This is a genomic window from Mangrovicoccus sp. HB161399, from assembly GCF_013184745.1.
Classification (GTDB): Bacteria; Pseudomonadota; Alphaproteobacteria; order Rhodobacterales; family Rhodobacteraceae; genus Mangrovicoccus.
Genome location: NZ_JAATVU010000011.1, coordinates 54,795 through 108,539, shown reverse-complemented (window position 1 = coordinate 108,539; position 53,745 = coordinate 54,795). Strand labels below are relative to the sequence as shown.

Sequence of the window (53,745 nt, the reverse complement as noted above, 5' to 3'; positions counted from 1 at the left end):
GCCGGACGGCTGAGGATCATCTTGTCGACCTGCCCGGTGATCATCATGTTCACGCCCGCCGCCACGGCAAGATAGGTCTTGCCGGTGCCCGCAGGTCCGATGCCGAAAGCCAGCTCGTGCTTGAACAGCGCCTTCACATAGGCCTTCTGCGCCTCGGTGCGCGGGCGGACGGTCTTCTTGCGGGTCTCGATCTCGACATCGGAGGCGGCGAACATCTCCATCTGGCCGTTGCCGGCCTCGCGCGAGGGGCCCTGCCCCATGCGCAGCACGCCGTCGATGTCGCCGGGCTCGATATGCTGGCCCTTCTCGAGGCGCAGGTAGAGCGTGTCGAGCACTTCCATCCCCTTGAGCCGCGCCTGCGGTTCGCCCATCAGCACCAGCTGGTTGCCGCGGCGGATGATCTGGAGGTGGAGCGCGTGTTCGACCTGGGACAGGTTGCGGTCAAACTCGCCGCAAAGTTCGACAAGCAATCGGTTGTCGGGATATTCCAGTACGATCTCCGGCACGTCATGGTCAGCGGGCGGGGACAGGACTTCGTGCGGCAAGCAGATCTCCTTGGGCTTGGGCCTGACTCAAAGCGTGCCCCCCGAAGCCCGGTCTGGCAAGGGGGCAGGATGAAACTTCATCATTCTGCAACATATTGGGGCCAGGGCCGCCAACTACGCCAAGTCTCGATGTTTTCCCGGCAGGACAACGGGAAACCCGGTTCAGCGCGCAGGACTTCAGGCGCCTCCGCGGCGCCCCGCCGCGGGCCCGGCGGGGATATAATGCGCAAAAAATAGGCAGTTGCGCCCAGCCCGAGACAGCGGCGCGGCGGCGCGAGTCCCTTGCCGATGCGTCATCCATGCGGCGATCCCGGCTGCTGAGCGCGGTGCGCAGGCCTCAGGCCAGGCGGCCGCCCAGCGAGTTCGGCCCGGCCTCGGTGATCTCGACCTGCGCGATCTGGCCGATCAGGCTGTCCGGCGCCTGGACATGGACCGCCTGCAGGTATTCGGACTTGCCGACCAGCTGGCCCTCCATCCGTCCGGCCTTCTCGAAGAGCACCGAGGCGGTGCGCCCGACCATGGCCTGCTGGTGCTCGAACTGCTGGCGGTTCAGCAGGTCCTGCAGGCGCTGCAGCCGTTCGCTGGCCACCTCGGCGGGGACCATCTTGGCCTCCTTCTCGGCGGCAGGCGTGCCGGGGCGCGGGCTGTACTTGAAGGAATAGGCCTGGCCGTAGCGGACCTCCTCGACCAGCCGAAGCGTGTCCTCGAAATCCTCCTCGGTCTCGCCGGGGAAGCCGACGATGAAATCGCCCGAAAGCAGCAGGTCGGGCCGCGCCGCGCGGATGCGGGCGATAAGCGCGACGTAATCCGCCGCCCTGTGCTTGCGGTTCATCGCCTTGAGGATGCGGTCCGAGCCCGACTGCACCGGCAGGTGCAGATACGGCATCAGCTTCGCGCAGTCGCCATGGGCGGCGATCAGGTCGTCCTCCATGTCGTTGGGATGCGAGGTGGTGAAGCGGATGCGGTCGAGCCCGTCGATCTCGGCCAGACGGCGGATCAGCCGTGCCAGCCCCCAGGCCCCGCCCTCGGCCCCGCCGTGATAGGCGTTGACGTTCTGGCCCAGCAGGGTGATCTCGCGCACGCCGCGTTCCACCAGGTCCTGCGCCTCTTCCAGAACGCGCGCGACCGGGCGGCTGACCTCGGCGCCGCGGGTATAGGGCACCACGCAGAAGGCGCAGAACTTGTCGCAGCCCTCCTGCACCGTCAGGAAGGCCGTCGGCGCGCGCCGCGCCTTGGGACGCTTCGCCAGATGGTCGAATTTCAGTTCCTCGGGAAAATCGGTGTCGAGCGCCTTCTTCCCCGCGCGCGCCTGCTCCTCCAGCTCGGGCAGGCGGTGGTAGCTCTGCGGGCCGACCACCATGTCGACCATCGGCTGGCGCGCCATGATCTCGGCGCCTTCGGCCTGCGCCACGCAGCCCGCGACGCCGATCTTCAGGTCGGGCCTGGCCTTCTTCAGAGGCTTGAAGCGGCCGAGCTCGGAATAGACCTTCTCGGCGGCCTTCTCGCGGATATGGCAGGTGTTCAGCAGGATCATGTCCGCGTTGTCGGGCGTGTCGGTGGTGACATAGCCCTTGCCGCCCATGGCCTCGGCCATGCGCTCGCTGTCATAGACGTTCATCTGACAGCCATAGGTCTTGATGTAGAGCTTCTTCGGCTCGGCCATGACGGCACCTCGGACAACGGACGGGATGGATTGCCGGTCCCTACACGGAAAGCCGGTCCTCCGCAACGCCCCAGCCCGTCAGGGACTTGTTAACCAAGCTGCCCCAAGGCTCGGGCTGCAACCCCGGAGCCGCCATGCATTGCCCCAGCTTCCGACGACTGCTCAGCGCCTGCCGTCCGGCGATCCGCCGCGGGCCGGTGGCGCTGGTGCTGGTGCAGGACGGCATCGGCGTGGCGGAGACCGCCGCCCGGCTGGCCGCCGCGGGCGTCCGCTGCCGGCTGGCGCTGGGACCGGCCAGCGCGCCCGCGGGCGCCTGGACCGGGTCGGCGCCGTTCGACGTGCATGCGCCGGGGGCAATGGCGGCGGCAGCCAATGCGCTGGCCCGCGCCGCGCCGGGCACCTGGATCCTGCCGATGTGGAACGGCGAGCGGATTGCCTGGCCGCATGGCGACAGCCGCCCGCTGCCGGACCTCCTCGCCTTCCTGCAGGAAGAGCGCCGCCCGGTGCTGGGCGGCGTGGTGCTCGACAGCTATCCGCTGGCCGCGGGCTGGGGCATCGACCGGATGGGCTATGGCATGGCAGGCGACGCGATCCATGGCGGGCTGCGCGAGAGAATCGGTCCGCCCTGCCCGGCTGCCGGGCGGCGCATCGACCGGGTGCTGGCCTTCCGCGCCGCGCCGGGGCTGGGATTCGACGCGCAGATGCGGCTGAACGATCCCGCGCTCGACCGCCGCCACGGCGACTGGCACCGCAGCCCGACCGGCGCGCTGGTCTCGCCGCGGGTCTGGGCCTGGCTGGAGGCGCAGCCAGATCACGACAGCCGCACCCTGCCGCGCGGCTGGAGCGGGTCCGCCGAGCTCGACGGCACGGCGCGGCAGCTGTGGGATCTGGGCTTCATCGAGCCCGGGCAATGGGTGTGAGCGGCTATTCCGACAGCACGCAGGAATATTCCGTGCCGTCCGGGTCCGGATCGCGATAGGTCGCTTCCCTGCCCTTCATCCAGATGTAGCGGCCGAAGCTGCCGTCATAGCGCGCGCCCGATCCGGTGCGCACCTGCGTGCCGGTGTCGATGCGGTCGCCGCGCTCGAACCGCACCGAGGGCAGCTCGGTGCCGAAGAACATGGTGACGACCTCGTTGGCCGGATTGCCGCCGCAGATCCACGAGGCCGTGCTGAACGGCTCCTCCAGCATCCACCGGGTGACCAGCTCCGCCTCGCGCATCAGGTACTGGCCCTCGACGCAGGCCCGCAGGTCCTCCGCCTTCCAGCAGTCGTCGCGCCCCTTGATCCAGCCGCGCTGGTAGGCGCGCAGATCCGCCGCGGCCTGCTCCGCACCGGAGCCCAGCGATTCCGCCGCCGCCATCGCCGCCGCATAGCGATCGGCCACGCGCCGGTCGAGCGCGGCCAGGCCGGGATCGGAACAGACCAGCTCCTCGGCGGAGCTTTCCGCCCCGGCGCAATCGAAGGACGGCCCCTCCGCGGCAAGGGCCGCAACGGGGGCGAGGATCAGGAAAAGGGCTTGGCGCAGCATCGCGGCCTCCGGCAATCTCGGACAGTCCGGGCAGCGTGCCACGGATCGTCCCCGGCCGGAACAGCCGTCCGGAGATCAGGCCTGGCTTTTCGGACGCAGACGGATCACCACGTCGACCTTGGCAATCTCCATGCCTTCCGGCGGCTCCGGCAGGTGGGAAATCGTCATCTCCGCGGCCGGCGCATCGGTCAGGTCCGATGAGTTTTCCCAGTAGAAATGCGGGTGGTCGTCGGTGCGGGTGTCGAAATAGCTCTTCGAGCCGTCGACCGTCACCTCGTGCACGAGACCGGCATCGCAGAAGGCGCGCAGCGTGTTGTAGACGGTGGCCAGCGCCACCTTCTCGCCGCGCTCCAGCGCCAGCGAATAGAGGTTCTCGGCGGTGACATGCCGATGCTCGCCGTCTCCCACGAGCAGCGTCGCGAGGGTCAGGCGCTGCCGCGTGGGACGGAGTCCCGCCCGTGCGAGCCAGGTTCCGGCGCGGTCTGCTTGCGTCTTGGGCATGGTGCGAAACATCTCCTTCAGCCGGTTTATATGGCAAAGGCTGCAGTTTCCGCAATCAATTTCCCTGCCGCAGCAGGGGGACGGCTCCCCTTGCCCTCTTGCAAAGAGGGGTGCTAGAGGGTGCAACCTAAGAAAACGACCATAAAAAGGAAGGCTGCATGGCCGATCATCCTACGCAGTTCGACAAGGAAGGCCTGTTGAAATGCGCACGCGGGGAGCTCTTCGGACCGGGGAATCCCCAGCTGCCCGAGCCTCCCATGCTGATGATGGACCGCATCACCGACATTTCGGCGGATGGCGGCGAGCATGGCAAGGGACACGTGGTTGCCGAGTTCGACATCCATCCCGACCTGTGGTTCTTCCCCTGCCACTTCCCCGGCGACCCGGTGATGCCCGGCTGCCTCGGGCTTGACGGCCTCTGGCAGCTGACCGGCTTCAACCTCGGCTGGCGCGGCATGCTGGGCCGCGGCCGCGCGCTCGGCGTCGGCGAGGTGAAGTTCACCGAGATGATCACCCCCGCGACGAAGCAGATCGTCTACAATGTCGATTTCGTCCGGGTCATGGACCGCAAGCTGAAACTCGGGATCGCGGACGGCAAGATCTTCGCGGACGGCAAGCTCGCCTTCACTGCCACCGGCATGAAGGTCGGCCTGTTCTCCGACTGATCCGCCGGTTCCGGCACAACTCCGAAAGGACCACGAGGATGCGTCGCGTCGTCATTACAGGTCTGGGCGTGATCTCCCCTCTGGGGATCACCGCAGACGAGGTCACCGAAAGCCTGCGCACCGGCCGCTCCGGCGTCCGCCGCGAGGAAACCTATGCCGAGATGGGCTTCCGCAGCCAGATCGCGGCGATCCCGCAGATCAACTTGGCGGAGCATGTCGACAAGCGCGCGCTGCGCTTCATGGGTCCGGGTTCGGCCTATGCCTATCTGGCCATGCAGCAGGCGATCGCCGATGCCGGGCTGAGCGAGGCGGACGTCTCCAGCGAGCGCACCGGCCTGATCGCGGGCTCGGGCGGTCCGTCGACCTCGGCGATGCTGATGGCGCATGAAAGCGTCAAGAAGACCGGCGCGACCAAGCGGATCGGCCCCTTCGCTGTGCCGAAATGCATGTCCTCGACGGTCTCGGCGAACCTCGCCACGTCCTACAAGATCAAGGGCCTGAACTACTCGATCACCTCGGCCTGCTCGACCTCGCTGCATTGCATCGGCAATGCGATGGAGCAGATCGCCTGGGGCAAGCAGGACGTGATGTTCGCCGGCGGCGGCGAGGAAGTGGACTGGACCCTGTCCTGCCTCTTCGACGCGATGGGCGCGATGAGCTCCAAGTACAACGACGCCCCGGAAACCGCGTCCCGTCCCTTCGACGTGACCCGCGACGGCTTCGTCATCTCCGGCGGCGGCGGCATGCTGGTGCTCGAGGAGCTGGAGCATGCCAAGGCGCGCGGCGCGAAGATCTACGCCGAGATCACCGGCTACGGCGCGACCTCGGACGGCGCCGACATGGTGGCGCCCTCGGGCGAGGGCGGCGAGCGGGCGATGCGCATGGCGCTGTCGACCCTGGGCGAGCGCAAGGTGGACTACATCAACGCCCACGGCACCTCGACCCCGGTGGGCGACGTGACCGAGGTGGAGGCCGCGCGGCGCGTCTTCGGCGAGGGCAAGGTTCCGCCGATCTCGTCGTCGAAATCGCTGGCCGGCCACAGCCAGGGCGCCACGGGCGCGCTGGAATCCATCTACACGCTGCTGATGATGGAGCACCGCTTCCTGCAGGCCTCGGCCAACATCACCGAGCTCGATCCGGCCATCCGCCCGGGCGAGGTCCTCACCGAGACCCGCGAGGGCGTCGACATCGACTCGGCGCTGACCAACAGCTTCGGCTTCGGCGGGACCAACGGTTCCATGATCTTTAGCAAGTACCACGGGTAAACGCACATGCCTGAGCTGATGACCGGAAAGCGCGGCCTCGTGATGGGCGTCGCCAATGATCGCTCGATCGCCTGGGGGATCGCCAAGGCGCTCGCCGCGGAAGGCGCGGAGCTCGCCTTCACCTACCAGGGCGACGCCTTCGGCAAGCGCGTCGCGCCGCTGGCCGAGAGCGTCGGCTCCGACTTCCTGATGGATGTCGACGTCACCAGCGACGAAAGCCTCGATGCCGCCTTCAAGGGCATCGAGGAGCGCTGGGGCAAGCTGGACTTCCTCGTCCATGCCATCGCCTTCTCGGACAAGACCGAACTGGCGGGCCGGTTCATCAACACCAGCCGGGCGAATTTCCAGAATTCGCTGAACATCTCCTGCTACTCGCTGATCGACCTGGCCCGCCGAGCGGCGCCGCTGATGGCCGATGGCGGCACCATCCTGACCCTGACCTACCAGGGCTCGAACCGGGTGACGCCGTTCTACAACGTCATGGGCGTGGCCAAGGCGGCGCTGGAATCGACCGTGCGCTATCTTGCCAACGACCTCGGCCCGCAGGGCATCCGGGTCAACGCGATAAGCCCCGGCCCGATGAAGACGCTGGCCGGCGCCGCGATCGGCGGGGCGCGCAAGACCTACCGCGCGACCGAGGCCAACGCGCCGCTGCGCGCCAACGCGACGCTGGAAGCCGTCGGCGGCACCGCGGTCTACCTGGCCTCGGACCTGGGCGCCTGCACCACCGGCGAGATCGTGCGCGTCGATGGCGGCTACCATGTGCTGGGCATGCCGCAGCCCGAGAATCTCTGACCCGGGGCAATCCCGGAACAGGTCCGAGCCGCCCCGCCCGACCCGGCGCGGGCGGCTTTTCCGTTTCCCCGCCGCCCCGACCGGGCCGCGGCACAGCGAAGGACGTGCCGATGTATGTGCTCGCAGATACGGCCAGGCTGGTGGCGGACGGGGTCCTTTCCCCTGCCCAGGCCGAGGAGATGGAGCGCCGGGCGCGGTCCTCGATGATCGAGCTGGCGGCCGGGCTGCTGCTGTCCTTCGGCATCCTGGCCGCGGCCGGAGGGGTGATCTTCTGGCTGCGCGACGCGCTGACGGTGGCGGTCATGGGCTGCCTCGCGGTCGGCGGCGGCCTGGCGCTGCGGGCCTGGGCGCCGCGCATCCTGCAGCTCTTCGCCACCGCGGCCGTGCTGACCGGGGCGGGCATGCTGCTCGGCGGCACCGCGGCCGAGCTGCTCTGGAACCGCCCGGCGCTGGCCGGTCCGGTGATGGTGCCGCTCGGCGCCGCCACGGCGCTGTTCTGCGGCTGGCGGCTCTTCCGCCGCCCGGACGGGCATTTTGCGGCCGCGGCCATCCTGCTGATGGGGCTGGCGATGCATCTCGGCGGGCTCTGGCGGATGCTGGTCGCGGCGCAGGAGACCGGCAGCGCCCTGCCCTTCGCGCTCCTGGCGACGCTGTTCTGGCTGCATGCCTTCGCCGCCATCGCCCTGGCCGGGCGCGCAGCCGACCTGCGCGCGGTCACCGCCCTGGCCATCCTGCCGTTCTCCCAGATCCCGGCGCTCGATCTCGGGCGGCTCGGCAGCGAACATGTCTTCGCGCTCGACGACCCGACCCTGGCCATCCTGCAGCTGGCGCTGCTGGCCGCGCTCTGCCTGGCTGCGGTGCCGCGGCTCGGACCGGCAGGCGCGCGCCATGCCGCCGTCCTGGCCGGTGCCGCCTTCGTCATGGCCAATCTCTGCGCCTTCGCGGGCTCCATGGGCGGCGACGTCATCGGGTCGGTCTGGTTCGAGCCGCAGCGGGCGGATTTCGCCGGTGACGCAAGCTACGAAGCGGCGCGGCAGGCCTGGCTGGCAGGCGCACGCACGATCCCGGAAGGCGCCTACAGCCTGCTCTGGGCGGCCGCTCTTGCGGTGCTGATCCCCTGGTCGGCCGTGACGCTCCGCCGCGGGATCTTCAACGCCGCCGTCGCCTTCGCCGTGCTCCATGCCTATGCGCAGATCTTCGAGCGGCTCGACGGCGAGCCGCTGGCCTTCGTCATCGCCGGGCTGGCCGCGTTCCCGCTGGCCTGGGCGGCGCGCATGGCCAACCGCTGGCTCGCCGGACAGGCCCGCAGCGGCGGCTGACCGTTCCGGCCGCAGCGCGCGGCCGCCGGGATCCGCAGAGGTTTTCCGGCGACCGGCCAAGAAGCCGGTCCCGGCTTCACCATTCATTATCCGTTTTCCGGCCAAGCTCCGGCAGGCAGCATCACAGGCTTGCAGGACTTGAAATGGATGACATCATCGCCTCATCCGCAGGCGGCCACGGCCGCCCCGGAGGGCATCTCGCCGACCAGCTCAGATGGTTCGACATAACCGAGACCGACCGCCGCCAGGCGGAAGCGCTGGCGGTAACCGCGGACGAGCTCGCCGAACCGATCATCGAGGATTTCTACGCCCATCTGCTGAGCTTCGAGGACGCGCGGCGGCATTTCCGCGGCGAGGAGCAGATCGCGCGGGTGAAGCAGGGCCAGCTGAAATACTTCCGCGAGCTGGTCTCGGCCTCGCTGGACGAGGACTACGTGCGCAACCGGCGCCGGATCGGCCAGATCCACGAGCGCGCGGGCGTGACCCCGACCCTCTATGTCGGCGCCTACGCCTACTACCTGCACCGCCTCGGCCACCGGGTGATGGCCAAGATGCAGGACGATCCGGCGCACGCGCTGCCGCTGCTGCTGTCGCTCATCAAGATCGCCCATTTCGACATGTCGCAGGCGCTGGAAACCTATGTGGAGGCCCGCGAGGCGACGATCGAACAGCGGGAGAGGGAAATGAGCGAATTGCCGACGCCGGTCCTGAAGCTGCGCGACGGGCTGCTGCTGATCCCGGTCGTCGGAACGCTCGACAGCTACCGCGCGCGCAGCCTGACGGTGAAGCTGCTGGAGGGCATCCGCGACCACCGCGCCCGCGCCGTGGTTCTGGACATCACCGGCGTCGCCGCGGTCGACAGCGCCGTCGCCAACCACCTCATCCAGACCATGACCGCGGCGCGGCTGATGGGGGCCTCCTCGGTGCTGACCGGCCTTTCGGCCGAGGTCGCGCAGGCGCTGGTCAAGATCGGCGTCACCGGAGAGGCGCTGCGCACCGCGGGCGACCTGCAGCACGGCATCGAGATGGCCGAACGCATGCTGGACGGCTGACGCATGGCAGTCCGGGTCCCCATCCTGCGCCAGGGGCGCACGCTGATCGCCTCGATCCAGGAGGATCTGAGCGACGGCGACATCCTCGAGCTGCAGAGCCGGGTGCTGGAGGACGTGATCCGCCACCGCGCGACCGGCGTGATCTTCGACGTCAGCGCGCTCGACGTGCTGGACAGCTTCGGCACCCGCACGCTCAGCGACATCGCCGCCGCCGTGCAGCTGCGCGGCGCCCGCATGGTTATCGTCGGCATCCAGCCCGAAGTGGCCTTTTCCATGGTGCTGCTCGGCCTGACCCTCGCCGACGTGCCCACCGCACTCGACCTGGAAACCGGCCTGGCCATGCTCGGCAGGGCCGCATGATGGCCGGGCTCGGCCTCGCCCCCGAGCAGACGCAGCGGATCGAGCGCGACGGCGATGTCGTGGCCGCCCGCCAGATCGGCCGGCACCTGGCCGCCGAGATCGGCTTCAGCCGCCCCGAGCAGGCGCTGATCGCCACCGCGATCTCCGAGCTTGCCCGCAACATCGTGTCCTATGCCGAACGCGGCACCATCGCCTTCGCCACCGTGGAAAGGGACCTGCGCCAGGGCATCCGCATCGTCGCGGAGGACCGCGGCCCGGGCATTCCGGATCTGCACGCCGCCATGACGGACGGCTTTTCCACCGGCAACAGCCTCGGGCTCGGCCTTCCCGGGACGCAGCGGATCATGGACGAATTCGACATCCGCTCCATCCCCGGAGAGGGCGTCACCGTGACGGTCGTCAAATGGAAATCTCGGTAGCCCAGGGCCTCATACCCTGCAGCGGCGGACCGGGAGGCCTGGGATGGGGCGTTGCCTCCAAGCCGAAGATCCGCGGGCAGGCATCGGGCGACGGCTATCTGCTGCGCTGGCTGGAGGGCTGCCTTCTTGCCGCCGTGGTCGACGGCGCGGGATCCGGCCGCGAGGCCGCCGCCGCCGCCGATGCCTGCATCGCCGCGCTCGGGGGCAGGATCGGGTCCGACCTCATCCAGATCTTCGCCGCCTGCCACGCCGCGCTGATCGGCACCCGCGGTGCCGCGCTCGGCCTCGCCCTGATCGATCCAGGAGACTGCCGGGTGATCTGGGCGGCGGTCGGGGACGTCGACGCCGTTCTGGTCAGCCCGGACACTTCGGACGAACCGCGGCGGCAGGCCATCATCAAGCGCGGCGGCACGCTGGGCTCTACGGCCATCCGCCCGCTGGTGCAGCGCCACCGCTTTGTCCCCGGCGATGTCCTGGTGCTCGTCACCGACGGCATCTCCCGCGGCTTCGCCGACCGGATCGACCGGCGCCTGCCGCCCGGACAGATCGCCCATGCCCTGGTGCGCGGTTCCGCCTTTCCGGCCGATGACAGCCTGGCCCTTGTGCTCCGCCTCGGAGATGCACGATGATGGAAACCGTCCATCCCCCCGCCGCGGACGAGACCGGTTTCGCCGGGGACTACGCCGCCGCCCTCGCCGCCCATGCCGCCCAAGGCGACGAGACCGGCCTGACAGCTGCCTTCCAGCTGGCGCGCGCGGGCATGGCGCTCGGCGTATCGCTGACCGAGATCTGCGAAATCCACCAGGGTGCCGCCGCCGCGATCGCCGCGCCGGAGACCGCGCAGTGCAGCGAGGAATTCCTTCTCGAGGCGCTGACCGTCTACGACATGGCGCTGCGCGGCCATCTCGACACGATCCGCCAGCTGCGCCAGGAGGTCGAGGAACGCCAGCGCATCGAAGAGGACCTGCGGCTGGCGACATTCGCGCTGTCGCGCCAGCGCGACAATCTGGAAACCGAGGTCGAAAAGCGGACCCAGCAGGTGGTGGCGATGCTCGACGACCTGCACCGCACCAACAAGGAGCTGATGCAGAACAACCAGGAGCAGGCGGAATTCGCCTATGCGGTCTCGCATGACCTGAAATCGCCGACCAACACGGTCCGGATGCTGCTGAACGCGCTGGTCGAGGATTACGGCGCCGGGATGCCCGAGGGCGCGCGCGAACTTGTCGCGATGCAGTCCGCGACCGTGGAGCGGATGCTGCGGCTGATCGACGACCTGCTTTCCTATTCCAACACGGTCGATGCCGAGCTGGTGCTCGCCCCCGTGCCCCTCGACCGGCTCCTCGCCTCGGTGGCGGCCGATCTCTTCGCCGAGATCGAGGAGGGCGGCGCAGAGGTCGTCCTCGGCGCGCTGCCCGAGGTGCGCGGCGACGAGACCCAGCTGCGGATCCTGTTCCAGAACCTCGTCGCCAACGCGATCAAGTTCCGCGATCCCGGCCGGCCCCAGAAGGTGGAGATCTCCTGCGCCGATCCGGCGGCTGATCCGGCGGTGATCACCGTGCGCGACCGCGGCATCGGCATCCCCCCCGGCCAAGGGGAGCGGATCTTCGGCCTGTTCCAGCGCCTGCATGCCCATGACGACTATCCCGGCTCGGGGCTGGGACTCGCGATCTGCAAGCGGATCGCGACCAAGCATGACGGCGCGATCGGGGTGGAGCCGGGCGAAGGCGAAGGCACCGTCTTCCGCGTGACGCTGCCGCGGCACGCCGAGGGGCCGGAGCCATGACGATCGGACGGCTCATGGTGATCGACGACGAGCGCTCGGACCAGATGATGCACGAGCGTATCATCCGGCGCAGCGGCTGCGCGGCCGAGATCGTCACCTTCACCTACGCGCCGGACGCGCTCGGCTACCTGCGCAGCGCCGAGGGCGCCGCGGTGGACGGCATCCTGCTCGACATCAACATGCCGCGCATGACCGGCATCGAGTTTCTCGAGGCGCTCCGGGCGGAATACGGCGACCGGACGCGGCCGGTCATCATGATCCTGACCACTTCGATGAACCCGCGCGACCGCCGCTGGGCCGAAGGCTTCCCGCAGGTGCGCGGCTTCGTCAGCAAGCCGCTCGCCCGGGCCGATCTCGAGGCCATGGCGCGGCACGTCGCCGAGGCCGGCTGAGCCATGGCCGCCCCGCCCCGTCCGGCTGCCGCCTGCAATTTGGATGACGCGCTACTGCGGCGGGCCGCGCATGACATCCGGGCGAGCCTGCGCGCCCTTCGGGAGCTGCCAGGCTGGGTCTCAGAAGATCTGGCCGAAGCCGGGGTGGCCGCCCCTGGCCAGGTGGCGCTGTCGCTGGAGCTGATACAAAGCCACGCCCGGCGGCTCGAGAACATGCTCGACGGGGCGCTGGCCTATCTGCGTCTCGCCGCGGAGCCCGGCGCCACCGCCGAACTGGCCGGGGCCCTGGGCCGGGTGCTGGACGGAACGCTGCTTCCCGCGGGCACCCGGCTGCGGCCGCGGATTGCCGCCGGGCTCTGCGTGCCGATGTCCGGCGCACAGGCGGAAATGCTGTTCCGCATCCTGGTCACCAATTCCCTTCGCCACCACCCCGGACCGCCCTCGATCCGCATCCTGGCCCGGCGCCGCAACGGACAGGCCGAGATTCTCGTCGGCGATGACGGCCCGGGCATTCCCCAGGCCCAGCGGGACGCCGCCTGCGCCCCGCTGGGCAAGCTGCGCTCGCGCGACGAGGACGAAGGCGCGGGTCTCGGCCTCGCGATCCTTGGCCGCCTGGCCGAGATCCATGGCGGGCAGCTTTCGCTCGAAACGCCGGGCAGCGGCCGCGGCCTGCTTGTCCGCATCACCTTGCCATGCACGTCCTCCGCCAGCGCGCACCGCGCAGCCGCCGACTTGCAGCAAAGAATATAAAGAATATGACGCCGCGACCGGCAGGGTGCCAGCCAGCGGCGTTCATGGCCCTCACGAACGGCCGCCGGACCGGCTCCGCAACGAGCTGACCAGCCGGCTTGCCGGACGGGCGTTTGCGTCGCAGGTTCTCGAGATGTTCGAAACTGGCAGCCGCTTGGCGGACGTCGAGCGCGAACTCCTGATCTCCAACTGACCGGCGGGACGGGCGTAGAATAGTCAATTGATCACCTCCTGGTGCAGATCTCCCGGTGCAGCGGATGGTTGACCGCCTCGTACAGGGGCCGCCGATGGCCGCAACGCTCCTTTGCCATGAGTATCGCGACTGGACGCACTGCTGTCGCGGGAGGCAGCGGCCATGGCCGGCCGGGCCGGCAGCACGGCGGCCATCCCTGTGCCCTGGGCGAATGCGCCGGGAAACCGGGGCCGCGCACCGCCATTGCCCAGCCAGCTGCCCAACCCGCGCGAACGCCGGCACCTAGAAGCGCCGCCCGGTCGGACAGCCGCCCCGAACTGGCATCGGGGACATTCCGGCCGGTCCGGACCATGCTGCTTCCGACGATTGCATGGCCGCAAGCGGATTCCTCGCAGAGCGCCCTCGCATCTCCGGCAGTCGAACCTCCCGAAAATTGAACTCCAATGGCGTCAGACATCCGGGCATTGGTGACGGGAAGTCCCGGGGCGCGGGGCGCCGAGGCTTGCAGGAGTGCCCGGGCCAGGTGCCGCCCCCCCCTCTGCTTCGGCCCCTAGCTCTGCGAGGAAGACCGCCCCATGGTCCGCCAGCAAGAAAGAGGCCGTGCAGCGGGAAATCCGTGTTTGGCCGTACTGGCGCGTCATCCGTCCGGCAAGTCGGGCCGCGTGCGTTCACGCGCAGTCGGAAGTGCCGTTCGCCGCGCTACATGACGCGGCGGGCGCCGGGGCCGCCGAGCCCGTCGACATGCTGCCATAGCTGCCGGCAGTCCTCCTCCAGCTCGCCGAGCAGGCGGGCCACGTCGTCCGGCTCCGGCGGAGCGGCGTCGCGGAGGGCCGCAATCCGCGCGTAGATGCGCCGCAGCACGGGCTGCACGGCCTCCGCCGCAGCCGCGGCGACCTCCGCGACCACGCGTTCGGCAACCTCGGCCAGCACCGCGTCCTCCAGCGGCGCGCGGCCCGCCAGTCCCGCCCCGAGCGCGCCGCGGATGGCCGCCTGCAGCCTGTCGGCGCTCAGCTCCTCCTTGCCGAGGAAATCGCTGCACCCCGCGCGCATCGCCGACACGACCCCGGGAATGGCCGCATCGCAGGCCACCATGATCACCGGCACGGCGGCATTCAGCCGGGAACGGCGCAGCAGGGGGACCGCGTCGAGCCCGTCCGAGCCGCCGATATGCCGGTCGACCAGCGCGAGATCGAAGCGCCCGTGCTCTATGGCGGCGATGAAATCCTCCAGCGTCGCGCAAGCCGTGACCTGCATGTCCGTGCCGGTCGCGGCCAGCAGCCGCTGCAGCCGCATCCGGTCGGTGCGCTCGTCCTCGAGCAGCAGGATCTCCAGCCTTTCCGCGCCGCCGGACTCCGCGTCCCGCGGCCCGGGCCGTCCGGCCTGCGGGCTTGCATGCTGTGCCATCGCGCGTCCCCTCCGCGTCGCTGTCCCTTCATGCGCCCCGACCGATTAACCGGACGTGAACGGCGCTCAGGGTGCCGGCGCAGCCCGGCGCAGGAAGGCCTCCACCAGCGGCGGCAGCGGATCGCGGTCGGGCGCGACCACGCCGACCAGATGGCGTTGCGCCGGAGCGGCCATCGGGATGATCCGTACCGGCTTGCCGCTGGCGATGAATTCGGCCAGCTGCCGCGGCAGGATCGTAGACAGGCCCCGTTCCACCACCTGGGCCATCAGCACCACCGTGGAATTCGACTCCACCGCTCCCGCCGCCACCGCTCCCGCGGCGGCGAAATTGCGGTTGATGATGTGGCGGTTCTGCATGTTCGGGGTCAGCAGGCAGAGGGTCTCGGCAGCGACCTCGCCCCAGCCGAGCTCCTCCCGCGCGGCCAGCGGCGCGTTCTCGGGGCAGACGAAGCAGTAATCCTCCTCGTAGAGCGCCACGCTGCGGCGGCCCTGCATCGCCCCGTCCAGATAGGTGACGCCCAGGTCGGTCTCCAGGTTGTCGAGCATGGCGAGGATGTCCTCGGAACTCTGCGACAGGACGGTGAAGGTCACCTCGGGATGGGCGGCGCCGAAGCGCGCGGCCAGCTCGGCCGCGGCCGGGAGCGCCGTCGGGATGGCAGCGATGCGCAGCTCGCCGGAGAGCCCCTTGCGCAGGGCCAGCATCTCGGCCTTGAGCGCGCGGGCATCGCCGACCATGCGCCGCGCCCAGACCAGCACCCGCTCGCCCTCGGGGGTCAGCCCGTGATACCGCGCCCCGCGCTTGACCAGCTGCACGCCGAGCTGGCTTTCGAGCTGCTTGATCCCGGCCGAGAGGCTGGGCTGGGTCACGCCCACGCTTTCGGCCGCATGGCCGAAATGGCGCTCCCGCACCAGCGCCAGGAACATTTCCAGCTTGTCGATCACGTCCGGTCCCTCGCGCCCGGATTGTTGGGCAGCAGCTCCAGCCGGGGCAGCAGGCTCTCGCGGTGCTCCAGCATCCAGTCGCGCACCTTCTGCGCCGCGCGGCTGTGGCTCTGGTCGCGCCGCTCCACCAGGTACCACTGGCGCTTCAGCGGCAGGCCGGGACAGCGCAGCGCCACCAGGCGCCCGCTGCGCAGCTCCTCGAAGACCGTGTGGCCCGAGAGCATGGCGATGCCGAGCCCCGAGATCACCGCCTGCTTGATCGTCTCGTTGGAGTTCATCTCGAACACCTCCATCTCGCGACCCTCGCCCACCTCGTCGAGATAGCGCGTGGCGAGGATCCGCGTCCCCGAGCCAGGCTCGCGCAGGATGAAGGCCTGGTCCAGCAGGTCGGCCGGGCGGATGCGGGTGGCGCGGGCCAGCGGATGGTCGGGCGCGGCGACGATCAGGTGGGGATGCTCGCCGATCGGCTCGGCCGTCACCGGCGGCATCCGCGGCGGGCGGCCCATGATGCACAGGTCGTAGCGCCGCTCGGTCAGCGAGACCAGCGTGTCGGCACGGTTGCCGACATCCAGCCGCACGCGGACATCGGGCAGGTCCTTCTTCAGCCGGGCGACGATCGAGGGCGCGAAATACTTCGCGGTGGACACCACGCCGAGCACGACCGAGCCCGCCAGCCCGGCCGCGAGTGCATCTATGTGATGTATTGACCGGACCAGCGCGGAGCGGCCCTCGCGATAGGCCGCAAGCAGCGACTCGCCCTCGCCGGTCAGTTCGAACCCGTCCGCGCGGGAGCGGTCGAACAGCGTGCATCGCATCAGATCTTCCAGCTGTTTCAGCTGGTTGTGCACCGCCGGCGGGGTCAGGCTCAGGGCCTCTGCCGCCCGGTTGATCGCCCCCTCCCGCGCAACTGCATCCAGGGCTCGCAGCTGCTTCAAGGTGATCTGTTCCAGTCTCCGCATCAGGTTTTCTGACTCCTCCATCAGAATGATTAAATTTCCATAGGGCGGGAAATGCCGATTATCAACCGCAACGAAGCAAGTTGAGGAAGGGAGGCCTTGACGATGCAGAACGGTCTTGAGGCCGGAACGGAGCGCATGCCCGACGCGCTCCGCCCGCTGATGACGGCTCTGGCCGGGGTTGCCGCCGGCCTTGCCGCAAGGATTGCCGCAGGTCCCCTGGGCGATGCGCTCGGCGCCGAAGTCGGAGAGAATGCCGATGGCGACGCGCAGAAGGCCCTGGACGTGATGGCCGACGAGGCCTTCCTCGCCGCCGTTGCCGGGACAGGCGTGCGCCACTACGCCTCCGAAGAGCGCGACGAGGTGCTGGAGGTCGATCCCGCGGGCACGCTGGCCCTGGCCATCGACCCGCTCGACGGCTCGTCCAACATCGACGTCAATGTCTCGATCGGCACGATCTTCGGGATTTCCCAGGCGGCGATGTCGCCCGAGGCCAGCGTTCTGCGCGACGGCCATGCGCTGATCGCGGCCGGCTACTTCATCTACGGCCCCTCGACCCAGCTGGTCGCCACCTTCGGCGAGGGCGTGCTGCGCTTCGTGCTGGACCGCGCCACCGGGCGCTGGATCGCGGCCGGAACGCTGGAAGTCCCCACTGAGACGCGCGAATTCGCGATCAACGCCTCGAACTACCGCCATTGGAGCCGCCCGGTGCGCAGCTTCGTCGACGACTGCCTCTCGGGGCGCGACGGACCCTGCGGGCGCAACTGGAACATGCGCTGGATCGCCTCGCTGGTGGCCGAAACCCACCGCATCCTGACCCGCGGCGGCATCTTCCTCTATCCCGGCGACGGGCGCGACGGCTACGGCCAGGGGCGGCTGCGGATGGCCTATGAATGCCACCCGATCGCCATGGTGATCGAGCAGGCCGGGGGCAAGGCAACGAACGGCACCGAACGGATGCTCGACCAGATGCCGCTGAACCTGCATGCGCGATCGCCCCTCGCCTTCGGCTCCGCCCGCGCCGTGGAGCGGCTCACCGTCTATCACGACCTGCCGGAGGAGGAGGTCTCCGCCCTCTTCGGCACGCGCGGACTGTTCCGCGCCTGACCTGAAAGACCAGAGAAATGTCCAAGAAGCACCCGATCATCTCGGTGACCGGCTCCTCCGGGGCTGGCACGACGACGGTGAAAAGCACCTTCGACCAGATCTTCCGCCGCGAGGGGATCAAGGCCGTCTCCATCGAGGGCGACGCCTTCCACCGGCTGAACCGCAACGACATGAAGGCCGAACTCGCCGCCCGCCTGGAAGCCGGAGACCAGACCTTCAGCCATTTCTCCTACGAGGCCAACGAGCTGAAGGAGCTGGAGGAGACCTTCCGCAGCTACGGCGAGACCGGCACGGGCCGCACCCGCCACTATGTCCATGACGACAAGGAGGCGGAGCGCTACGGCGTCGAGCCCGGCAACTTCACCGACTGGGAGGCGCTGGAGGAAGGCTCGGACCTGCTGTTCTACGAGGGGCTGCACGGCGCGGTGCACAATGACGAGGTGAACCTCTCGGCGCTGGCGGATCTGAAGATCGGCGTCGTGCCGGTGATCAACCTCGAATGGATCCAGAAGATCCACCGCGACCGCGCCAGCCGCGGCTACACGACCGAGGCCGTCACCGACGTGATCCTGCGCCGCATGCATGCCTATGTGCACTGCATCTGTCCGCAGTTCACCGAAACCGACGTCAACTTCCAGCGCGTTCCGGTGGTCGACACTTCGAACCCGTTCATCGCCCGCTGGATCCCCACCGCCGACGAGAGCCTGCTGGTGATCCGCTTCAAGAACCCCCGCGGCATCGATTTCCCGTACCTGACTTCGATGATCCACAACAGCTGGATGACCCGCGCCAATTCCATCGTGATCCCCGGCGGCAAGATGGACCTGGCGATGCAGCTGATCTTCACCCCGATGATCGACCGGCTCGTCCGCGAAAGCCGCCGCGCCTGAGGAGGACGCAAGATGAACGAACAGACCCGGATCACCGTCTCCGAAACCGTCATGGCCAATGCCATACGCGTCCTCGCCATGGATGCCGTCGAGGCGGCAAATTCCGGCCATCCCGGCGCGCCGATGGGGCTCGCCGACGTGGCGACCGTGCTTTTCAACCGCTTCGTCTCGGTGGACCCGGCCGACGACAAATGGCCCGACCGCGACCGCTTCGTGATGAGCGCGGGGCATGGCTCCATGCTGGTCTACGCGATCAACCACCTGCTCGGCTATGACGACATGGACGCCAACCAGCTGCGGAATTTCCGCCAGATGGGCAGCCGCACCGCGGGCCACCCGGAATACGGACACGCCAAGGGGATCGAGACCACGACCGGGCCGCTGGGCCAGGGCATTTCCACCGCGGTCGGCATGGCGCTGGCCGAGCGGATGCAGAACGCGCGCTTCGGCGACGACCTCGTGGATCACTGGACCTATGTGCTGGCCGGGGACGGCTGCCTGATGGAGGGCATCTCCCACGAGGCGATCGACTTGGCCGGGCACCTGCGGCTCGGACGGCTGGTCGTCTTCTGGGACGATAACGGCATCACCATCGACGGCAGCACGGCCATCTCCACCTCCACCGACCAGCGCGCCCGCTTCGCCGCCGCGCAATGGCATGTGCAGAGCGTGGACGGCCATGACACCGGCGCCATCGCCGCCGCCATCGAAGCCGCGCGCCAGGATCCCCGCCCCTCGCTGATCGCCTGCAAGACCGTGATCGGCAAGGGCGCGCCCAACAAGGCCGGCAGCCACAAGGTCCATGGCGCGCCCTTGGGGGCCGAGGAAATCGCCGCAGCCCGCGAGGCGATGGGCTGGACCGCCCCGCCCTTCGAGGTGCCGGACGAGGTCCGCCGCGCCTGGGGCCGGATCGCCGAGCGCGGCGCCACCCTGCGCGCCGCCTGGGCCGCCCGCGCCAAGGCCAGCCCGAAGGCCGAAGCCTTCGCCGCTTCGCTGGCCCGCCCCGATGCCCGCGCGCTCGATGCCGCGATCACGGCCTACAAGGCGCGGCTGTCGAAAGACGCGCCGAAGGTCGCCACCCGCAAGGCCAGCGAAATGGCGCTGGAGGTGGTGAATGCCGCCCTGCCGAACAGCATCGGCGGCTCGGCCGACCTGACGGGGTCGAACAACACGAAGACCTCTGCCATGCGCCCGGTGACGCGGGACGACTATGCCGGCGACTACCTGCATTACGGCATCCGCGAACATGCGATGGCGGCGGCGATGAACGGCATCGCTCTGCATGGCGGGTTCTTCGCCTATGGCGGCACGTTCCTCGCCTTCGCCGACTACTGCCGCCCGGCGATCCGGCTTTCCGCGCTTATGGGCGTGCCGGTCGCCTATGTGATGACCCATGACAGCATCGGCCTCGGCGAGGACGGTCCCACCCACCAGCCGGTGGAGACCATCGCCTCGCTCAGGGCGATGCCCAACCTGACCGTGATCCGCCCCTGCGATGCGGTGGAGACAGCGGAGGCGTGGCAGGTTGCTGTCGTGTCCGCTGCCACGCCGACGCTTCTCTGCCTCAGCCGCCAGGGACTGCCGACGCTGCGCACCCGCCATATCGACGCAAACATGGTGGCGAAGGGCGCCTATCTGCTGCGCGACCCGGCCAAGCGCGACGTGACGCTGATTGCCACCGGGTCCGAGGTGGAACTGGCCATGGCCGCCGCGGAACAGCTTGCCCGGGAAGGCGTGCAGGCCGCCGTGGTCTCGGCGCCGAGCTTCGAGCTTTTCGCCGCACAGCCCGGAGACTACCGCCGCGACGTTCTGGGAGATGTCCCGCGGGTCGGCTGCGAGGCCGCGATCCGCCAGGGCTGGGACCTGATGCTGCGCCCCGAGGACGGCTTCGTCGGCATGGCGGGCTTCGGCGCCTCCGCGCCCGCCGAGGAGCTTTACCGCCATTTCGGCATCACGGCTGAGGCGATTGCCGATGCCGCAAGAGCAAGACTGTGAGGGGGAGACCATGACAACCAAGGTTGCCATCAACGGCTTCGGACGGATCGGCCGCAACGTGCTGCGCGCCATCGCTGAAAGCGCCCGCAACGACATCGAGGTCGTGGCGATCAACGATCTCGGCCCCGTCGAGACCAACGCGCATCTGCTGCAGTTCGACTCGATCCACGGCCGCTTCCCCCGCGAGGTGACGGTCAGCGGCAATGCCATCGACATCGGCCACGGGCCGATCGAGGTCACCGCCGAGCGCGATCCGGCGAAGCTGCCCTGGACGGGAGTCGACGTGGCGCTGGAATGCACCGGCATCTTCACCGACCGCGACAAGGCCGCGCTTCACCTGGAGAACGGCTCGAAGCGCGTGCTGGTCTCTGCCCCGGCCAACGGCGCGGACAAGACCATCGTCTTCGGCGTGAACCATGAAAGCCTGACCAGCGGCGACCTGGTGGTCTCGAACGCCTCCTGCACCACGAACTGCCTGTCGCCCGTGGCCAAGGCGCTGCACGCGGCGGTGGGCATCAAGCGCGGCTTCATGACGACGATCCACAGCTATACCGGCGACCAGCCGACGCTGGACACGATGCACAAGGATCTGTACCGCGCCCGCGCCGCGGCGATGTCGATGATCCCGACCTCCACCGGGGCGGCGCGGGCCGTGGGGCTGGTGCTGCCGGAGCTGAACGGCAAGCTCGACGGCGTGGCGATCCGCGTGCCGACCCCGAATGTCTCGGTCGTGGATCTGGTCTTCGAGGCCGCGCGCGACACCACGGTCGACGAGATCAACGAGGCCATCCGTGCCGCCGCCACCGGACCGCTCCAGGGCATCCTCGGCTTCACCGAGAAGGCCAATGTCTCGATGGATTTCAACCATGACAGCCGGTCCTCGGTCTTCCACATGGACCAGACCAAGGTGATGGACGGCAACATGGTCCGCATCCTCAGCTGGTACGACAACGAGTGGGGCTTCTCGAACCGGATGGCCGATACCGCCGTCGCGATGGGGAGGCTGATCTGATGGCGGTCCCCTCCATCATGGATGCCGATGTCCGCGGGCGCCGGGTGCTGGTGCGCGCCGACCTAAACGTGCCGGTCGAAGACGGGCGCATCACCGATGCCACCCGCATCGACCGCTTTGCCGCCGGCATGCGCCCCCTGCTGGAGCGCGGCGCGCGGCTGGTGATCCTGACCCATTTCGGCCGGCCTTCCGCCACCGAGCGCAACCCCGACTTCTCCGTCGACAAGCTGCGCCCGGCCCTGTCGAAGGCGCTCGGCGTGCCGGTGAGATTCTCCGATGTCTGCGCCGACGACAGCGCGGTGATCCTGAGCCGGTCCCTGAAGGACGGCGAGGCGCTGCTGTGCGAGAACCTGCGCTACAACGCGGGCGAGACGGCGGACGATCCCGGCTTCGCCGCGGAGCTGGCGCGGCTCGGGGACATCTACGTGAATGACGCTTTCTCCTGCGCCCACCGGGCGCATGCGTCGACGCACGCATTGGCGGGCCTCCTCCCCGCCTTTGCAGGGCCGCTCCTGATCGAGGAACTCGATGCGCTCTCTGCCTCCCTTGACGCGCCGGAGCGGCCCGCCTGTGCCATTGTCGGAGGCTCCAAGGTCTCCTCCAAGATCGCCGTGCTGAAGAACCTGGTGGCGCGGCTCGACCACGTGATCATCGGCGGTGGAATGGCCAACACCTTCCTCTTCGCCCGGGGCGCGCCGATGGGCCGGTCGCTGCACGAGCCGGGCGAAGTGGAGACGGTGCGCGAGATCGAGGCGCTGGCCAAGGGCCATGGCTGCCGGATCCACCTGCCCATAGACGTGGTGGTGGCGCGCGAGTTCCGAGCCTTCGCCCCGGCCGACACGGTGGCAGCCGGGGCCTGCCCCGTCGACGCGATGATCCTCGATGCCGGGCCGCAATCGGTCGCCGCCTTCGCAGGGGTGCTTGAGGGCTGCCGGACGATCCTGTGGAACGGCCCGCTCGGCGCCTTCGAGATGGCGCCCTTCGACCTCGCCACGATGCGCCTCGCCCAGCGCGCGGCGGAACTGACCCGGGACAGCCGGGCGGTGACCGTGGCGGGCGGCGGCGACACCGTCGCGGCGCTGAACGCGGCCAGGGCCGCGAACGCATTCACCTATGTCTCCACAGCCGGAGGCGCCTTCCTCGAATGGCTGGAAGGCAAGGACCTGCCCGGGATCGCGGCGCTGAAGACCGCGGACCGGGCTGCATGAGGGAGGACCCCAAATGGCACTTGTCACTCTAAGGCAACTTCTGGATCACGCCGCCGAGCACGGGTACGGCGTCCCGGCCTTCAACATCAACAACATGGAACAGGGCCTGGCGATCATGGCCGCGGCCGCCGCCTGCGAGGCGCCGGTGATCCTGCAGGCCAGCCGCGGCGCGCGCAGCTATGCCGGCGACGTGATGCTGCGCCACATGGTAACGGCGCTGGCCGAGATGAACCCGGACATTCCGGTGGTCCTCCACCAGGATCACGGCAACAACGACGCGACCTGCCTTTCGGCCATCCGCCACGGCTTCACCTCGGTGATGATGGACGGTTCGCTGGAGGAGGACATGAAGACGCCTGCGAGCTACGGCTACAATGTCGAGATCACCCGGCGGGTGACGGTTGCGGCCCATGCGGTCGGCGCCTCCGTGGAGGGCGAGCTGGGCGTGCTGGGCTCGCTGGAAACCGGCGAGGCGGGCGAGGAAGACGGGTCGGGCGCGGTCGGCAAGCTCAGCCATGACCAGCTGCTGACCGATCCGGACCAGGCGGTGGAATTCGTCATGGCGACCCGCTGCGACGCGCTGGCGATTGCCTGCGGCACCAGCCACGGCGCCTACAAGTTCACCCGCAAGCCCGATGGCGAGATCCTCGCCATGTCCACCATCGCCGCGATCCACGCCAAGCTGCCCGACACGCATCTGGTGATGCACGGCAGCAGCTCCGTCCCGCAGGAGCTGCAGGACCTGATCAACGCCAATGGCGGCGAGATGCCCCAGACCTACGGCGTGCCGGTGGAGGAGATCGAGCGCGGCATCCGCATGGGCGTGCGCAAGGTGAACATCGACACCGACTGCCGGATGGCGATGACCGGGCAGTTCCGGAAAGTGGCCAGGGAGAAGCCCGCCGAGTTCGACCCGCGCAAGTTCATGATCCCGGCGATGAAGGAGCTGGAAAGCTTGTGCCGCGACCGGTTCGAGCGCTTCGGCACCGCCGGGCATGCAAGGAAGATCAAGCCCGTCTCGATGGACGAGATGGCCAAGCGATACGCAAGCGGGGCGCTGGACCCCCGCATCACCGCCCAGAAAGCAGCCTGAATTCCAAGGGAGGAAACCCGAGATGAACGACATGACCCCCCAGACCGTGACCGACGCGAAGAAGCGCTATTCGGCCGGCGTCATGAAATACGCCCAGATGGGCTATTGGGAGCCGGACTACACGCCGAAGGATACCGACGTGATCGCGCTCTTCCGGATCTCGCCGCAGGACGGGGTGGACGAGATCGAGGCCGCCGCGGCCGTGGCGGGCGAAAGCTCCACCGCGACCTGGACCGTGGTCTGGACCGACCGGCTGACCAATTGCGACAAGTACCGCGCCAAGGCCTACCGCGTGGACCCCGTGCCGAACGCGCCGGGCGAGTTCTTCGCCTATATCGCCTATGACCTCGACCTGTTCGAGCCGGGTTCCATCGCCAACCTGACCGCGTCGATCATCGGCAACGTCTTCGGCTTCAAGCCGCTGAAAGCACTGCGGCTCGAGGACATGCGCCTGCCGGTCGCCTATGTGAAGACCTTCCAGGGGCCTGCCACCGGCATCGTGGTGGAGCGCGAAAGGCTCAACTGCTACGGCCGTCCGCTCTTGGGCGCCACGGTCAAGCCTAAGCTCGGGCTTTCGGGCCGCAACTACGGCCGGGTGGTCTACGAGGCGCTGAAGGGCGGGCTCGACTTCACCAAGGATGACGAGAACATCAACTCGCAGCCCTTCATGCATTGGCGCGACCGCTTCCTCTACTGCATGGAAGCCGTCAACCGCGCCTCGGCGGCCACCGGCGAGGTCAAGGGCACCTACCTGAACGTCACCGCCGGCACGATGGAGGAGATGTACGCCCGCGCCGAATTCGCGAAATCCCTGGGCAGCTGCATCATCATGATCGACCTGGTGATCGGCTACACCGCGATCCAGTCGATGGCGAAATGGGCGCGGGACAACGACATGATCCTGCACCTGCACCGCGCGGGCCATTCCACCTATACCCGCCAGCGCAGCCATGGCGTCAGCTTCCGCGTCATCGCCAAGTGGATGCGCCTGGCCGGGGTCGACCACCTGCATGCGGGCACGGTCGTGGGCAAGCTCGAGGGCGATCCGGCCACCACCAAGGGGTACTACGACATCTTCCGCGAGGAACATAACCCGATGGCGCTGGAGAACGGCATCTTCTTCGACCAGGACTGGGCCAGCCTCAACAAGATGATGCCGGTCGCCTCGGGCGGCATCCATGCGGGCCAGATGCATCAGCTGCTGACCTATCTGGGCGAGGATGTCGTCCTGCAGTTCGGCGGCGGCACGATCGGCCATCCCCACGGCATCGCGGCCGGCGCCACGGCGAACCGGGTGGCGCTGGAGGCGATGGTCTATGCCCGCAATGCCGGGCGCGACATCTGGAACGAAGGCCCGGACATCCTGAAGGATGCCTCGCGCACCTGCACGCCGCTGAAGCAGGCGCTCGACACCTGGAAGGACGTGACCTTCAACTACGCCTCCACCGATGCGCCGGACTTCGCGCCGACCCCCGAGGTCTCGGCCTGATCCCTGCACCGGGGGGAGAGAGGCCTCTCTCCCCCGCTCCCCCTCACTCGCGCCAGCGACACGACCCCAGGAGAATTCCCATGCGCCTCACCCAGGGCACCTTCAGCTTCCTGCCTGATTTCACCGACGAGGACATCCGCCTCCAGGCCCAGTACGCCATCGACAAGGGCTGGGCGGTCTCGGTCGAATGGACCGACGATCCGCATCCCCGCAACACCTACTGGGAGATGTGGGGACACCCGATGTTCGACAACCCCGACGCCGCCGCGGTGGTCTTCGAGGTGAACGAATGCCGTAAGGAGCATGGCGCGAAATACATCCGCGTCATCGCCTTCGACGCCAGCCCGGGCTGGGAGTCGATCCGCATGTCCTTCATCGTCAACCGCCCCAAGGAGGAGCCGGGCTTCCGCCTCGTCCGCCAGGAGGGCGAGGGACGCAGCGTGCGCTACACGATCCAGAGCTATTCGGCAGACCGCCCCGAGGGCGCGCGCTACGCCTGACCGCTTGCGCCGGGGCGGGTTCCCGCCCGCGGCAGCCGTCCGTCCTCCAGTCCCAGTGGCGGCTGCCGGTCCGGTTCCCCCTCATGCTCCCGGGAACCGGCCCCCGTCCCAAGGACCGCAGCCCCAGCGGCTGCGGTCCCCATCCCCCCGAGACCCTGCGAGGCAGACCCGATGACCGAGACCGCCGAAGAGACCGCCCCCCGCCCCGAGACCGTCGACCTGGCCCGCGCCTTCGAGGAGAGCGGCACCCGCGAGGTGCTGCGCGAGCTCGACGAAGAGATGATCGGCCTCGCCCCGGTGAAATCCCGCATCCGCGAGACCGCCGCGCTCCTGCTGGTCGACCAGGCGCGCCGCCAGATGGGGCTGGCCACCGAGACGCCGACGCTGCACATGTCCTTCACCGGCAATCCCGGCACCGGCAAGACCACGGTCGCGCTGAAGATGGCGAGCCTGCTGCACCGGCTGGGCTATGTCCGCAAGGGCCACCTGGTCACCGTCACCCGCGACGACCTGGTCGGCCAGTATATCGGCCATACCGCCCCCAAGACCAAGGAAGTGCTGAAGAAGGCGATGGGCGGGGTGCTGTTCATCGACGAGGCCTACTATCTCTACCGGCCAGAGAACGAGCGCGACTACGGCCAGGAGGCGATCGAGATCCTGCTTCAGGTGATGGAGAACAACCGCGACGACCTGGTGGTGATCCTCGCCGGCTATGCCGACCGGATGGACCGGTTCTTCGAGAGCAATCCCGGCTTCCGTTCGCGCATCGCGCACCATATCGAGTTCCCGGACTACACGGACGGGGAGCTGCTGCAGATCTCGGAGATCATGCTGGCCGAGCAGAACTACGCCTTCGCGCCCGAGGCACGCGCCGCAATGGCCGACTATATCGGGCTGCGCCGCCACCAGCCGCATTTCGCCAATGCCCGCTCGATCCGCAACGCGCTCGACCGCGCGCGGCTGCGCCAGGCCAACCGGCTGTTCGCCGAGGCCAAGGGCCCGCTGGATGCCGAGGAGCTGAGCACCATCACCGAAACCGACCTGCGCGCCAGCCGGGTGTTCCGCGGCGGGCTCGGCACCGACCGGGCGCGCGTGGCCCAGGCGGCGGAATGAGGAGAGAGCCATGAGCATCGACCGCAGCATCAAGATCGCCCCCTCCATCCTGTCGGCGGATTTTGCCAATTTCGGGGCGGAGATCCGGGCCATCGAGGACCAGGGCGCCGACTGGGTCCATGTCGACGTGATGGACGGGCATTTCGTCCCCAACCTGACCTTCGGCCCTCCGGCGGTGAAGGCCTTCCGTCCGCATGTGAAGACGGTGATGGATGTCCACCTGATGATCTCGCCGGTGGATGCCTATATCGACGCCTATGCCGAAGCCGGGGCGGATGTCCTGACCGCGCATATCGAGGCCGGGCCGCATCCGCACCGCACGCTTCAGGCGATCCGGGCCGCGGGCATGAAGGCCGGTCTCGCGCTGAATCCCGGCACGCCCGCGGAGGCGGCGGAGCATCTGCTGGATCTCTGCGACCTCGTCTGCGTGATGACGGTCAATCCGGGCTTCGGCGGGCAGAAATTCATCGACATGACCGCCAAGGTCCGGCGCCTGCGCGCGATGATCGGCGACCGCCCGGTGCATGTCGAGATCGACGGCGGGGTCGATCCCGCCACCGCGCCGATGCTGGCCGGGGCCGGGGCGGACGTCCTGGTCGCGGGCTCGGCCGTGTTCCGCGGCGGCTCCGTCGCGCAGCCGGAGGTCTATGGCCGCAACATCGCTGCGATCCGCGCGGCGGCAACCGCGGCACGGGCGGCGGCCTGAGCCATGGCGGTCGAGACCCCCGTCTGCGAGTTCGGCTGGCGCCCGCCGCATTTCACCCTGCCCGGCACCGACGGACAGCGGCACACGCTGGGCAGCATCGCGGGCGAGCGCGGCACGCTGGCGATGTTCATCTGCAACCATTGTCCCTACGTGCTGGCCGTTCTGGACCGCATCCTGCGCGACGCGCGCGACCTGCAGGCGATGGGCATCGGCGTGGCGGCGATCTGCTCGAACGACGCGGGGGCCTATCCCGCCGACAGCTTCCCGAAGATGCAGGAAATGGCCGCGCGGCACGGCTTCCCCTTCCCCTACCTGCACGATGCCGGCCAGTCGGTGGCGCGCTCCTGGGGCGCCGCCTGCACGCCGGATTTCTTCGGCTTCGATGCCGGGCTGGGGCTGCAATACCGCGGGCGGCTCGACGCCTCGCGCAAGGAGGCCGCGCCGGTGGGCACGCGGCGCGACCTCTACGAGGCAATGCGGCAGGTCGCGGAAACCGGGCATGGACCAGAGGCGCAGATCCCGTCGATGGGCTGCTCGATCAAATGGAGGGAACCGGCATGACCCCGATCGTCTTCGATCTCGACGGCACGCTGATCGACAGCGCGCCGGACATCCACGCCGCCGCGGCGAAGATGCAGGAGGAGGCCGGGCTGGAACCGCTGGACCTCGGCCGCATCCGCAGCTTCATCGGCAACGGCGTTCCGGCGCTGGTGGAGCGCGTGATGGAGGCGCATGCCCTGCCGCGCGATCCCGGCCGCCACGGCGCGCTGACCGAACGCTTCCTCGCGCATTACGATGCCGCCCCCGCCGAGCTGACCCGGCCCTATCCGCATGTCCCGGACATGCTGGATGCGCTGGCGGCGGCAGGCCATCCTCTCGGGCTCTGCACCAACAAGCCGGCCGGGCCATCGCGCGCCATCCTCGCGGCGCTCGGGCTGGAACGTTTCTTCGCCGCGGTGATCGGCGGCGACAGCCTGCCCCTGCGCAAGCCCGACCCGATGCCGCTCTGCGCCGCCTTCGCCGCGCTCGGCGGGCGCGGGCTCTATGTGGGCGACAGCGAGGTCGATGCCGCCACCGCCGAGGCCGCCGGAATTCCCTTCCTGCTCTTCACCGGCGGCTACCGCAAGACGCCGGTCGGGCAGCTGCGCCACGAGGCGGCATTCGGCGATTTCTCCGCCCTGCCCGGGCTGGTGCACAGCCTGCGGAAGGCCGCCTGATGCTGCGTGCGCTGATATTCGATGTCGACGGCACGCTGGCGGAAACCGAGGAGGCCCACCGCCGCGCCTTCAACGAGACCTTCGCGGAGGCCGGGCTGAGCTGGCACTGGCGCACCGACGACTACCGGCGGCTGCTGAAGATCACCGGCGGCAAGGAACGGATGCGGGCCTGGCGCGACGGCATCGGTTCGGGCCCGGACGACGCGGGGATCGCGGAGCTGCACCGGCAGAAGACCCGCCGCTACGGACGAATCGTGGCGCAGGGCGGCGTGCCCCTGCGGCCGGGCGTGGCGGGGCTGCTGAGCGACGCGCGCGGGGCCGGGCTGCGGCTGGCCGTCGCCACCACGACCAACCGGCCCAATGTCGACGTGCTGATCCGGGCCGCCACCGGCCGCGCCGCCGCCGACATCTTCGAGGTCATCGCCGCCGGGGACGACGTCGCGGCGAAGAAGCCCGCTCCCGATGTCTATCTGGCGGCGCTGGAGCGGCTCGGGCTCCGCGCGGAGGACGCGCTGGCCTTCGAGGACAGCCGCAACGGGGTACTCTCGGCCCGGGCCGCCGGGCTGGAGGTGGTGGTGACGCCCTCCGCCTATACCGCCGGGGAGGATTTCTCGGGGGCGGCCAGCGTGCTGCCGGATCTGCAGGACTGGTTCGGCCGCCTGCGCCTTGCCTCCTGATCCCGGACCGCAGCGCGACCGCCGTCGGACGTTGCATCCGCCGGACATGTCACCGGTCCGTCCGGTGACATTCCATCCGATCACGCATCTCGTCGTCCGGCAGCTCCGTCGGCATGTCGGCATTCTCCGTCCGACAACTCAATCGGGACCGCAGGCACGCCGGTAGTGCCGGACATCCCCAGATCGCAACGCACCCGAGCGATGCCTGGGACCGGCCGGGAGTCGCAGATGCTTCGATGGCGGCGGGGCCTGCTGCGCCATGTGCCCGGCACTTTCGGCGCGGCACCTTGCTGCCGGCCTCGATTGCGTCCGCGGAGCAAGGCTTCGAACGAGATGCCGAACGCCCGGACACTCCATCTCGCTCCTCTGCGCCAACGCCCGTCGGGTTGCCAGTCCCCGGTCCCGACCTGTCCAGCTTCGTCCTGCAGCGCCTTGCATCCGTGCCCGCCGTCCCCGTTGCGGGGAGGTTTTCGGGTTCTGCCTCCAGGCGGGCTCGCCTCGGCGCGCCGTGTGCCGTCTCAGCAGCGCCCGCGCGATCCTTGCGATCCTGGGAAGGCTGCCGCAGTAGCCCTCAGTTTCTTCCCCCCGGGCATTCGCGCCAGCCCCCCCTGCAGCGCCGGCGTCCTGCCTGCCGATCCGATCACGGCGGATGCAGCCGTCGCCTTGCTTCCCGCGACCCGACCGCCTTTGCCGCCCGCAGCTGCCGTTGGCGCTCGGCCCCAGTCCGGTCCGGGCCGCGACCTGCCGCCCGTATCGGCAGACTCCGAGGCGCGGGACCGCCGCGGCGATGGCGCCGGCCGTGACCGGACCTGTGACGGCCGCCGATGTCCTGCGCGATCGGCTTGAGCTGATCTGCGGGGCCGCGCAGCGAACGGGCGCGGGCCTCGGACCATGATTCCGCAGCGGCCAGTTCCTCGACCTTGGCCTTCAAGACCGCCACGTGCCTGAAGCCTTTCCGCGCGAGGCCAAGGTCCGCCAGATGCGGCCGGAGCGCATTGGTCGGCCTCTTGCGCATGCGAACAGGAAGGTCCCGCACCTGGTGCTGCTTGCCCCCGCTGCCCGGCCATCTTGATCCCGTCAAGGCGCGTTCAGCCCCTCCGGACCATTCCCAGTGGGGCAATCCGCAGAGTCCGATGCGGTTGAACGCGGTCACGTTGCCGCCACCTTCATTGCCCCGTTGTCTGCGGTGTCGGACTATCCTCGCCTGATGCAGGACATATCGTGGGGTCGCATACCCGGCAGCGCCGAACTCCCGTACCCCATGACGGGCCGAGCCGCAGGCTCCATGCCCACCGTGCACGGGGGATGGCCACGGAAGCGTGTCCTGACAGCGGCACGTCGAAGCGAAGGGCGGAAACCGGTCTGTGCATCATCGCCAATGCCGAGAACCGGAAACACGCTCTTCGTGATGCCCAGGCCAGCTACCGATGCAGCATCCGTTGTGTGGCTCCTCCGGAACGCATTGGCCGCACGGAGCAGCCGCGACGCGACCCCGCCCAGCCCAGCCCGAAGCATCGCTCTACGGGACGCCTCCGGATTGAAGGCAATGCACCGCATCGGCATCGACAAACTGGCTGAGCGGGTCAAATCCCGTCCCGTTCCACGGCACGCCTAACCGCGACGCGGCCGCGGCGTTTCAGGCAGCACCGCCGCTCCGCCGGCCTGCCACACTGCCCGGGGACTGGCATCGCGCGCAAGTTGGCCCATCGACGGCCATCTGCCTTGGTTGGACAGCCTGCGCACGGGAGTTCCAGTCATCCGACGAAAGCGACTGCGCCGCCATGATGGCTGTCCGCGGCTTCCGCTGCGAGAAGGCCATGATCCGGCCAGCGCGACAGCCCCCAAGATGGGAGGACGGTTAAGCTCCGCGCGGCCCGCGGCCGCCGGAGAAAGAGCAGGTGCGCCCCGCCCTGCAGGCGTCCGACGCAGCCGGCGCCAAGGAGCCGGATGGCTGGACAAGCCCGCCCCGCCCGCATCGCGAAGCCGAGGCACGCGCCGGAGCTTCGGCCGCGCACTCAGCCGGGCAGCACCGGGATCAGCCGGATCTCGCCTTCCTTGGCGGCCACCCAGTAGCAGGAGGCCGTGGGACCGGAGAGCGACGGCGTCAGGCTCTGGCAGTAGCGCCCGTCATCGGTGAACACCCAGACGCCGCGGAAGGGTTCCCCGACATAGAGGCCCGAGAGGGTCCCGTCCTCCATCACCCGCGCGCGGTAGCCGTCGCCCGAAAGCTGTTCGCCCACCACCACCTGCTGGAAGCGGCGGCCGTCGCGCACCAGCTCGTAGCCTGCATTGTCGAGCCCGGCCATGGTCAGCGGGTCGGGCGCCGGCAGATCCGCCGAGCAGGCGCCGAGGCAGAGGCAGAGCAGGATCAGTTCGAAACGGGACATGGGCAGGAGCTAAGCGTCACAGTGTTTCTCCAAGGTTAACGTGGGACTTTGACGGGACGGCTTCCAGCAGGTAACGCGGAGCGTGATCGGAGGGTCCCTGATGAGCTACGAATACCAAGTCATTCCCGCGCCCGAGCGCGGCCGCAAGGCCAGGGGCGCGAAGACGCCCGATGCGCGCTATGCCGCCGCGCTGGCCGAGGTGCTGAACGCGCAATCCGCCGAGGGCTGGGAATTCCAGCGTGCCGAGGTGCTGCCCAGCCAGGAAAAGCAGGGCCTCACCGGCAGCCGCACGGTCTATGTCAATGTGCTGGTCTTCCGCCGTCCCGCGTCCGGCGGAAGTCCCTCCGCCCTGCCTGCTGCCGCCGCGGAGGTGCCCGGCGAGGACTGACCGCCCCCCGGCCCGCGCCGCGCTCAGACCCGGATCTCGAGCGCGAGCGCATGGATCGCGCCCATGATGTCCTTGCCCAGCGCCTTGTGGATCGCGCGCTCGCGCCCGATGCGCGACATCTCGCCGAAGGCGGGCGCGGCGATCGCGACGCGGAAATGGCTTTCTTCCGAACCGTCATGGCCCGCATGGCCCGCATGCAGGTGGCTTTCGTTCAGCACCGACAGCTCGGACGGCTGGAACGCCTCTTCCAGGCGGTCGCGAATCTGCTCTGCAATACCCATTTTTTGCTCCGGCCCCTCTTCCTCTCGGCGAATTAAACGCTAAACTTCCCGCCTGTTTCGAATTGCTACCGTGCTGTGGTCCTAAAGAAAAGGTGACTCTGATGGCCAAGGAAGATCCCTTCGGGTTCGACATGTCCGTATCTTCCGCCAAGAAGAAGCGTGGCCGGGGCCGCCGCGGCATGTCCGGCGCCTTCGACACCTCGCAGCGCGCCTGCGAGCATCCCGGCTGCGAGGAAGCCGGAAAGTACCGCGCGCCGAAGAGCCCGGACCAGCTCGACGACTATTTCTGGTTCTGCAAGGACCATGTCCGCGAATACAACCTGAAGTGGAATTTCTTCAACGGCACCACCGAAGAGGAAATGAACGAGCAGATCGACAAGGACAAGGTCTGGGGCCGCGAGACCAAGCCGTTCCGCAAGACCGTCGAGGAACGCGCCTGGGCGCGGCTCGGCATCGACGACGCGCACCAGGTGCTGGGAGAGAACGCGACGCGCAACCCCGGCAAGGGCGATCCGTCCTCTGGCACCCGCCGCCTGCCGCCGACGGAGCGGCGGGCGCTGGAGATCCTCGAGGCCAAGGACACCTGGACCAAGGTGGAGATCCGCAAGCAGTACAAGTCGCTGATCAAGGTGCTGCACCCGGACATGAACGGCGGCGACCGCTCCGACGAGGAGCGCCTGCAGGAAGTCGTCTGGGCCTGGGACCAGATCAAGGAAAGCCGCAGCTTCCGCTGAGGCCGCGCGCCCGCACGGGCCGCCCGCCCCCTCTCGAATGGATGCGCCCCCTTCCCCGGCAGCCAAGCCTGCCACGGGAAGGCCGGGGCGCAATTTCGTTCCGGAGGCTCGGCGGAGATGCCCGGCGCCCCGACTGTGTCGCCGCAATGCCCCCGGCCTAGCTGCCGCTCCCGGAAGGCACGCTGGGCGCCTCGTCGTCGAAGCCGAGCAGCACCGGCGCCAGGAAAGGCTGCGACTCCGCGCTGAAGACATGCGCCTGGATGTCCCGGAAAGCGTCCGTGTAGACGGACAGGCTGCGGACATCGAGCTCGCGCGGCGCCGGAAGCAGCGCCCCAAGCGGCCCGGCAAAACCCGAGACCGAGATTGTGATGCGGGCATCGAACCGTCCGAGCTGGGCATTCGCGGCAATGTCGGCGAGCGTCAGCTTGATATCCGCCTCGGAGGTGCGCGCGGCAGCCATCAGCCGGACGGCAACGCCGACCTCCACCGGGCGCCGGTCGGGCATCTCGCAGATCACGAAGCGCTTGGCCTCCTGGACGACGCCGACCGTCGCATCGCTTCCGCCGCCCGAAAACAGGCCGCTCAGAAGCGACATGCGGGCGGACATCTTGGCGGTGTACTGATGGGTTCGCACATCCCACCGGTCGAGCAGGAGCGCATCGCGGGGCGGCGGCGCCGACGCCTCCAGGGACTGCAGGTCGCCGAAATCCTCCCCCGCATCGGCGGACACCGCGGGGTACGGCACCGGAACCGGTCCCGCCAGGGGTCGCGGCAGGGTCTTCATGAATGCAGCGACTTCCGGCGGCAGCGCCGCCGGGTTTCCGTCCGTCAGTACCATCATCGCGCGTCTCCATCCTCCCTCTTGCGCGGCGGCACGGCCCTCAAAGCAGGCTGGCCGCGACCTTGCCATGGGTGCGTATTGCGGCAAGCTGGCAGCCGATCGACTGGATCACCGACATGTTCCGCCCCGAATAGGCCCCGACGAGCGACCCAACGACATCCCCGTTCGCATCGGCGGCCAGGCTGCCGGAATCTCCCGCGGCCGATATGATGGAACCGGTGAGGTAGACATCGGCATAGACGGTCGCCGTCCCGCCGAAGCGCAGGAAGCTGCAGAAGCCGAACACCGTGCCGGACAGGCCGCTGCCGGCAATCGTGACGGCGGCCCCCGCCGCGGGCTGGGCGGCCGCCGCCGAAGCGGCCGGGGCCGCGCCCGTGTCGATCAGCGCGACATCCACATCGGCCAGTCCGGTCGCGGACCTGGCCGGATCGTTGCCCCAGACCACATGTCCGAGCACGGCGCCGCTTGCGTCATGCGCGACGGCGCCTGCCGAAGGCGCCACATGGCCCGCGGTCAGGAAGCCGATCGCCCCGGGCCAGGTGACGGCAGGCCCCAGGCGGCCGGTTCCCGGCGCCGACACGCGGTCGCCCGGCGCCGCCTGGCGTTCGCCCCTGCCAAGGGCAAGAACCTTGGCATCATGGCCGAAAGGCCCGGCCGGCAGGCCAAGCAATTCCGACAGGGCCAAGGCGACATCCGGAACGTCGGCGAGAAAGGGAAGGTCATCCAGCGCGTCCGGACGCGGGACCCGCGGGTAATCCTCTTCCGGCACGGCGACCAGGGAGAAGATCTCCCCGCCCGCGATGCAGAGGCCCGCGCCCGCCACCTTGTGCGCCAATTCGCTCGGGCCGCGCGCGGAGACGGCTCCGGCGAGGGCATGCGACAGGCCCAGACGGGTGAAAATGCGGCGCTGGTCCTCCGGGACACGGCCGGCAGCGCTCGCGATGGCAAAGGCGTCGAGGGTCATGGCAGGGCTCGCTTCCGGTCAGCCGCCTGCCGAGGCTAGCATGGAAATCCGAACGCCCAAAGCCGGACAGCCGCCGCTCCCGCAGGAGCGGCGGCGGGCAGTGGGTCAGGCCGAGACGGCCATGCCCTTTTCGCGGCCGAGCTCGCGCATGCGCTTCTGCAGCTTCTCGAAGGCGCGGACCTCGATCTGGCGGATCCGCTCGCGGCTGACATTGTAGCGCGACGACAGATCTTCCAGCGTCATCGGGCTTTCCTGCAGCCGACGTTCGGCCAGGATGTCCTTCTCGCGCTCGTTCAGCACGGACATGGCCTCGGCCAGAAGCTCGCGGCGCACCGACAGCTCGTTGTTCTCCTCGTAGCTCTGCGCCTGGTTGGCGTCGGTGTCCTCGAGCCAGTCCTGCCACTGGGTCGACCCCTCGTCATCGGCGCCCACGGTGGCGTTCAGAGAGGCGTCGCCCGAGCTGAGGCGGCGGTTCATCGAAATGACCTCCTCCTCCGACACGTTCAGGTCCTGCGCGATCTTCTGGACGTGCTCGGGACGCAGGTCGCCGTCCTCCAGCGCGCCGATCCGCGCCTTGGCCTTGCGCAGGTTGAAGAACAGCTTCTTCTGCGCCGAGGTGGTGCCCAGCTTCACGAGGCTCCAGGAGCGCAGGATGTACTCTTGAATCGAGGCGCGGATCCACCACATGGCGTATGTGGCCAGGCGGAAGCCCTTCTCGGGATCGAAACGCTTCACCGCCTGCATGAGGCCGACATTGGCCTCCGAGATCACCTCGGCCTGCGGCAGTCCGTAGCCGCGGTAGCCCATGGCGATCTTGGCGGCGAGGCGCAGGTGCGAGGTGACCATCTTGTGGGCCGCCTCGGTGTCCTGATCCTCGACCCATCGCTTGGCCAGCATGTACTCTTCCTCCGGCTCCAGCATCGGGAACCGGCGGATCTCCTGCAGGTAACGGTTGAGCCCCTGCTCGGGACTCGGCGCGGGAAGATTGCCGTAGTTGCTCATTGATCGACCTCCGGGGCCTGATGTAACACGCTTTCACATAAGCTAGAACTGAACCGGTCGGTTTACAAGTCTGCGCGGCCAGCTTTTGGCACGCATCACTAGCGCATGGCTTGTGCAGATTTGCGAGACTGTGTCAGTCTCCTCACCGGCATATGAGGGTTTGAAACGGGTCACCGCGATGCATGTTCCTTCCGGGAGCGCTTGCCGCGCGGCTGCCAGGCTGCCGTCAAATGGCCGTGATCACATGCGGTGCGGGGCCGCCTGCCCTGCCGCCTTGGGGATTTCGATGACGCGAGCATTCCTCCTTTCCGCAGTCCTTGCCGTGCTTTCCGGCCAGGCGCCGGCCGAGATCCGCATGGAAGGCCGCTTCACTGCCGCCGATTCCTGCGAAGCGACCAAGAAGCTGCGCAGCGACAATCCCGGCAATGTCCGGCTCGCGCCCGGCACGGTCTACGAACTTCTGGCCGGAAACGCCCGGCCGCCCAGCCATTACCGCATCAAGGTGCCCGGCGCGCCGGTCACCGACAGCCGCTGGGTGCCGATCGGCTGCGGCAGCATCGGCGCAGGCCAGCCTCCCGCAGTCGCAGCCTCGGGCGGGATAGAGAACCTGCTGGCCGCCAGCTGGCAGCCGGGCTTCTGCGCGACCTCCGCCGGGGAAGGCAAGACCGAGTGCCGGACGCAGGCCCCGGACCGTGCGGACGCGACGCAGTTCTCGCTGCACGGACTCTGGCCGGACGATCTGGACGACAGCCGCATCTTTCCCTGCTTCTGCGGCGACGGCGTGCCCGATGACTGCTCCGGCCGCGGGCCGCGCCGCGAGTCCCCCCGGCTCTCGGCCGCAGTGAGGGCCCGGCTCGGCCTGCTGATGCCGGGCACGATGTCCGGGCTCGAGGACCATGAATGGACCAAGCACGGCACCTGCTACGAGATGGATCTCGCCGGACCCGATGCCGGGTCGGATGCCGACGAGTACTTCTCCGAGGCCATGCTGCTCATGGACCAGCTGAATGACGGCCCCGTCCGGGACCTCTTTGCCGCCAATGCGGGCCGTCAGCTGGAATTCGCCGCCGTCTCGGCGGCGTTCGACAGCGCCTACGGTCCGGGCGCGGGCAAGCGCGTGACGATGAAATGCGCGGGCACGGCGCAGGGCAAGGTGATCACGGAACTGTGGATCAGCCTCGGCGCCCCGGTCTCCGCGGACAGCGAACTGGGTGCGCTGATGTCGGCCGCCCCGCCGCGCGTGCAGGATTGCCGCGGCGGGCTGGTGGCGCAGGTGCGCTGACGCGATGGGAGATCCAACCGAAACGCGGATGGCCCGGGCAGCAGGTGCCGCCTACCTGGCGATCATCCTCTGCGGCGTCTGGGCCGAAGGAGTGGTGCGCGGACAGCTGCGCGTTCCCGGCGACCCGCAGGCGACGGCGGCAGCCGTGGCCGCGCATCCGGGACTGTTCCGTGCCGGGATGGCGGCGGACGCCATGATGCTGGCCTGCGATGTCACGGTGGCGCTGCTGTTCTGGCGGCTGCTGCGGGCGGAGGCCCCCCGGCTCGCCGTGGCCGCGATGCTGCTGCGACTGGTTCAGGCGACGACGATCCTTGCCGGGCTGTCCTTCCTTCCCGGCGTGCTCGCCGCCGCGCGGGCCGGGGACGGAACCGCGGCCCTTGCGGGCTTCGGGGCGCACGGCCTGATCTACGATGCCGGGCTGGCCTTCTTCGCCGGGAACTGCGCGGCGATGGCGGTGCTGCTGTGGCGCGCGGGCGGCGTGCCGCGGATCATCGCCGCAAGCATCGGGCTGTCGGCGCCGGTCTACCTGACGGGCAGCCTGGCGCATTTCCTCGCGCCCGTGCTCCTGCCGCTGGTCCAGCCCGCCTATCTGCTGCCGCTCGCTGCCGAGAGCGCGCTGGCGCTCTGGCTGCTCATCCGGGCACGGGTGCGGCGCGCAGCGCCTCCAGCAGATCCTCCATGTCCTGCGGCAGGGGCGCATCGAAGCTGAGATGCTCGCCGGTCACGGGGTGGTCGAAGCCCAGCGTCGCGGCGTGCAGAGCCTGGCGCGGGAAGTCCTGGGCGAAACTCCGCGCCGCGTCCGGCATGGCCTTCGGCAGCTTGCGCCGCCCGCCATAGGTGTCGTCGCCCAGAAGCGCATGGCCGGCATAGCTCATGTGGACGCGGATCTGGTGGGTGCGCCCGGTCTCCAGCCAGCAGGTCACCAGAGAGGCCGCGCCGAAATCCTCCTCCACCCGCGCGCGCGTCACCGCGCGGCGGCCATTCGCCCACATCACCGCCTGGCGCTGCCGGTCGGTGCGGTGGCGGCCCAGCTCGGTCGCGATGCGGATCACCCCGCCCGGCTCCATCGAGATGCCGCGCAGGCCGCGCAGCCGCGGATCGCCCGCATCCGGCACGCCATGCACCACCGCGCGGTATTCGCGCTCGACGGTATGGGCGGCGAACTGCTCCGCCAGCCCGTGATGCGCACGGTCGGACTTGGCCACGACCAGCAGGCCGGAGGTGTCCTTGTCGATCCGGTGCACGATCCCCGGCCGCAGCGCGCCGCCGATCCCCGACAGCGTGTCGGCGCAGTGATGCATCAGCGCGTTGACCAGCGTGCCCGAAGGCGTGCCGGGCGCGGGATGGACGACCATGCCGACGGGCTTGTTCACCACGATCAGGTCGGCATCCTCGCAGACGATATCCAGCGGGATCGGCTCCGGTTTCGCGTCGATCTCCTCCGCCGGGCCCAGCACGATTTCGATCACGTCGCCCTCCGCCACCTTGGCCTTGGCATCGTCCAGCACTTCGCCGCCGCGGCTGACGGCGCCTTCGGCAATGAGCTTGGCGAGGCGCGAGCGGCTCAGGCTCTCCTCTGCTGGCACATCCCGCGCCAGCGCCTTATCAAGGCGCGCGGGCGGATCGGCCTGGATCGCAATCTCGAGGAGACGGGACGTGGACGACATGGAGAGGACTCCGGAGGACTATCAGGAACCGGCCCCGCTGAAATTCCTCAGGCGGCTGGTGACTGTGCTGACGGGTGTAATGATTCTGGGCCTCATAACGATCATCGGGCTCTTTGTCATGCGCTTCTCCGGCGGCAGCGCCAAGGTTGCCCTTCCCGCCGAGCTGTCCCTGCCCGACGGCGTCTCGCCGGTCGCGGTCACCGCCGGTCCCGGCTGGTACGCCGTGGTCACCGGCGACAGCCGCATCCTGATCTTCGGCCGGGACGGCACGCTGCGGCAGGAGATTGCGGTGGAAACCGGCGGCACCGACTGACCGGCCCGCTCAGTCCCCGCTGGGAGGAGCCTGCAATCGGTGGTAGCGTTGCCGCAGTTCCGCCCGCCGGAGTGGACACGACTCGCGGGGAGTTCCTGAAATCCAAGCGGAGACAATACCCGCCGGGGTGGCCTGCTAGTCGGTTGTGCGCCGCGCCGGGATTTCCTGTAGGATGTTCTCCGGCCCGATGCTGTTCATCAGATCGAGGAAACGTCCGATCACCTCAGGAAGCCGGAACCTCTCGCCGCCAATGTCGTAATACGGCCCCTTCTCGAAGCCGGTGACGGACAATTCAGCGTAGACAGGCCCGCCCCTCCGATTCAATTCCTGCTTTGCGAATGGCATGCGGATCTGTGCGATGATCTGCTTTTCCGCCTTGATCCGCTGTTGCAAGCCAGTGGCGAAACACTCCGCGTTCTGATCCATCGTGCGCAGGACCTCGTAGGCTCCAAGCACCCACAGCCAGAAAAGCCCGGTGCAGCGCACAAGTTCTTCGCCATCAATGAGGGCACCATCTCCCCAAGACGACGACAGCTCCGAGATTTCCGTACCCACCAGCGCCAGGTACTCCGCCTGCTGCGCCGTATAGAGCGAGAACAGGTTGAGGGGCCGCGCAGCATTCAGTTCGCGAAGAAGGTCTTCCTTGTCCATCCCGACTCCAATCCCGGAAGCCGCCACGGACCTGAAACGGACCTGGGTCGGCTGGAAACGCGAAAGGCCCGCATCGACAATCTCGACACGGGCCTTTTCGTTCAACCCGATTAAGGGTTTAGATGGTACCGCCTCCCTGGCTTGAACAGGGGACCTCTGGATCCACAATCCAGCGCTCTAACCAACTGAGCTAAGGCGGCCCGGAGCCTTCCTCTACAAAGGCACGCTCAGGATTGCAAGCCGGTTTGCGAAGAAAATGCGATGCCGCCGCGGCAGATTCAGTCGAGCGCCAGAACCCAGGTCTGCTCGGTCAGCGGACGGCCCCAGGAATGCGAGGGCGCGCTGTCGATGCAGGTGAAGCCCGCCTTGGAATAGAGGCGGCAGGCGGCCTCCTGCTCGGCATGGGTGGAGAGAATCACGCGCTCGAATCCCTGCTCCCGCGCGTGGTCGATCAGCCGCCGCAAGAGCATCCGCCCCACCCCATGGCCGCGCGCCTCCGGATGGACGTAGAAAAATCTCAGCCGCGCCTCGTCGCCCTCGCCCGCGCAGAGAATCGAGCCGCCCGGACGGCCGTCCCGCGCCGCGATCCAGATCCGGTCGCGCCCGGGGTCGCGCTGGACGAGGAAATTGACCAGCACCTCGGCCACAAGCCGTTCGTAATCGGGATCGAATCCCTCCCTGCCGACGAAGTGGCGGCCGTGCTCGGCGATGATCCATCCAAGATCGCCCGGCGCCAGGTCCCGCAATTGCCACGCGTCATCCATGATGTCCTCCGCTTGCCAGCCTGCGCGCCTTTGGCTACGCGCATCAAGTGAAAGGAGTCTCACCATGGGGATCAACGACGAAAGCGACACCTCCGCAGATCTGCAGATCGGCCCCACCTCGCTGGGGATGGTCCGGATCTTCGTGGCCGCGGAAGGCCAGGAGGTCGCGATGGATTTCGAGCCGGACGAGGCGATGGAAATCGCCGAGGAAATCATCGCCGCCGCGGAGACTGCGAAGCAGATGAAGCGCTGAGGCTCAGTCCGGGCCCTCGGACGGCAGGAACGCCGCCACGCCCGGATCGCGCAGCGCCTGCAGCCGGGACGCGGCCTGGCGCGCGAAGCTGCGGATGAGCTTCGTGCGCCGCGCCGGGGCCAGCTTCGCCTCGGGTCCCATCCGCTGGATCTCTCCGTCCCACGCATCGGCGAAGATCAGCCCGGTTTCCTGCGGCAGCAGCTCCACCGGGAAATCCGCATCCACCGCCCAGAAATAGCGGTCGCACCAGTCGAGATAGCCCTGCCACTTGCGGTCCGACATGAAATCGGCGCGGCCCGACTTGCACTCGACGATCCAGATCTCGCCCTTCGGCCCCAGCGCCATGACATCCGCCCGCAGCCCGCGCGCAGGCACGAATTCCTCCAGCGCGGCGAATCCCATGTCGCGCAGGTGGCGGCAGGTACCGCGGGCCAGTTGCTGGCCGGGCGTGAGGGAGGCAGGATCGGCGGACATGGGACGATCTTGAACAATCCATGAACACAGGGCAAGGGGGCGCGCCGGCCGATCACGCAGGCGTTGACGATTCCCGCGACACGCCCCTTGCGCATGCTGCGCCGCGGCCTTAGGTTCTGCGCTGGCGGATCTGCCCTTCCCGTGTCTGTGGCAAAATTCCGGTGGCCTTAAGCAACTCCGAGGGAGCTGGCTCTGGCCGGGCCCTGGTCCGGTTATCTGGCGCCCACCTGTATATACAGGTCCTCGGGAATGCATGCCTCCACGGTTGCGTGCGGTCCCCGCCTTCATTCCTCTCCGGACGGAGGACGTCCCCGATGAAATTCCGCATCATGGCCGAGCGGCAGATCCGCAAGGCCGAGGCCCAGGGCCAGTTCGACAACCTTCCCGGAGCGGGCAAGCCCCTGCCTGCCACCGATCCCGACACCGCCGAGGCGGCCGGGTTCCGCATCATGGCCCGCGAGGGCGCGCTGCCGCGGGAAATCCAGCTGAAGAAAGAGATCGAAGCCCAGCGCCGCATTCTCGCGGAAGCGCAGGAGCCGGAAACGCGGAAAGCCGCGATGGCGCGGCTTGCAGACCTGGAAATGCGCCACGCGATCGAATGCGAGGCAAGGCGGGCCTGGACCGGGCGGGACTGACCCGCGCGGTCCTGCTTGCCGTCAGCGGCGGCGCGGATGCTCCGCGCGGACCGGAACCGGCTCGGCCAGCATGACCGGAAGGGCATCGCGGCGGCCGCCGCCCTTGCCCTCATCGCGCCCCGAGGGCAGCGCCAGGGCGAACTGAACGCCGGCAAAGACGATCCCGTTGAACACCCAGAGCATCATCACGGCGATCCCTCCGGCACTGTCGCTGGAGACCAGGTGCCAGAGATTGGCCACGTTCAGCCAGAGCAGTGCGGTCACGAAGGCCGCGGACAGCCCGAAGCCGATGATGACCTGGCGGATATAGACGCGTACGAGATGCGGCATGAAACAATCCTCTTCGGTTGATATTCAAGATAGGTCAAATATGGCCCCGGGAAAAGGGCGGGGGGCCGGATTCCGTGTCCCGATCGCCCGGTTGCTTAAGCAGAGCTTACGCCTTGGGCAGCCCGGCCATTGCGTCGCAGCCCGGAGAGGCAGGCGAATCGGCCATACTGCAGGCATGGATGCGAGGAGTGCGCGATGAGACCTGCCCTTGCGACTGCCCTGGTGCTGGCCATCGCGGCCGGATCCCCTGCCCTGGCGCTTCCGGAGGCGGCAGGGTCCCCTGCGGCAGAGCCGGTGGCCCTGGCCGCCATCCCGCCGCTGCCTGCCCCGCGGGACACCGCGCCGGAGGCGGTGCCGCTGCCGCCCGCCCCGCGCTTCGGCCCGCCGGAAGCCGCGCTGCCGCCGCTGGCGGAACCGCCGCGCCCCTCCGCCCGGCCCGGCCTTTCGGAGCCGCGCGCCCCGCTGGCCAGCGACCGGCCGGTGCCCCGGCCCGGCTCGGCCTATGCCTCCGACGGCAAGCGCCTGCACGAGCCCGATCCGGACTGCGACGGCCAGGGGCTGATCTGCATCCGCCTGGCCCAGCGGGTCGAGGATACCTGCAGCGCGATCGAGACCCTTGCCAAGGCCAACGGCCTGCCGCCCGGTTTCTTCGCGCGGCTGATCTGGCGGGAAAGCCTGTTCGACCCCTATGCGATCAGCCCGGCCGGCGCGCTCGGCATCGCCCAGTTCATGCCCGGCACCGCCAAGCTGCGCGGCTTGGACGATCCCTTCAACCCGGCTGCGGCGCTTGCCGCCTCGGCGGCCTACCTGGCCGAGCTGCGCGATTCCTACGGCAATCTCGGTCTCGCCGCGGCGGCCTATAACGGCGGCGAGGAACGGGTGGCGCGCTATCTCGACCACAGCGGCGGCCTGCCCGGCGAAACCCGCGCCTATGTCGCCGGCATCACCGGACACAGCGCCGCGGACTGGCGAGACCGGCCGCCGGAAAAGGTCGACCTGGCCCTCGCGGCGGACCGCTCCTTCGGCGAGTCCTGCATCGAGATGGCCTCCGCCCGGCGCATTCCGCAATACCGCACCGAGCCCGCGCTTTCGCCTTGGGCCGTGATCGTCGCCGCCCATACCAACCGGAACGTGGCGGCCGAGCGCTACCGTTCGGCGGCGCGGCGAAACCCTGTACTGCAGCGCCACGACCCGGTGATCGCGCGGGTCCAGCTCGCCTCGATGCGCGGCCGCCAGTACACCGCCCAGATCGGCGCATCCTCGCGGCGCGAAGCCGTCAGCCTGTGCAACCAGGTCCGGCAATACGGTTCGGTCTGCACGGTGCTGCGGAACTAGCCCCGGCCCGCGCGGCCAACGGAGGACGGCAAGGCGGCGGCGGACTTGGCGGCAGTCAGATCCCGGCCGCCGCGCGCAGCCTGCCGCATCGCACGACGTCTTTTATCCGCGTCTCCCGGACAAGGCCATTTCGCTGCGGCAGCTGCCGACAGTCGCCATGGCTTGCGGACCGATGGCGCGACTTGGCGCAAGCTCGGGCCCGCCATCCAGGTTCCGGGCGCGCCTCCGCCCTGCCGCGGCGCACTTGCGGCCGCCCGCCAGCAGGTGCTGATCTCCCGCCGTCTCTTCGAAGCTGCCTGCAGCGCAGGCCGGCCTTTTTCCGCAATCCTGAACAGGCCGCCCTTCGTCACGGCGGCCGCAATTTCGTCCGAACCAGATCCGCGCGTCCGACCGGCGATTCCGCGGACCGGCAGCAGCACCGCCATCCGCCATGGCCCGCACCTTCCCTGTCCTGCCGGCCGCCATGATCAGGCTACGGCAGCGCTTTCGCTCCCGAAAGAGCCGGCCGCCCGGCACCACCTTAGCCGACATGGCGGCAGACGCCGCCTCAAGCCCTGCCGCGTCCTGCGCCGCCCGGGCAGACCGGCAGTGTCCAGTTCAAAGGCAGAAGATGCCGGAAGCACGTGCAAGCACCGGCTGCCTCCGGCACCGGTGACATCGCTGCATGCAGGCCGCGTCCCTATGGGCTCAGCCCCGCGCCTCGCGCAAGGCGGGCGCAGCAGGCTCCGGGTCGCGCACCTGCTGTGCCTTGGCCTCCGCCAGCGCGGGACAGAGGCTGCGGAATTCGACCAGCGTGGCGCGCTGCGGCAGCGAGCGCAGCGTCGCAATGACCGGCAGCCCGTCCGTCCCCGGCAGCCGGAAGCAGAAGCTGCAGCGCGCGCCTTCGCCCAGAACGAAGCCGCGGATCTCCCGGCGCAGGGTGTCGCGCGGATCGCCGAGCCCCCAGTGGCGAAAGGCATCGCCCAGCGTGATCCGGGCCAGCGCGGTCTCCGGCATCACGTCCCAGAGCTCGCCGTAGGCCGCGTTCGACAGCACCATCGTCCCGTCCGGATCGAACACCGCCACCGCCTGCTCGAAGGCGTTCAGCACCGAATGCCCCATGTCGATCTCGGACCGGAACCGCCGCTTCAGCGACACTTCCGAAGAGATGTCCTCGAACAGGAAGGCCACCGCCCCGTCGGGATGCGGCTGGCCGGTGACCCGGTAGGTCTGGCCGGTGGGCAGCGTCCAGGTCTCCTTGTAGCGCCCGTCCTCGGCAGCGGCCTCCAGCCGGGCGATGCGCAGCCGCCAGCTCTTGTAGTCGCGCGGCTCGGGGATGCGCTGGTTCTCGCGCAGCGCGTCGAGGAAGGCATGCAGCGTCGGCCGCTGGGTCAGCATCTCGGGTCCCAGCGCGGTCAGGTCGATCAGCGCCGGGTTGAACAGCACCAGCCGCCGCTTGGCGTCGAAGATCGCCAGCCCAATCGGCAGCTGGGCGAAGGTCTTGCCCAGCGTGCCGATGAAGTCCTTCAGCGAGGCCTCGGCCTGGACCAGCTGGTCGATCGGCATGGCGAAGCACAGCTTGGCCGCGTCGCCCGGACGGCTGTGCAGCTCGTACCAGCGCGGGCTTTCGCCCTGGCGGGTCGCCCGCGAGATCCGCCGCGGCGGCACCTCCTCCTCCCAGGCCTCGAAGTCGAGGCCGGGAAAGACCTGCCGCGGCGGCCAGGAGGCCAGCGCCTCGTCACCGTATTCGCGCTGCATCTCGGCCATGTAGGCGCGGTTGGCCCAGATCACGGTTCCGTCCTGCTGCTGGCGCCAGGTCAGGACCGGGCTGTCCTCGGCAACGCAGCGCAGCATGTCGAGCTCCATCTCCATGGCCTGCACCGCATAGCGCTCGAACTGTTCGGGACGCTCCTCTCCGACCGGCTCGCAGAGCGCGGCGCGCAGCACGCCGTTGTGGCGCTCTGCATGCATCACCATAGCGGACGGGCCGCTGCCGCTCTCGGCCAGTTCGACCACGTCGCCTTCGCGCAGGTCGGCAAGGCGCTGCTCCAGCCGGGAGAAGCGGACGGCATAGGTGGCGAGAAAGCGGCTCCAGTCGTCGCTGCCGGGCTGTCCCGCCGAAAGAAGCCCTAGGGCCCGGCCGGTCGCGTCGATCAGGGTGCGGCCGCGGAAGAGGTAGACGATGCCCTCCTCCTCGGGATGGCGCGCGACGGCCGGCGCGCCGGGCCCGCCGGGCGCCGCAAGGCGCAGCAGCATCAGGCCGGCCATTGCCGAAGCAATGCCGACGGTCACCATCGCCAGGCCGGTCGCGACAAAATCCATGTATGCCAATCCGCAAGAATCCTCAGATCTAGCGGTGACGCCTAATGGTTAATGGTTCATTAATCGGCGGGCGGCCGCTGCGGTCCGCACCGCCGCGCCGGGCCTTCCCGCATCCGGCTGCAACCGCGCGATGAAATCTGCGGCACCGCCGGCATGGCCGCCGCCGGGCGCGCGGCCCGGCAGGCTAGGCGCGGATCGGCTCGTTCTCGCCGAGGGCGCCGCGCTCGGACCGGGTCAGCCGGTCCATCGGCCATGTGACTTCGATGATCGCGCCGCTGCGCTGGCCCTGGCCCGGCTGCACCCCGGCATGGACGTCGCGGCCGTTGGAGAAGCGCAGGCTCGCGCCCGAACGCTCCAGCAGGGTCTTGGCGATGAAGAGCCCAAGCCCCATGCCCTCGTATTCCGGGCGGCGGGCCTTTTCCTCGGCGGTCTTGCGGCGGCGCAGGAACGGATCGCCGAGGCGGCCGATCACCTGCGGCTGGAACCCGGCGCCGTCATCGGCGATGCGGATGATGATCGAATCCTCGGTCCATTGCGCATCGACCCAGATATGGCCCTCGGCGAAGTCGACGGCGTTCTGGGCGAGGTTGCGCAGGCCGTGGATGATCTCGGGCTTGCGGTAGATGACCGGCTGCTCGCTGTCGCCGCCCGAGGCCGGGGAAACGTGGAAATGCACCTGCTTGCCGCGCGCCATGTGCGGCTCGGCCGCCTCGCGGATCACGGTGTCGAGCGGCGCGGTCAGCAGGTGCTTGTCGTCCTTGCCCGCCCGCCCCATCGAGCGCAGGATGTCGCGGCAGCGGTCGGCCTGGTCGCGGATCAGCTCGGCATCGCTCTTCAGGTCGGGATCGTCGAGCTCGCCCACCAGTTCTGAGCTGACCAGCTTGATCGTGGCCAGCGGCGTGCCCAGCTCGTGCGCGGCCGCGGCGACGACCCCGCCCAGGTCGGTCAGCTTCTGCTCGCGCACCAGCGCCATCTGCGTCGCCAGCAGCGCCTCGGACATCGAGTGGATCTCCAGCGAGATCCGCCGGGCGTAGGAGGCGAGGAAGACGATGCCGATGTTCAGCGCCAGCCAGAAGCCGACGATGAAGTCGTTCGGCATGTCGACGATCCGCCCCGCCGCGGTCCTCAGCGGCAGGTGGAACACCGCCACCAGCGTCAGCAGCGTGCAGGATACCGCGCCCAGGAGCAGCGTCGAGCCCAGCGTCAGCGCCGAGGCCGAGATCGTCACCGGCACGAGGATCAGCAGCGCGAAGGGATTGTGCAGCCCGCCGGTCAGGTAGAGCAGGAAGCTCAGCTGCGAGATGTCGAAGAGCAGCATCGACACCACTTCGCTCTCGCTCAGCCGCTTGTTCTCGGGGAAGACCAGGATCGCCAGCAGGTTGGCGATGATCGAGGCGCCGACCGCGAGGTAGCACAGCCCCAGCTCCAGCTCGACGCGGAAATAGCGGTCGACGATGGTGATGGCCGCCAGCTGGCCCACGATGGCGATCCAGCGCAGCACGACCAGCGTGCGCAGCCGGATCCAATGGGTGCGGGCCGCCGGGTTGAAGGGATCTAGCGCGGGATCTTCCATTTCTGTCCGTGGCCTGCCCGGTTCCCTCTTGGTCGCTGGTGCGTCTCTCTATATGGGATGCAGGCGGAGTGCAAAGGAGTTGTGCCATGTCCCCCCGTCTCGCCGTCCTGCTCGCCGGAACTGCCCTTGCCGCGGTGCTGGGCGGCACCGCGGGCTATGTCCTGCTGGGCGGCAAGGGCGACGACCGGTTCGCGGACTGCCGCGAAACCGCGGTCGCGGGCGGCATGGGCGCGGTCGGCGGGCCCTTCACGCTGGTGAATTCCGAGGGCGAGACTGTGACCGACAAGGACGTGATCACGGAACCCTCGCTGGTCTATTTCGGCTATACCTTCTGTCCGGATGTCTGCCCTCTGGACAACCAGCGCAATGCCGAGGCGGCCTATATCCTCGAGGAGGAGGACGGCATCGAGGTGACCCCGGTCTTCATCTCGGTCGATCCGGCGCGCGACACGCCCGAGGTGGTCGGCCAGTTCGCCGCCAATTTCCACGAGCGGATGATCGGGCTGACCGGCAGCCCCGAGCAGATCAAGGCGGCGAGCCAGGCCTACAAGACATATTACCGGCTGCACGAGGACAAGGACGAGAACCCTTATTACCTGGTCGACCATTCGACCTTCACCTACCTGGTGCTGCCCGGCTACGGCGTGGTGGAATTCTTCCGCCATCCCGATTTCGCGGAGGGCACGTCCCTGGCCGAGGATGTTGCAGCCAGGACCGCCTGCTTTGTTGACAGGATGTGACCCAAATTGACGCCCGCGGCAGGGTGTCCTAGACGTTGAAAAACGAGAAATACGGAGAGAGCCATGGCCGAAGCAGAGATGCAGGACATCGGGGAGGACAAGAGCCTGCTCCTGGTTGACGATGACGAGCCGTTCCTGAAGCGGCTGTCGCGCGCCATGGAGAAGCGCGGCTTCGAGCCGGAATGCGCGGGCTCGGTCGCGGCAGGCAAGGCAATCGCGACGGCGCGCCCGCCGGCCTTCGCCGTGGTGGACCTGCGGCTGGAGGACGGCAACGGGCTCGACGTGGTCGAGGTGCTGCGCGAGAAGCGCCCCGACTGCCGGGTGGTCGTCCTGACCGGCTACGGCGCCATCGCCACCGCGGTGGCCGCGGTGAAGATCGGCGCGACCGACTACCTGTCGAAGCCGGCCGATGCCAATGACATCACCTCGGCCCTGCTGGCCGCCCAGGACGAGCTGCCGCCGCCGCCGGAGAACCCGATGTCGGCCGACCGCGTCCGCTGGGAGCACATCCAGCGCGTCTACGAGCTGTGCGACCGCAACGTCTCGGAAACCGCGCGGCGGCTGAACATGCACCGCCGGACGCTGCAGCGCATCCTGGCCAAGCGCAGCCCGCGCTGACGGAAAAGGGGCGCGCCCTGCGGCACGCCCCCCTCACCCTGGCCCTCTCCCCCGCGGGGGGAGAGGGAATGCGCCCGGCCCTCAGGTCTTCGACCCGGCCATGCCGCCCGAGATTTCCTCGGTGCTTTCCTCGCTCAGCGGGACGGGCAGGATCAGGTTCAGCACCACCGCCAGGCCGGCGGCGGGCAGCAGCCCCGAGGTCAGCAGGATCCGCGCGGTGTCGGGCAGGTGCTGCAGCGCGGTCGGCTCCAGCTGCAGGCCCAGCCCCAGCGACAGCGAGATCGCGAAGATCACCATGTTGCGCTTGTCCCAGGTCACCACCGAGAGCATCGAGATGCCCGAGGCCACGACCATGCCGAACATCACGATGACGCCGCCGCCCAGCACTTCGATCGGGATGGTGCGGATCAGCCCGCCGACCTTCGGCACCAGGCCGCAGATGATCAGGAAGATTGCGCCGATCGTCACGATGTGGCGGCTCATCACGCCGGTCATCGCGATCAGCCCGACATTCTGCGAGAAGGAGGTGTTCGGCAGCGAGCCGAAGACCGCCGCGAGCGCCGTGCCTCCGCCGTCGGCGAAGGTCGCGCCGGTGATCTCCTCCTCGGTCGCCTCGCGGTCGGCGCCGCCCTTGGTGATGCCCGAGACGTCGCCCACCGTCTCGATCGCCGAGACCACGGCCATCAGGCAGAAGCCGATGACGGCGGCCAGGCTGAACTCGAAGCCGTAGCGGAACGGATCGGGCAGCGAGAAGGCGGCCGCGTTGTTCCAGCTGCCGGCGATCGAGGCCACCGGCAGCGTGCCGATCAGGATGGTGTAGACATAGCCCACCGCGAGGCCGATCAGTACCGCCGAGATCGACAGGATGCCATGGGTGAAGAACTTCACCCCCAGCGTCACCAGCACCACGATGATCGCCGCCGACCAATGCGCCAGGTTGCCGTATTCCGGCGTGCCCTTCAGCGGAACGCCGCCCGCCGCGTACTGGATGCCGACCTGCACCAGCGCCAGGCCGATCATCAGCACGACGAGCCCGGTCACCAGCGGCGGCAGCGCGAAGCGGATCTTGCCGATCACGAAGCCCAGGCAGAAATGGAACAGGCCGCCGATGAAGGCGCCGGTGAAGAGCGCGGCAAGCCCGTCGACGCCCTTGCCCGCGACCAGCGGGATCATGATCGGCAGGAAGGCGAAGGACGTCCCCTGCACGATCGGCAGCTTGGCGCCGACCGGACCGATCGAGACGGTCTGGATCAGCGTCGCCACCCCTGCGAACAGCATCGCCATCTGGATCAGGTACAGCAGCTCCGGGAAATCCGGCGAGCCCGAGCCGAAACCGAAGCCGGCCGCGCCCGCCACGATGATCGCCGGCGTCACGTTCGACACGAACATCGACAGCACGTGCTGGATGCCCAGCGGGATCGCCTTCGCCAAGGGCGGCATGTAATTCGGGTCGCGCAATTGCGCGGCAGTGCCTATGGATTCATCACTCATATGATTGCCCCTCATTCGTCAGGATGCCGCACCGCATCCTCTTGCCTGTCCCCACTTCGTCGGGAACTGTGCCAGAGCGGCCAGCCGATGCAGCAGCCGCGCAGAGCGGAAACGGACAAGACCCCGGCAAAGCCCATTTTTTGGGCGCGACTGCCGGAAAACGGGGCAAGAATGAACGGATACCTGACGACCCACGTGCTCGACACCGCCCGCGGCTGTCCTGCCGCCGGGATGAAGATCGTGCTCTACCGGATCGAGCCCGCCGGCCGCGAGCTCCTGGCGGCGATGCACACCAACGAGGACGGCCGCACCGACACGCCGATCCTGCCCAAGCAGAATTTCGGGACCGGCGAATACGAGCTGGAATTCATGGCCGGGGACTACCTGCGGGCCACCGGACAGGCGACCGAGAGCCCGCTGTTTCTCGACCTGATCCCGATCCGCTTCGGCGTGGCCGACCCGGCGGCGCATTACCACGTGCCGCTGCTTCTCTCTCCCTACAGCTATTCCACGTATCGCGGCAGCTGAGTTTTCCGAGGTAACGAGTATGAAAGTCATCATTGTCGGCGCAGGCATCGGCGGGCTCAGCGCGGGGATCGCGCTGCGGCGCATCGGCTGGGACGTGGCCATCTATGACCGGGTGACCGAGGTGAAGCCGGTGGGCGCGGCGATCTCGGTCTGGTCGAACGGGGTCAAGTGCCTGAACTACCTGGGCCTGCGCGACGAGGTCGCCGCGATCGGCGGGCGCATGGACGGGATGGCCTATGTCGACGGGCTGGCGGGCGAGGTGATGACCCAGTTCAGCTTCGCCCCGCTGGTCGAGGAGGTCGGGCAGCGCCCCTACCCGGTCTCGCGCGCCGAGCTGCAGATGATGCTGATGCGGGTCTTCGGCCCCGAAACCCTGCATCTCGGCCGCAAGGTCACCGCGGTGGAACAGCAGGGCGACACGGTCACCGCCACCTTCGAGGACGGCAGCACGGATACCGCCGACATGCTGATCGGCGCGGACGGCGCGCATTCGGTGGTGCGCACCCATGTGCTCGGCAGGCGGGCCGAGCGGCGCTATGCCGGCTACGTGAACTGGAACGGGCTGGTGCCGGTCGATGCCGCCCTGGCCCCCGACGACCAGTGGACGGTCTTCCTCGGCGAGGGCAAGCGCGTCTCGCTGATGCCGATTGCCGGGGAGCGGTTCTACTTCTTCTTCGACACGCCCGGGGAGTCCGGCCAGACCATCGCGCGCGAGGATTTCAAGGCGACGCTGAAGGCGCAGTTCGCGGGCTGGGCGGAGCCGGTGCAGGCGCTGATCGACCGGATCGACCCGATGGCGACCAACCGCGTCGAGATCCACGACATCGACCCGTTCCACACCTGGGTGAAGGGGCGCATCGCGCTGCTGGGCGACTCGGCGCACAACACGACGCCGGATATCGGCCAGGGCGGCTGCATGGCGCTGGAAGATGCCGTCGTGCTGGCGATCGCGCTGCAGACCAACACGCTGGGCATCGAGGACGCGCTGATGCGCTACCAAGGCCGCCGCACCGAACGCGCCGCCGACCTGGTGCTGCGCGCGCGCAAGCGCTGCGACGTCACCCATGCCAAGGACCCCGCGGCGACGCAGGAATGGTATGACGGCCTGCGCCGGGAAGACGGCACCAACATCATGCGCGGCATCATTTCGAACATTGCAGGCAATCCGCTGGACTGACGCGCGGGCGCAGCGGCGGCACAGGAGGAGGAAGACGCGTTGGACATGACCCTGATCGAGGCCTGGGCGGAATTTGCCGTCCGCTGGCTGCATGTGATCACAGGCATCGCCTGGATCGGATCCTCGTTCTATTTCATTGCGCTCGACCTTGGCCTGCGCCCGCCGCTGGAACCCAAGGAAGGCGTCAAGGGCGAGGAATGGCAGGTCCATGGCGGCGGGTTCTACCACATCCAGAAATACCTGGTGGCCCCGGCGAAGATGCCCGAGGATCTGGTCTGGTTCAAATGGGAGGCCTACACGACCTGGCTTTCCGGCTTCGCGCTCCTGATCCTGGTCTACTACCTCGGCGCCGATTTCTACCTGGTCGACCCCAACACGCTCGACATCCCGTCCTGGGCGGCAATCCTGATCTCGGTGGGCTCGCTGGCCTTCGGCTGGATCGCCTATGACCTGATCTGCAAGTCGAAATACGGCGACGACCACACCAAGCTGATGATCGGGCTCTACGTGATCCTGGTCGTCATCGCCTTCTTCTACACCCATGTCTTCTCGGGCCGGGCGGCGATGCTGCATCTGGGGGCCTTCACCGCGACGATCATGTCGGCGAACGTGTTCTTCGTGATCATGCCGAACCAGCGGATCACGGTGGCCGACCTTAAGGCGGGCCGCACGCCCGACCCGAAATACGGGATCATCGCCAAGCAGCGGTCGACCCACAACAACTACCTGACGCTGCCCGTGCTCTTCCTGATGCTGTCGAACCACTACCCGCTGGCCTTCGCCAGCCAGTGGAACTGGCTGATCGCGGCGCTGGTCTTCCTGATGGGCGTGACCATCCGGCATTTCTTCAACACCATGCACGCGACGAAGAAGCTGCTGTGGTGGACCTGGGGCGCGACCGCCCTGCTGTTCCTCGCCATCGTGGGGCTGAGCCTCGCGCCGGTCCAGAACATGGACTGGGAGGACGAAGCGAAGCTGACCCCGGCGGCGCAGCGCTATGCCGCCGCGCCGGGCTTCGAGGAGGCAGCCGAGCTCGTCATCAACAACTGCTCGATGTGCCATGCGCCCGAGCCGGGCGTGCCCGGGCTGGGACATGCGCCCAACGCGGTGCGGCTCGACAGCGAGGGCTGGGTCGCAACCCATGCCCGCGACATCTACCTCCAGGCCGGGGTCACCCACGCGATGCCGCCGGGCGCCTACAACTACATGACCGACGAGGACCGCGCGGTGCTCGTCGCCTGGTACCGCGCCGCGCAATAGCCCGGGCCGGGCGCGTCCCGCCAATGCCCCCCGGGACCGCCCCGAAACGGCCCCGGAGCCGCCCTGACCCGCCCCTGGCCGCTCCTGGCGCGCAGAACCGCGGCATTCCGTGCGGTCCCGCACATCCGCAGCGCCGCTCTGCTCTGGCCAAACCCGCCGCATTGCGCTAACCGGACGCTCCACGGGCAAGGCACAGGAGTCGCGGAATGTCG

At 68.8% G+C, this 53,745-nt stretch carries 59 protein-coding genes and 1 tRNA gene (2 of these 60 running past the window's edge); 39 read left to right on the top strand and 21 right to left on the bottom strand.

From position 1 onward, the window contains the following. Both HCC78_RS08750 and miaB read right to left on the bottom strand, forming a co-directional pair. Positions 1–545, bottom strand: partial view of a PhoH family protein gene (locus HCC78_RS08750; RefSeq protein WP_172328375.1) — the 5' portion only. Its footprint begins 466 nt before the window's first position; the window shows 545 of its 1,011 coding nt (coding positions 1–545); its start codon is at positions 543–545; the stop codon falls past the left edge of the window. A gap of 337 nt (positions 546–882) precedes the next feature. Beyond that, the gene (miaB, locus tag HCC78_RS08745; RefSeq protein ID WP_172328374.1) at positions 883–2,208 is read right to left on the bottom strand and encodes a tRNA (N6-isopentenyl adenosine(37)-C2)-methylthiotransferase MiaB; all 1,326 of its coding nucleotides are present in this window, start codon (positions 2,206–2,208) and stop codon (positions 883–885) included. A 134-nt stretch (positions 2,209–2,342) separates the two neighbouring features. On the opposite strand from miaB, the gene HCC78_RS08740 reads away from it, so the two are divergent. Continuing rightward, positions 2,343–3,128: a hypothetical protein gene (locus HCC78_RS08740; RefSeq protein WP_172328373.1), complete on the top strand. Its 786-nt coding sequence runs from the start codon at positions 2,343–2,345 to the stop codon at positions 3,126–3,128. Between the two features lie 4 nt (positions 3,129–3,132). On the opposite strand, the gene HCC78_RS08735 is transcribed toward HCC78_RS08740, so the two are convergent. Together HCC78_RS08735 and irrA are read right to left on the bottom strand one after the other, a co-directional pair. Further along, entirely contained in the window at positions 3,133–3,738 is a 606-nt protein-coding gene (locus HCC78_RS08735; RefSeq protein WP_172328372.1) for an MliC family protein, read from the bottom strand. Positions 3,739–3,813: 75 nt separating this feature from the next. After that, complete coding sequence (gene irrA / locus HCC78_RS08730) at positions 3,814–4,239, bottom strand: iron response transcriptional regulator IrrA (protein WP_172328371.1); 426 nt, start codon at positions 4,237–4,239, stop codon at positions 3,814–3,816. A 158-nt stretch (positions 4,240–4,397) separates the two neighbouring features. Between irrA and fabA the strand changes: the two genes are divergently transcribed. The 11 genes from fabA (at position 4,398) to HCC78_RS08675 (ending at position 13,042) form a co-directional block, all read left to right on the top strand. Next, entirely contained in the window at positions 4,398–4,904 is a 507-nt protein-coding gene (fabA, locus tag HCC78_RS08725) for a bifunctional 3-hydroxydecanoyl-ACP dehydratase/trans-2-decenoyl-ACP isomerase (RefSeq protein ID WP_172328370.1), read from the top strand. A gap of 38 nt (positions 4,905–4,942) precedes the next feature. Beyond that, complete coding sequence (fabB, locus tag HCC78_RS08720; RefSeq protein WP_172328369.1) at positions 4,943–6,169, top strand: beta-ketoacyl-ACP synthase I; 1,227 nt, start codon at positions 4,943–4,945, stop codon at positions 6,167–6,169. 6 nt (positions 6,170–6,175) lie between these two features. Then, the gene (locus tag HCC78_RS08715; protein ID WP_172328368.1) at positions 6,176–6,964 is read left to right on the top strand and encodes an enoyl-ACP reductase; all 789 of its coding nucleotides are present in this window, start codon (positions 6,176–6,178) and stop codon (positions 6,962–6,964) included. Positions 6,965–7,074: 110 nt separating this feature from the next. After that, positions 7,075–8,283: a hypothetical protein gene (locus HCC78_RS08710; RefSeq protein WP_172328367.1), complete on the top strand. Its 1,209-nt coding sequence runs from the start codon at positions 7,075–7,077 to the stop codon at positions 8,281–8,283. Positions 8,284–8,426: 143 nt separating this feature from the next. Further along, on the top strand, positions 8,427–9,335 hold the full coding sequence (locus HCC78_RS08705) for a protoglobin domain-containing protein (RefSeq protein WP_172328366.1): 909 nt from the start codon (positions 8,427–8,429) through the stop codon (positions 9,333–9,335). A gap of 3 nt (positions 9,336–9,338) precedes the next feature. Next, on the top strand, positions 9,339–9,695 hold the full coding sequence (locus tag HCC78_RS08700; protein WP_172328365.1) for an STAS domain-containing protein: 357 nt from the start codon (positions 9,339–9,341) through the stop codon (positions 9,693–9,695). After that, positions 9,692–10,114 carry an anti-sigma regulatory factor gene (locus HCC78_RS08695; RefSeq protein WP_253949107.1) on the top strand — a complete coding sequence of 141 codons (423 nt, stop codon included), beginning with the start codon at positions 9,692–9,694 and terminating at the stop codon, positions 10,112–10,114. The genes HCC78_RS08700 and HCC78_RS08695 overlap by 4 nt, the downstream gene beginning before the upstream one ends. Beyond that, positions 10,099–10,743 carry a SpoIIE family protein phosphatase gene (locus HCC78_RS08690; RefSeq protein ID WP_172328364.1) on the top strand — a complete coding sequence of 215 codons (645 nt, stop codon included), beginning with the start codon at positions 10,099–10,101 and terminating at the stop codon, positions 10,741–10,743. Before HCC78_RS08695 ends, HCC78_RS08690 begins: the two co-directional genes overlap by 16 nt. Continuing rightward, on the top strand, positions 10,740–11,900 hold the full coding sequence (locus HCC78_RS08685) for an ATP-binding protein (RefSeq protein ID WP_172328363.1): 1,161 nt from the start codon (positions 10,740–10,742) through the stop codon (positions 11,898–11,900). The genes HCC78_RS08690 and HCC78_RS08685 overlap by 4 nt, the downstream gene beginning before the upstream one ends. Further along, on the top strand, positions 11,897–12,292 hold the full coding sequence (locus HCC78_RS08680) for a response regulator (RefSeq protein WP_172328362.1): 396 nt from the start codon (positions 11,897–11,899) through the stop codon (positions 12,290–12,292). The genes HCC78_RS08685 and HCC78_RS08680 overlap by 4 nt, the downstream gene beginning before the upstream one ends. 3 nt (positions 12,293–12,295) lie before the next feature. Beyond that, positions 12,296–13,042: a sensor histidine kinase KdpD gene (locus tag HCC78_RS08675; protein ID WP_172328361.1), complete on the top strand. Its 747-nt coding sequence runs from the start codon at positions 12,296–12,298 to the stop codon at positions 13,040–13,042. A gap of 892 nt (positions 13,043–13,934) precedes the next feature. Here the strand turns inward: HCC78_RS08675 and HCC78_RS08670 are convergent. The 3 genes from HCC78_RS08670 to HCC78_RS08660 form a co-directional block, all read right to left on the bottom strand. Further along, positions 13,935–14,639, bottom strand: a complete 705-nt coding sequence (locus HCC78_RS08670; protein WP_172328360.1) for a response regulator — start codon at positions 14,637–14,639, stop codon at positions 13,935–13,937. A gap of 66 nt (positions 14,640–14,705) precedes the next feature. Further along, positions 14,706–15,581: a LysR substrate-binding domain-containing protein gene (locus HCC78_RS08665; protein ID WP_172328359.1), complete on the bottom strand. Its 876-nt coding sequence runs from the start codon at positions 15,579–15,581 to the stop codon at positions 14,706–14,708. Next, on the bottom strand, positions 15,578–16,540 hold the full coding sequence (locus HCC78_RS08660; RefSeq protein ID WP_172328358.1) for a LysR family transcriptional regulator: 963 nt from the start codon (positions 16,538–16,540) through the stop codon (positions 15,578–15,580). Before HCC78_RS08660 ends, HCC78_RS08665 begins: the two co-directional genes overlap by 4 nt. A 102-nt stretch (positions 16,541–16,642) precedes the next feature. Here HCC78_RS08660 and HCC78_RS08655 point away from each other — a divergent pair, with 102 nt between their 5' ends. From HCC78_RS08655 to HCC78_RS08595, 13 genes are all read left to right on the top strand, one after another. Further along, positions 16,643–17,644 carry a class 1 fructose-bisphosphatase gene (locus HCC78_RS08655; protein WP_172328357.1) on the top strand — a complete coding sequence of 334 codons (1,002 nt, stop codon included), beginning with the start codon at positions 16,643–16,645 and terminating at the stop codon, positions 17,642–17,644. 17 nt (positions 17,645–17,661) lie between these two features. Then, positions 17,662–18,534, top strand: a complete 873-nt coding sequence (locus HCC78_RS08650; RefSeq protein ID WP_172328356.1) for a phosphoribulokinase — start codon at positions 17,662–17,664, stop codon at positions 18,532–18,534. 12 nt (positions 18,535–18,546) lie between these two features. Next, the gene (tkt, locus tag HCC78_RS08645) at positions 18,547–20,529 is read left to right on the top strand and encodes a transketolase (RefSeq protein ID WP_172328355.1); all 1,983 of its coding nucleotides are present in this window, start codon (positions 18,547–18,549) and stop codon (positions 20,527–20,529) included. 10 nt (positions 20,530–20,539) lie between these two features. Further along, entirely contained in the window at positions 20,540–21,541 is a 1,002-nt protein-coding gene (gene gap / locus HCC78_RS08640; RefSeq protein WP_172328354.1) for a type I glyceraldehyde-3-phosphate dehydrogenase, read from the top strand. Further along, positions 21,541–22,749: a phosphoglycerate kinase gene (gene pgk, locus HCC78_RS08635; RefSeq protein WP_172328353.1), complete on the top strand. Its 1,209-nt coding sequence runs from the start codon at positions 21,541–21,543 to the stop codon at positions 22,747–22,749. Before gap ends, pgk begins: the two co-directional genes overlap by 1 nt. Before the next feature lie 13 nt (positions 22,750–22,762). After that, positions 22,763–23,842: a class II fructose-bisphosphate aldolase gene (gene fba / locus HCC78_RS08630; RefSeq protein ID WP_172328352.1), complete on the top strand. Its 1,080-nt coding sequence runs from the start codon at positions 22,763–22,765 to the stop codon at positions 23,840–23,842. A gap of 31 nt (positions 23,843–23,873) precedes the next feature. Then, positions 23,874–25,331 carry a form I ribulose bisphosphate carboxylase large subunit gene (locus tag HCC78_RS08625; RefSeq protein WP_216671077.1) on the top strand — a complete coding sequence of 486 codons (1,458 nt, stop codon included), beginning with the start codon at positions 23,874–23,876 and terminating at the stop codon, positions 25,329–25,331. 80 nt (positions 25,332–25,411) lie between these two features. Continuing rightward, positions 25,412–25,831 carry a ribulose bisphosphate carboxylase small subunit gene (locus HCC78_RS08620; RefSeq protein ID WP_172328350.1) on the top strand — a complete coding sequence of 140 codons (420 nt, stop codon included), beginning with the start codon at positions 25,412–25,414 and terminating at the stop codon, positions 25,829–25,831. Positions 25,832–26,002: 171 nt separating this feature from the next. Then, positions 26,003–26,944 carry a CbbX protein gene (gene cbbX, locus HCC78_RS08615; protein ID WP_172328349.1) on the top strand — a complete coding sequence of 314 codons (942 nt, stop codon included), beginning with the start codon at positions 26,003–26,005 and terminating at the stop codon, positions 26,942–26,944. 10 nt (positions 26,945–26,954) lie between these two features. Further along, positions 26,955–27,650: a ribulose-phosphate 3-epimerase gene (rpe, locus tag HCC78_RS08610; RefSeq protein ID WP_172328348.1), complete on the top strand. Its 696-nt coding sequence runs from the start codon at positions 26,955–26,957 to the stop codon at positions 27,648–27,650. A gap of 3 nt (positions 27,651–27,653) precedes the next feature. After that, positions 27,654–28,211 (top strand): thioredoxin family protein, encoded by a 558-nt coding sequence (locus HCC78_RS08605; RefSeq protein WP_172328347.1) that lies wholly within the window; start codon positions 27,654–27,656, stop codon positions 28,209–28,211. Further along, positions 28,208–28,867 (top strand): phosphoglycolate phosphatase, encoded by a 660-nt coding sequence (gene gph, locus HCC78_RS08600; protein WP_172328346.1) that lies wholly within the window; start codon positions 28,208–28,210, stop codon positions 28,865–28,867. The genes HCC78_RS08605 and gph overlap by 4 nt, the downstream gene beginning before the upstream one ends. Then, complete coding sequence (locus tag HCC78_RS08595) at positions 28,867–29,544, top strand: HAD-IA family hydrolase (protein WP_172328345.1); 678 nt, start codon at positions 28,867–28,869, stop codon at positions 29,542–29,544. The genes gph and HCC78_RS08595 overlap by 1 nt, the downstream gene beginning before the upstream one ends. Positions 29,545–31,559: 2,015 nt before the next feature. Here HCC78_RS08595 and HCC78_RS08585 read toward each other — a convergent pair. Further along, positions 31,560–31,931, bottom strand: coding sequence for a hypothetical protein (locus HCC78_RS08585; protein ID WP_172328344.1), 372 nt, complete (start codon positions 31,929–31,931; stop codon positions 31,560–31,562). Between the two features lie 100 nt (positions 31,932–32,031). Here HCC78_RS08585 and HCC78_RS08580 point away from each other — a divergent pair, with 100 nt between their 5' ends. After that, positions 32,032–32,319, top strand: coding sequence for a DUF4177 domain-containing protein (locus HCC78_RS08580; protein ID WP_253949106.1), 288 nt, complete (start codon positions 32,032–32,034; stop codon positions 32,317–32,319). Between the two features lie 23 nt (positions 32,320–32,342). On the opposite strand, the gene HCC78_RS08575 is transcribed toward HCC78_RS08580, so the two are convergent. Further along, a complete protein-coding gene (locus HCC78_RS08575) occupies positions 32,343–32,600 on the bottom strand; it encodes a BolA family transcriptional regulator (RefSeq protein ID WP_172328343.1) in 258 nt (85 codons plus the stop codon). A gap of 101 nt (positions 32,601–32,701) precedes the next feature. On the opposite strand from HCC78_RS08575, the gene HCC78_RS08570 reads away from it, so the two are divergent. Then, complete coding sequence (locus tag HCC78_RS08570; protein WP_172328342.1) at positions 32,702–33,334, top strand: DnaJ domain-containing protein; 633 nt, start codon at positions 32,702–32,704, stop codon at positions 33,332–33,334. Positions 33,335–33,491: 157 nt separating this feature from the next. Here the strand turns inward: HCC78_RS08570 and HCC78_RS08565 are convergent, their stop codons facing one another. From HCC78_RS08565 to rpoH, 3 genes are all read right to left on the bottom strand, one after another. Further along, on the bottom strand, positions 33,492–34,175 hold the full coding sequence (locus tag HCC78_RS08565; protein WP_172328341.1) for a hypothetical protein: 684 nt from the start codon (positions 34,173–34,175) through the stop codon (positions 33,492–33,494). Positions 34,176–34,215: 40 nt separating this feature from the next. Further along, positions 34,216–35,139 carry a hypothetical protein gene (locus HCC78_RS08560; RefSeq protein WP_172328340.1) on the bottom strand — a complete coding sequence of 308 codons (924 nt, stop codon included), beginning with the start codon at positions 35,137–35,139 and terminating at the stop codon, positions 34,216–34,218. A 105-nt stretch (positions 35,140–35,244) separates the two neighbouring features. Continuing rightward, positions 35,245–36,141, bottom strand: coding sequence for an RNA polymerase sigma factor RpoH (gene rpoH / locus HCC78_RS08555; RefSeq protein WP_172328339.1), 897 nt, complete (start codon positions 36,139–36,141; stop codon positions 35,245–35,247). Between the two features lie 286 nt (positions 36,142–36,427). Here rpoH and HCC78_RS08550 point away from each other — a divergent pair, with 286 nt between their 5' ends. Then, the gene (locus HCC78_RS08550) at positions 36,428–37,423 is read left to right on the top strand and encodes a ribonuclease I (RefSeq protein ID WP_172328338.1); all 996 of its coding nucleotides are present in this window, start codon (positions 36,428–36,430) and stop codon (positions 37,421–37,423) included. Positions 37,424–37,451: 28 nt separating this feature from the next. Then, entirely contained in the window at positions 37,452–38,132 is a 681-nt protein-coding gene (locus tag HCC78_RS08545; protein ID WP_172328337.1) for a DUF4386 domain-containing protein, read from the top strand. Here HCC78_RS08545 and HCC78_RS08540 read toward each other — a convergent pair. Continuing rightward, the gene (locus HCC78_RS08540) at positions 38,056–39,090 is read right to left on the bottom strand and encodes a pseudouridine synthase (protein ID WP_172328336.1); all 1,035 of its coding nucleotides are present in this window, start codon (positions 39,088–39,090) and stop codon (positions 38,056–38,058) included. The genes HCC78_RS08545 and HCC78_RS08540 overlap by 77 nt on opposite strands. Between HCC78_RS08540 and HCC78_RS08535 the strand changes: the two genes are divergently transcribed. Next, entirely contained in the window at positions 39,089–39,403 is a 315-nt protein-coding gene (locus HCC78_RS08535; RefSeq protein ID WP_172328394.1) for a DUF6476 family protein, read from the top strand. The genes HCC78_RS08540 and HCC78_RS08535 overlap by 2 nt on opposite strands. Positions 39,404–39,538: 135 nt before the next feature. On the opposite strand, the gene HCC78_RS08530 is transcribed toward HCC78_RS08535, so the two are convergent. From HCC78_RS08530 to HCC78_RS08520, 3 genes are all read right to left on the bottom strand, one after another. Then, a complete protein-coding gene (locus HCC78_RS08530; protein ID WP_172328335.1) occupies positions 39,539–40,054 on the bottom strand; it encodes a hypothetical protein in 516 nt (171 codons plus the stop codon). A gap of 123 nt (positions 40,055–40,177) precedes the next feature. After that, positions 40,178–40,254, bottom strand: a tRNA-His gene (locus HCC78_RS08525). A 78-nt stretch (positions 40,255–40,332) separates the two neighbouring features. After that, a complete protein-coding gene (locus HCC78_RS08520; RefSeq protein ID WP_172328334.1) occupies positions 40,333–40,818 on the bottom strand; it encodes a GNAT family N-acetyltransferase in 486 nt (161 codons plus the stop codon). Between the two features lie 64 nt (positions 40,819–40,882). Here HCC78_RS08520 and HCC78_RS08515 point away from each other — a divergent pair, with 64 nt between their 5' ends. Beyond that, a complete protein-coding gene (locus HCC78_RS08515) occupies positions 40,883–41,071 on the top strand; it encodes a DUF6324 family protein (RefSeq protein WP_172328333.1) in 189 nt (62 codons plus the stop codon). 3 nt (positions 41,072–41,074) lie between these two features. Here HCC78_RS08515 and HCC78_RS08510 read toward each other — a convergent pair whose 3' ends face one another. Next, entirely contained in the window at positions 41,075–41,545 is a 471-nt protein-coding gene (locus HCC78_RS08510; RefSeq protein WP_172328332.1) for an MmcB family DNA repair protein, read from the bottom strand. 314 nt (positions 41,546–41,859) lie between these two features. Here HCC78_RS08510 and HCC78_RS08505 point away from each other — a divergent pair, with 314 nt between their 5' ends. Continuing rightward, positions 41,860–42,180, top strand: a complete 321-nt coding sequence (locus tag HCC78_RS08505; protein ID WP_172328331.1) for a DUF1992 domain-containing protein — start codon at positions 41,860–41,862, stop codon at positions 42,178–42,180. 21 nt (positions 42,181–42,201) lie between these two features. On the opposite strand, the gene HCC78_RS08500 is transcribed toward HCC78_RS08505, so the two are convergent. Beyond that, positions 42,202–42,510 (bottom strand): hypothetical protein, encoded by a 309-nt coding sequence (locus tag HCC78_RS08500; RefSeq protein ID WP_172328330.1) that lies wholly within the window; start codon positions 42,508–42,510, stop codon positions 42,202–42,204. Positions 42,511–42,705: 195 nt separating this feature from the next. Here HCC78_RS08500 and HCC78_RS08495 point away from each other — a divergent pair, with 195 nt between their 5' ends. Further along, positions 42,706–43,845: a lytic transglycosylase domain-containing protein gene (locus tag HCC78_RS08495; protein ID WP_172328329.1), complete on the top strand. Its 1,140-nt coding sequence runs from the start codon at positions 42,706–42,708 to the stop codon at positions 43,843–43,845. Between the two features lie 687 nt (positions 43,846–44,532). On the opposite strand, the gene HCC78_RS08490 is transcribed toward HCC78_RS08495, so the two are convergent. Continuing rightward, positions 44,533–46,146, bottom strand: a complete 1,614-nt coding sequence (locus HCC78_RS08490; RefSeq protein ID WP_172328328.1) for a PAS-domain containing protein — start codon at positions 46,144–46,146, stop codon at positions 44,533–44,535. 184 nt (positions 46,147–46,330) lie between these two features. Next, positions 46,331–47,719, bottom strand: a complete 1,389-nt coding sequence (regB, locus tag HCC78_RS08485; protein WP_172328327.1) for a sensor histidine kinase RegB — start codon at positions 47,717–47,719, stop codon at positions 46,331–46,333. 86 nt (positions 47,720–47,805) lie between these two features. Here regB and HCC78_RS08480 point away from each other — a divergent pair, with 86 nt between their 5' ends. Both HCC78_RS08480 and HCC78_RS08475 read left to right on the top strand, forming a co-directional pair. After that, entirely contained in the window at positions 47,806–48,459 is a 654-nt protein-coding gene (locus HCC78_RS08480) for an SCO family protein (RefSeq protein WP_172328326.1), read from the top strand. Between the two features lie 63 nt (positions 48,460–48,522). Further along, complete coding sequence (locus HCC78_RS08475; RefSeq protein ID WP_138466855.1) at positions 48,523–49,077, top strand: ActR/PrrA/RegA family redox response regulator transcription factor; 555 nt, start codon at positions 48,523–48,525, stop codon at positions 49,075–49,077. Positions 49,078–49,158: 81 nt separating this feature from the next. Here the strand turns inward: HCC78_RS08475 and HCC78_RS08470 are convergent, their stop codons facing one another. Beyond that, positions 49,159–50,568, bottom strand: a complete 1,410-nt coding sequence (locus HCC78_RS08470) for a uracil-xanthine permease family protein (protein WP_172328325.1) — start codon at positions 50,566–50,568, stop codon at positions 49,159–49,161. Positions 50,569–50,739: 171 nt separating this feature from the next. Here HCC78_RS08470 and uraH point away from each other — a divergent pair, with 171 nt between their 5' ends. The 4 genes from uraH to ribB all read left to right on the top strand — a co-directional run. Continuing rightward, positions 50,740–51,096: a hydroxyisourate hydrolase gene (gene uraH / locus HCC78_RS08465; RefSeq protein WP_172328324.1), complete on the top strand. Its 357-nt coding sequence runs from the start codon at positions 50,740–50,742 to the stop codon at positions 51,094–51,096. A 19-nt stretch (positions 51,097–51,115) separates the two neighbouring features. Continuing rightward, positions 51,116–52,273 carry an FAD-dependent urate hydroxylase HpxO gene (gene hpxO, locus HCC78_RS08460; RefSeq protein ID WP_172328323.1) on the top strand — a complete coding sequence of 386 codons (1,158 nt, stop codon included), beginning with the start codon at positions 51,116–51,118 and terminating at the stop codon, positions 52,271–52,273. A 45-nt stretch (positions 52,274–52,318) separates the two neighbouring features. Continuing rightward, positions 52,319–53,533, top strand: coding sequence for a urate hydroxylase PuuD (locus tag HCC78_RS08455; RefSeq protein ID WP_172328322.1), 1,215 nt, complete (start codon positions 52,319–52,321; stop codon positions 53,531–53,533). A gap of 206 nt (positions 53,534–53,739) precedes the next feature. Further along, positions 53,740–53,745, top strand: the 5' end (the start) of a protein-coding gene (ribB, locus tag HCC78_RS08450) for a 3,4-dihydroxy-2-butanone-4-phosphate synthase (protein ID WP_172328321.1). The gene runs 1,095 nt beyond the window's last position; only the first 6 of its 1,101 coding nucleotides appear in the window; its start codon is at positions 53,740–53,742; its stop codon lies off the right edge, out of view.

What these genes read in the sequence shown, in the direction of transcription:
- HCC78_RS08735 (WP_172328372.1), bottom strand. Translation starts at nt 3,738, where the DNA reads ATGCTGCGCCAAGCCCTTTTCCTGATCCTCGCCCCCGTTGCGGCCCTT.
- HCC78_RS08650 (WP_172328356.1), top strand. Translation starts at nt 17,662, where the DNA reads ATGTCCAAGAAGCACCCGATCATCTCGGTGACCGGCTCCTCCGGGGCT.
- HCC78_RS08490 (WP_172328328.1), bottom strand. Translation starts at nt 46,146, where the DNA reads ATGGATTTTGTCGCGACCGGCCTGGCGATGGTGACCGTCGGCATTGCT.
- HCC78_RS08685 (WP_172328363.1), top strand. Translation starts at nt 10,740, where the DNA reads ATGATGGAAACCGTCCATCCCCCCGCCGCGGACGAGACCGGTTTCGCC.
- HCC78_RS08520 (WP_172328334.1), bottom strand. Translation starts at nt 40,818, where the DNA reads ATGGATGACGCGTGGCAATTGCGGGACCTGGCGCCGGGCGATCTTGGA.
- fba (WP_172328352.1), top strand. Translation starts at nt 22,763, where the DNA reads ATGGCACTTGTCACTCTAAGGCAACTTCTGGATCACGCCGCCGAGCAC.
- rpe (WP_172328348.1), top strand. Translation starts at nt 26,955, where the DNA reads ATGAGCATCGACCGCAGCATCAAGATCGCCCCCTCCATCCTGTCGGCG.
- HCC78_RS08660 (WP_172328358.1), bottom strand. Translation starts at nt 16,540, where the DNA reads ATGCGGAGACTGGAACAGATCACCTTGAAGCAGCTGCGAGCCCTGGAT.
- HCC78_RS08740 (WP_172328373.1), top strand. Translation starts at nt 2,343, where the DNA reads ATGCATTGCCCCAGCTTCCGACGACTGCTCAGCGCCTGCCGTCCGGCG.
- HCC78_RS08715 (WP_172328368.1), top strand. Translation starts at nt 6,176, where the DNA reads ATGCCTGAGCTGATGACCGGAAAGCGCGGCCTCGTGATGGGCGTCGCC.
- HCC78_RS08505 (WP_172328331.1), top strand. Translation starts at nt 41,860, where the DNA reads ATGAAATTCCGCATCATGGCCGAGCGGCAGATCCGCAAGGCCGAGGCC.
- fabB (WP_172328369.1), top strand. Translation starts at nt 4,943, where the DNA reads ATGCGTCGCGTCGTCATTACAGGTCTGGGCGTGATCTCCCCTCTGGGG.
- HCC78_RS08500 (WP_172328330.1), bottom strand. Translation starts at nt 42,510, where the DNA reads ATGCCGCATCTCGTACGCGTCTATATCCGCCAGGTCATCATCGGCTTC.
- HCC78_RS08570 (WP_172328342.1), top strand. Translation starts at nt 32,702, where the DNA reads ATGGCCAAGGAAGATCCCTTCGGGTTCGACATGTCCGTATCTTCCGCC.
- HCC78_RS08530 (WP_172328335.1), bottom strand. Translation starts at nt 40,054, where the DNA reads ATGGACAAGGAAGACCTTCTTCGCGAACTGAATGCTGCGCGGCCCCTC.
- HCC78_RS08515 (WP_172328333.1), top strand. Translation starts at nt 40,883, where the DNA reads ATGGGGATCAACGACGAAAGCGACACCTCCGCAGATCTGCAGATCGGC.
- regB (WP_172328327.1), bottom strand. Translation starts at nt 47,719, where the DNA reads ATGGAAGATCCCGCGCTAGATCCCTTCAACCCGGCGGCCCGCACCCAT.
- HCC78_RS08595 (WP_172328345.1), top strand. Translation starts at nt 28,867, where the DNA reads ATGCTGCGTGCGCTGATATTCGATGTCGACGGCACGCTGGCGGAAACC.
- HCC78_RS08700 (WP_172328365.1), top strand. Translation starts at nt 9,339, where the DNA reads ATGGCAGTCCGGGTCCCCATCCTGCGCCAGGGGCGCACGCTGATCGCC.
- HCC78_RS08470 (WP_172328325.1), bottom strand. Translation starts at nt 50,568, where the DNA reads ATGAGTGATGAATCCATAGGCACTGCCGCGCAATTGCGCGACCCGAAT.
- HCC78_RS08540 (WP_172328336.1), bottom strand. Translation starts at nt 39,090, where the DNA reads ATGTCGTCCACGTCCCGTCTCCTCGAGATTGCGATCCAGGCCGATCCG.
- HCC78_RS08585 (WP_172328344.1), bottom strand. Translation starts at nt 31,931, where the DNA reads ATGTCCCGTTTCGAACTGATCCTGCTCTGCCTCTGCCTCGGCGCCTGC.
- HCC78_RS08695 (WP_253949107.1), top strand. Translation starts at nt 9,692, where the DNA reads ATGATGGCCGGGCTCGGCCTCGCCCCCGAGCAGACGCAGCGGATCGAG.
- HCC78_RS08690 (WP_172328364.1), top strand. Translation starts at nt 10,099, where the DNA reads ATGGAAATCTCGGTAGCCCAGGGCCTCATACCCTGCAGCGGCGGACCG.
- HCC78_RS08680 (WP_172328362.1), top strand. Translation starts at nt 11,897, where the DNA reads ATGACGATCGGACGGCTCATGGTGATCGACGACGAGCGCTCGGACCAG.
- HCC78_RS08670 (WP_172328360.1), bottom strand. Translation starts at nt 14,639, where the DNA reads ATGGCACAGCATGCAAGCCCGCAGGCCGGACGGCCCGGGCCGCGGGAC.
- HCC78_RS08495 (WP_172328329.1), top strand. Translation starts at nt 42,706, where the DNA reads ATGAGACCTGCCCTTGCGACTGCCCTGGTGCTGGCCATCGCGGCCGGA.
- HCC78_RS08550 (WP_172328338.1), top strand. Translation starts at nt 36,428, where the DNA reads ATGACGCGAGCATTCCTCCTTTCCGCAGTCCTTGCCGTGCTTTCCGGC.
- HCC78_RS08580 (WP_253949106.1), top strand. Translation starts at nt 32,032, where the DNA reads ATGAGCTACGAATACCAAGTCATTCCCGCGCCCGAGCGCGGCCGCAAG.
- HCC78_RS08675 (WP_172328361.1), top strand. Translation starts at nt 12,296, where the DNA reads ATGGCCGCCCCGCCCCGTCCGGCTGCCGCCTGCAATTTGGATGACGCG.
- HCC78_RS08605 (WP_172328347.1), top strand. Translation starts at nt 27,654, where the DNA reads ATGGCGGTCGAGACCCCCGTCTGCGAGTTCGGCTGGCGCCCGCCGCAT.
- HCC78_RS08475 (WP_138466855.1), top strand. Translation starts at nt 48,523, where the DNA reads ATGGCCGAAGCAGAGATGCAGGACATCGGGGAGGACAAGAGCCTGCTC.
- HCC78_RS08705 (WP_172328366.1), top strand. Translation starts at nt 8,427, where the DNA reads ATGGATGACATCATCGCCTCATCCGCAGGCGGCCACGGCCGCCCCGGA.
- irrA (WP_172328371.1), bottom strand. Translation starts at nt 4,239, where the DNA reads ATGCCCAAGACGCAAGCAGACCGCGCCGGAACCTGGCTCGCACGGGCG.
- uraH (WP_172328324.1), top strand. Translation starts at nt 50,740, where the DNA reads ATGAACGGATACCTGACGACCCACGTGCTCGACACCGCCCGCGGCTGT.
- pgk (WP_172328353.1), top strand. Translation starts at nt 21,541, where the DNA reads ATGGCGGTCCCCTCCATCATGGATGCCGATGTCCGCGGGCGCCGGGTG.
- tkt (WP_172328355.1), top strand. Translation starts at nt 18,547, where the DNA reads ATGAACGAACAGACCCGGATCACCGTCTCCGAAACCGTCATGGCCAAT.
- HCC78_RS08710 (WP_172328367.1), top strand. Translation starts at nt 7,075, where the DNA reads ATGTATGTGCTCGCAGATACGGCCAGGCTGGTGGCGGACGGGGTCCTT.
- gph (WP_172328346.1), top strand. Translation starts at nt 28,208, where the DNA reads ATGACCCCGATCGTCTTCGATCTCGACGGCACGCTGATCGACAGCGCG.
- fabA (WP_172328370.1), top strand. Translation starts at nt 4,398, where the DNA reads ATGGCCGATCATCCTACGCAGTTCGACAAGGAAGGCCTGTTGAAATGC.
- miaB (WP_172328374.1), bottom strand. Translation starts at nt 2,208, where the DNA reads ATGGCCGAGCCGAAGAAGCTCTACATCAAGACCTATGGCTGTCAGATG.
- HCC78_RS08510 (WP_172328332.1), bottom strand. Translation starts at nt 41,545, where the DNA reads ATGTCCGCCGATCCTGCCTCCCTCACGCCCGGCCAGCAACTGGCCCGC.
- gap (WP_172328354.1), top strand. Translation starts at nt 20,540, where the DNA reads ATGACAACCAAGGTTGCCATCAACGGCTTCGGACGGATCGGCCGCAAC.
- HCC78_RS08655 (WP_172328357.1), top strand. Translation starts at nt 16,643, where the DNA reads ATGCAGAACGGTCTTGAGGCCGGAACGGAGCGCATGCCCGACGCGCTC.
- cbbX (WP_172328349.1), top strand. Translation starts at nt 26,003, where the DNA reads ATGACCGAGACCGCCGAAGAGACCGCCCCCCGCCCCGAGACCGTCGAC.
- HCC78_RS08455 (WP_172328322.1), top strand. Translation starts at nt 52,319, where the DNA reads ATGACCCTGATCGAGGCCTGGGCGGAATTTGCCGTCCGCTGGCTGCAT.
- HCC78_RS08560 (WP_172328340.1), bottom strand. Translation starts at nt 35,139, where the DNA reads ATGACCCTCGACGCCTTTGCCATCGCGAGCGCTGCCGGCCGTGTCCCG.
- HCC78_RS08620 (WP_172328350.1), top strand. Translation starts at nt 25,412, where the DNA reads ATGCGCCTCACCCAGGGCACCTTCAGCTTCCTGCCTGATTTCACCGAC.
- HCC78_RS08480 (WP_172328326.1), top strand. Translation starts at nt 47,806, where the DNA reads ATGTCCCCCCGTCTCGCCGTCCTGCTCGCCGGAACTGCCCTTGCCGCG.
- HCC78_RS08565 (WP_172328341.1), bottom strand. Translation starts at nt 34,175, where the DNA reads ATGATGGTACTGACGGACGGAAACCCGGCGGCGCTGCCGCCGGAAGTC.
- HCC78_RS08575 (WP_172328343.1), bottom strand. Translation starts at nt 32,600, where the DNA reads ATGGGTATTGCAGAGCAGATTCGCGACCGCCTGGAAGAGGCGTTCCAG.
- hpxO (WP_172328323.1), top strand. Translation starts at nt 51,116, where the DNA reads ATGAAAGTCATCATTGTCGGCGCAGGCATCGGCGGGCTCAGCGCGGGG.
- HCC78_RS08545 (WP_172328337.1), top strand. Translation starts at nt 37,452, where the DNA reads ATGGCCCGGGCAGCAGGTGCCGCCTACCTGGCGATCATCCTCTGCGGC.
- rpoH (WP_172328339.1), bottom strand. Translation starts at nt 36,141, where the DNA reads ATGAGCAACTACGGCAATCTTCCCGCGCCGAGTCCCGAGCAGGGGCTC.
- HCC78_RS08625 (WP_216671077.1), top strand. Translation starts at nt 23,874, where the DNA reads ATGACCCCCCAGACCGTGACCGACGCGAAGAAGCGCTATTCGGCCGGC.
- HCC78_RS08535 (WP_172328394.1), top strand. Translation starts at nt 39,089, where the DNA reads ATGGAGAGGACTCCGGAGGACTATCAGGAACCGGCCCCGCTGAAATTC.